A 56,891-nucleotide genomic window follows, 5' to 3' on the forward strand; every position below is an offset into this window, starting at 1 on the left:
AATTTAATAAAACGTACAATTTCTGGAATAAAAGTCATCCGCTGCGTAAGCATTCGACTTTTTTGCAATTTTGAATGAAACATAGTTTTCAGATTTTTCTGAAATTATTTGTGCAACACTAGTGATATACAATATAATGTTTTTAAAGTATAACAAACTTGCTTAAAAATAAAAAGGGAATTTTCATAAAAAACTTTCACGCTCTTTTAGTTTGAACCTTCGTCTGCGTTACTCGATTCGGCACTTTTTATTTTGAAAGCAACGTGAATAAACACATAGACAGCTACTTTTAACAAGTTCGAGCACAGCTAAAAAAACTAATTATTTGCATAAAAAACAGCACTATGATAAGAACAAACTAACGAAAAATTAATGACAAAGGAGTCTTTCCATGAAGCCCATTATCGGCATCGCCGCAAATCAACATTATATGAATAATGCAGAATTTTTTGACCAGCCTTTCACCTATACGCCACAAGGTTTTATCGCCGGTATCCAACAAGCAGGTGGGCTCGCTATGCTTTTACCCATCGCACCGATCGAGACTGCAGCGCAATACATCAGTCAGATCGACAAATTAGTCTTAGCAGGTGGCCAAGACATCAGCCCGTGTCTGTATGATGAAGAGCCTCACCCTAAACTTGGACCGACAAGTATCGAACGCGATCTGTTTGAAGCTGCCTTACTTAAAGAAGCCCTCAAACAAAACAAACCGATCTTAACTGTTTGTCGCGGCACACAGCTCTTAAATGTTACTCTCGGTGGTAACTTGTACCAAGATTTATCGCTTTACCCCGACTGGCGCGTCAAACATGACATGTTCCCGACTCCGCCAGCTTTTGGTCTCCATAGTATCAGCTTAGAAGCTACTTCGACACTAGCCAAAATTTTTGGTACGAAGACCCAAGTCAACTCTTTCCATCATCAAGCGATCAAAAAACTAGCACCGGAGCTAACACCAGTTGCTTGGTCTACGGATGCGATCATCGAAGCTGTAGAAAATAAAGCGAAACGCATCCTTGGTGTGCAGTGGCATCCTGAGCTGACCCATCAAACAGATCAAAAAGAGCAAGTTCTCTTTGATTATTTTGTCCAAAAACTATAACAAACTACAAACAGGGAGTGGAACGTCTTTGCGTTCCACTCCCTGTTTTCGTCTACTCGACTGATAAATTGTTTTTAAAAATCAAAATGATCAGGATCAGCGCCAAGGCGTTCATCGATATTCAAGCTATCGATCTGTTTCATTTCTTCTGCCGTCAATTCAAAGTCAAACACATCAAAATTCTCTTTGATCCGTTCTTCATGGACCGATTTTGGAATCACGATGATATCACTTTGCAAATGCCAACGAATGATGACTTGAGCCGCTGATTTTTGATATTTTTTCCCGATAGCTACCAGCGTCTCATTTTTTAAGATCGTACCTTGTCCTAATGGCGACCACGCTTCGACTGCGATCCCTTCACTAGCTAAATAGTTTCGCAATGGCTCTTGCGTCAGTGTGGGATGCAACTCGATCTGATCCACCATTGGTTTGACTTTAGCGGTTTGCATCAATTCTTCCAAATGATGTTGATGGAAATTCGACACACCGATTGCTTTAGCTCGACCGCTAGCATAAATTTCTTCCATCGCTTTCCAAGAGTCCGCAAATTTTCCTTCTACCGGCCAGTGGATCAAATACAGATCGACGTAATCCAACCCGAGCCGTTTCAAGCTAGCGTCAAATGCTTGGTGTGTCGATTCATATCCTTGATCACTGTTCCAAAGTTTAGTCGTCACAAATAAATCTTCCCGTGCTAAGCCAGCTTGCCGAATCCCTTCACCGACTCCTGTTTCATTTTTATAGATCGCTGCTGTATCGATCAAACGATAACCCGTTGCTAAAGCCCAGCGAACAGAATCAGTCGCTGCCTGATCTTCTACTCGCCAAACACCTAGACCTAAACGGGGCATCTCAATTCCATTCGCCAATTTCTTTGTCTTTTCCATCATCCAAAGACCTCCTCTTTTTCTTTCATTGTGGCGGTCTTTAAATTTTTGGTCAACTATTTTGTTTGTTCATTTCTTAAAATCGCGATCGATTGCTTCAACGCACTAAACAGACCGCCTTCGCTATAGACTAGGACATTCGATTTGTAAAGTTGCGCTGAAAACAGCGTCAGTAGCGCAGTGAAGACGATCAAGATCAATAGCGACAGGACCGCGCTGCCTGTCGTAGTGGTATTGCTAGCTAAACGCAGCGGCATACTGTAAGACGATAGAAACGGCAAGTAAGACGTGACTTTGATGATGACATTTGTCGGATCAGCTGCACCTAAGATCAAGCCCAACATATAGCCGATCATTGAAAGATAGGTCACCGGCTGGATCGCTTTAGCTGTATCTTCAGGCTTATTGACCAGCGAGCCGCATAATGCCGACAACACCGCATACAAAAAGATCCCGATCAACATGAACGCGACGATGATCACGACATTTGCGCCTAAAAGATGTTTGATTGAAACACTGCTCAAAAAGTTTTTGACCAGCGGATTATCTTTGAATTGCTGATAGCCGATGACGATCGCCACGCTGTAGATCAATAGCTGCGTCAGTGCCACTAACAAAACACCCGTCAACTTACCGTAATAATGAGTCTTGGCTTTCATGCTCGACAATAAAACTTCCATGATCCGCGTGCCTTTTTCAGAAGCGATCTCTTGGGCAATGATGGTGGAATACGTCATGATAAATAAAAACATGATGATCGTCGTCAAAAAGCTCAAGCCCAGTTGAACATTGCTGTCTCCATCATCAGTTTCCATTTTACCGGCTTCAAATTTGACCTTCGCACTATCAAATTTTGCTGGCTCCATCACCGCTTGTGCATCTTTAGTTGAAAGTTGCAACGCTTGCGCTCGCAGATTCATTTGGAGATTCGTCAAGATTTGCTGTAAAGCCGTTTCGGTTTTGGTCCCGAGGTTTGAAGTGCTGTACAATTTGCCGTAAACATTTTTTTGGCCCACTTCTAATTTTAAATAGGCATCTAGTTTTTCAGCTTCCAGTTGCTGTTGGGCACTTTTTTGACTCTTCATGACTTTGAAATGATAATCTTTGCCTTTGCCCTGCGCTAATTGTTGACTGACTTGCGGTTCGTTGGAGACGATCCCGATCTTGTTGATCTCATTCATCTCCCCAAAAAAATGTTGGGATAAATAAAAGATTCCCATTACAAAAAAGGGCGCTAAGATCATGATTAAAAACGCAGTGGATTTAACATTTTTTTTGTAGACATCTTTGACGATGATCGCAAATTTACTCATGCGTCGCACCTGCTTTCAAACGGAAAATTTCTTCTAACGTTGGCGGCTGCTGATTGAACATCGGAATGTAGCCGTCTTTGGTTGCCAAATCAAAAATCACTTTACCTGCCATCGGATCGTTCAAAGTCAGATCAAAGCTTTCATCTTCTTGGGCTTTGATTTGTTTGATGCCATGGATCTCAGCTAACTGGGCTTGGGTCAAATGCGAAGCTAAATATAATTTCGTTTTGCCAAATGATTCTCTGATCTCGCGAACCTTGCCATTTAAGACCGTCTCACCATTGCGCAACATGATCAAATGATCACAGATCTTTTCGACATTGTCCATGTTATGACTAGAAAAAATCACACACGAGCCTTGTTGTTTCAATTCCAGAATCCCATTTTTCAATAGTTCCGCATTGACTGGGTCCAAACCACTAAACGGTTCATCTAAAATCACCAATTTCGGTTCATGGATCAACGTCGCGATCAACTGGACTTTTTGCTGATTGCCTTTTGACAATGATTTCACTTTATCAGTTTTCTTCCCTTTGACTTGGAATTTTTCCATCCATACATCGATTTTTGGTTCGATTTCTTGTTTCGTTTTTCCGCGCAAAGAAGCAAAAAACAAAAGTTGCTCTTCAATCGAAATTTTCGGATATAAGCCACGCTCTTCAGGCAAATAGCCGATCAAATCATAGTCTTTTTCTCCTAGCGGCCGTCCATTCCACAACACCCGCCCTGTATCAGCGGTCAAAAAATCTAAGATCAAGCGAAAGGTCGTCGTCTTTCCCGCACCATTTTGTCCGATCAGCCCTAAGATCTGACCATCTTCAATCGTAAAGGATAGCTCTGACAACGCTTGGTAATCTCCAAATGTTTTGCTCAAACGCTCCACTTGTAACATCTTTTCCACTCCTCCAATCAAAAATCCATCACTGCTTTAAAGCTGCTGATGATCTGCTAGTCCTTGTAACTGCTAGCACGTTCTACCCTTCAGCGATTTTATTTTTCATCTGCTAGAAAAGTATAGCATGCTAGACTTGCAGGATAAAGCTCACCAGTTGTTTTCTACCAAAGAAAAGCTAAGCGAACTCGTTTTATTCTCAAAAAACAAGGCGCTTTTTTTGCTACTAGCCTAACAAAAAAACTAGCCGCTCCGTCAAACATTAGCGACTAGTTCAAGTTTATTTTTTTGGATGTAAGTGCGTGTAGACCGCAGCTGCGACTTGTTGGGGCAAGCCAGCTTGTTGTAATTCAGCTACGGAAGCTGCTTCGATTTTTTTCAACGACTTAAAGGCCTTCAATAGATTTTGTTTCCGCTTAGGACCTAGACCTGCGATGCCATCTAGTTTCGAAGCAAAACTATTTTTGCTGCGTAACTGACGGTGAAAGGTGATGGCAAAACGATGGACCTCATCTTGCAAGCGTTGTAACAAGAAAAATTCGGCTGAATTACGCGCTAACGGCACTACAGATAATGGATCACCAAACAATAACTCACTTGTTTTATGGTGCTCATCTTTTGCCAGCCCCGCGATCGGGATGTCTAAGCCTAATTGATTGTCTAATACATCTTTAGCGGCTGCGACTTGACCTTTGCCGCCATCGATCACGATCAGATCCGGCAAGGGAAGATTTTCTTTTAATACCCGGGCATAGCGCCGATAGATCACTTCTTTCATTGAAGCATAATCATCTGGGCCCACCACTGTTTTGATTTTAAATTTACGATACTCTTTTTTAGCTGGCTTGCCATCAACAAAGACGACTAGTGCAGAAACGGGTGAGGTCCCCATGAGATTCGAATTATCAAATGCTTCGATCCGAATCGGGGCCGGAATGTTCAGCGCCTCGCCTAGACGTTTTACCGCACCGATCGTCCGCTCTTGTTTTTGTTGGATCAAATCAAATTTTTCGTGGAGGGCGACCGTCGCGTTTTTACTAGCTAATTGGACTAATTCTTTTTTCTTACCGCGCCTTGGCTGCAATACTTTTGTTTTAAGCAGCGCTTCCACACTCGGCTGATCGATTTCATCGGGCACCAAGATCTCTTTTGGAATGAAATGTTCATTTTCTTGATAAAACTGACCAAGATACGTCAAAAAATCTTCTTCTGCCTCGCCGTAAAAAGGAAACAGCGAGACCGCGCGTTCGATCATTTTTCCTTGGCGGACAAAAAAGACTTGCACGCACATCCACCCTTTATCCGTCGCGTAACCAAACACATCGCGATCCACTAGATCCGTGTCCGTCATTTTTTGTTTAGTCATCACGGTTTCAATCGCTCGGATCTGATCCCGATACTCTGCGGCTTGTTCAAATTCTAATTTCTCAGCTGCGGCGTACATCTTCGTCGTCAATGTTTTTTCAATCTCGTGATGGCCGCCATTTAAAAAGCGTTTGATCTCTAAAACTAATTCCTTATAACGAGTCGGCTCAATCGAAAAAATACACGGAGCTAAACACTGCCCCAAATGATAATACAAGCAAGCCTTTTTAGGGAGAACTTTACATTTGCGCAGCGGGAACAACCGATCCAATAAACGTTTCGTCTCGTTGGCAGCTCGCACATCCGGATAAGGCCCGAAATACAGTGCTTTGTCTTTCAGAACTTTTCGGGTGATGAGTAAGCGGGGATAAGTTTCATTCGTGATCTTGATGAAAGGATAAGACGTATCATCTTTCAACATGATATTGTACTTAGGATCGTTTTTTTGGATCAAATTGATCTCTAAGACCAGCGCTTCAATATTTGATTCGGTGACGATATATTCAAAATCCGCGATCTCACTAACTAAGCGTTCCGTTTTGGCATCATGGCTGCCAGTAAAATACGAGCGCACTCGATTTTTTAAAATTTTCGCTTTTCCCACATAAATGATGGTCCCCGTTTGATCTTTCATCAAATAGCAACCAGGCAGATCTGGCAGCAGTGCCAACTTTTGTTTGATCCGTTCGTTCATGCAGTCACTTCCTTTAAAAAAAGTTGCTAAACAAAAAGTCGGACTAAAAAGCCCGACTAGTTTGATTGGAAAAAGAATCATTCGTTTCGCTTATAAATGTGCCCCGATCACTTCTTGTAATTGATCTTTTGAATGCACACCGACCAATTTATCGACGACTTGTCCGTCTTTTTTCAAAATCAACGTTGGAATGCTCATGATCCCAAATGAAGCTGGTGTCTCAGGATTTTCATCGACATCCATCTTCACGACTTTAAATTCTGATTCGTCGTATTCATTTTCTAATTGGTCGAGAATCGGTGCTTGCATCCGACAAGGACCACACCAAGTTGCCCAAAAATCGATCAAAACTAATCCTTGATCTGTTTCTTCATTAAATGTTTTATCTGTAATTGCTTCCGCCATCTGATTGACCCCCTATTTTTTATCTGAGAGTATTATAGCATCCCACTTCACTGCTGGCTATTGTTCTGCTTACACTTGTAAACTTTATTTAAAATGCACGACCGTCGCACCATTCCCGCCTTGATTTGCCGGTGCAAATTCAAAACTTTTGACACTGCGATGATTCTTCAAATATTCCGTGATCCCTTTTCGCAAAGCGCCAGTTCCTTTTCCGTGAATGATCGTGACTTGTGGGTAACCAGCAAGTAACGCCGCATCGATATAATGATCGACTTCCGCTAAAGCTTCTTCGTAACGTTTCCCGCGCAAATCTAATTCGGTTTTGACTTGAGTATTTCCACCACGGCGAACGCCGGTGATCACCGTCCGTTTTGGTTCTTCGATCGGTTGAGCAAATTTCAATTCATCTTCTGAAACGGTCATCTTCAAGATTCCCAGTTGCACTTGCCAATCATGATTGCCGACTTTTTCGATCAACGTCCCGCGTTGCCCATATGTTTCCACCATGACTTCATCGCCCGGTTTAAATTGTTTTTTCGCTTTGGCTTTTTGTAAGACTTTATTTTTTTTCAAATGTTCCGGCTGTTTCAAACTCGACAACTGGGTTTTGGCATTGATCAATTGATGTTCTTTGACTGAGCCTTGTCCCGCTAATTGCATTTGCCGAATGTCTTTGATGATCTTATCCGCTTGTTCTTCGACGTCATTCACCAACTGATTAGCTTTTTTACGAGCTTTGTCCATCTCAACTTCTCGTTCATCAAAAAACAAGCTATACGCATTTTTTAGATCGCGGTATAAACTTTCCGCTTCATCCACGTAATGCCGAACTTCCAAATATTCGGTTTCCGTCATTTTCCGTTGGTTTTCCAAATCTGAGATCATCTCATTTAGATCTTGGCTCTCGCCATCAATGATTTGCTTAGCACTGTCGATGATTTGCGGATCAAGTCCTAACCGTTTGGAAATTTTAAACGCATTACTGCGCCCTGGCACCCCGATCAATAAGCGATACGTCGGACTCAATGTATCCACATCAAATTCCATACTGGCATTGATCGTATTCGGACGATTGTAACCATAGATTTTCAATTCAGGATAATGGGTCGTCGCCATCACATAAGCTGATTTTGCTCCCACCGCATCTAAAATCGCAATGGCCAGTGCCGCACCTTCTTGGGGGTCAGTCCCTGCACCTAGCTCATCAAACAACACTAAACTTTTTGCATCGATCTTATCTAAGATCGACACGATATTCGTCATGTGTGAAGAAAAAGTCGACAAGCTTTGTTCGATGGATTGTTCATCCCCGATATCAGCAAACACCTCATCAAAAATCCCCATCTGGCTTTCTTCTTCAACCGGCAATGGCAACCCACTTTGCCCCATCAGCTGCAAAAGTCCTAACGTTTTTAAGGTGATGGTCTTTCCACCTGTATTGGGACCAGTGATGACGATTGCTTGAAAATCTTTTCCGATCATAATGTCATTGGCTACCGCTTGTTCAGGATCCAATAATGGATGCCGAGCTTGTTTTAAATAGACGTGGTTTTCAGAACTGATTTTAGGTACGACAGCTTTGATCGCTTTCGCAAACCGAGCTTTGGCATTCATCAGATCGAAACGTCCTAGCACATAGGCATTGTGAATGATGGCATGTCGTTCGGGAACGAGTTCCGCTGAAAGTTCCGCCAAGATCCGTTCGATCTCTGTTCGTTCAGCGATCTGTTGCGAGCGTAGACGATTGTTTAGATCTACCACTTGTTTTGGTTCAACAAAGAGTGTTTGACCAGAAGCACTTTGATCATGCACGACACCGCCAAAAATTCCCCGGTACTCTTGTTTGACGGGAATGACATAGCGATCATTTCGCAACGTGATGATGGCGTCACTTAAATATTTTGCATTTTTTCCGCGGACTAATCCATCCAACTGCTCGCGAATATTTTGTTCACTGCGGCGGATCTGACTCCGGATCGTTCGCAATTCTGGTGAGGCTTCATCTTTGATCGAGCCGTCTTCTTCCACTGAACGGCGTAACTTGCCACTTAACTCTGGTAAGGTGACCAGTTGCTCTGCCCAATAGTATAAGCGTAAAAATTCTAATTCACTATCTTGCAAATCAGCAATGAAACGGGCCAGCTCACTTGTCGTGGACAAGACACGTGACACTTCAGCTAACTCTAAGCCATTCAAATTCGCCCCGATCTCGATGCGTTTCATATGCGGTGCGATATTATTCAATTTAGGGACCGGCAAGCCACCGCGTAATCGTTGCACATGCAAGCCATCTTCAGTTTCTGCTAGCCACGCTTCGATTGTCTCCGCATCTTGTGCCGGCATTAATTTAGTTAATTCTTGCTTTCCTTGATCAGTCGCCAAATATTGCGCAACTTGTTGTTTGACTTTATCAAATCCTAAAGTCGTTAGGATGCGTTCATTCATGTTTTCACCTTCTAATTCTTAATAAAGAAACCGAAACCTGTAAAGAAGGTCTCGGTTACCCAATGATTCGTGTGACCCACAGATGGTCGAAACGCTGACTTAAAAACAGCGAATGTTCGATGATCAGCCGCGATAAGCCACTTGCGCGTAAACTGTCTTGCAGACTTTGCATCGGAACAAAACTGATTAATTTCAATAGTAGAAAAATCACGATGTAGCAGACGATCAATGATTGAACACCGCCCACGATCCCGTCAAATCCTTTTAAAGCTACCACATACAACAACTCGCGGACAAACAACGCTAAAAAATGCGTCAAGACCCAGCCAGCTACTAAGATCATCATAAACGCAACCCCGGCGTAAAATGCTTCATCTAAGTCAAATGACTTCGGGATCTGATAATAGACCATCTTCGAATCACTCGTCACCGATGGATAAGGGACAAATAACTGCAACTTCTCCCCCAAGTTTTTGTAAAAAGCTAATGCTGCGACAAATGACAACGCATAGCCCGCCGTAAAAAATAGCTGATACACGGTCCCACGCCGATAGCCCACATAAAAAGCTAGCACCAACGCGAGCACAATCAACACACTCAATAACATAAAATTCCTCGCTTATCTCTTCTTTTTGATTTCCTTTTTGTGCGCTTCATTGACGATCTGTTGCGCGGTCACATGATTATCTAGTTCAACATCTGTTTGGCCTTGCTTACGCAAAATTTCTTTTGCTTCAGCTTCGACGGCTTCGATTTTTTTGACGCGATTTTCTAATTCTGGCAGATGTTCCACTTGCTTTTCTAATTCGGTGATCTTCTTTTGCAACGTGATGATCTCCGCTTGTTTTTTGACTTGATCAGAGATTGCATTGATCGCAAGTAAGATCGCTGCTTGTTCTTGATCGATATCTTGTGACAGTTGATGGATCTCCGCTAATTGTTCATTTACGACTTTAATGACCAGATCCATATGCTGTTTCGTTTCTTTTCCGATGATCGTGTACGTTTGATCGCCGACTTTTGCTTTATATCTAGTTTGAACCACGGGTCTACCCCTCTCGTTATTGTTAAAAAACACTAGTCCATTATATGCCAAAAAGTAGTTGCTTTACAACTTGCCATAAGAAAAATAAAGAAAAGAGTAAAATTTGCCCACAAAATCCTCAAAATGAAAAGCTCGAACTAAAAATGGTGCTTAAATTTTTATTCCGACTAAGTAAACTAGTACCAATTCTAACAAAATAAAAAAACTAATCCCAATTGTAGCAGGGATTAGCTTCTATCTTTAAGTGATTATTCTTCTTCAGTCATAAACGTATTGAAGACTTCTTCGATCATATCCCACTCTTCATCCGTTTCGATCTGTTGCAATTCACCTTCGCTGCCGTCTGCATTTTCAACGTAAGCATAAGCTTGTAATTCAACATCTTCATCTTCTGGTACACCAGCTGGATAAAGTAAGACATAATTCCGATTGAATTCTTCTTGTCCATCGATCGTCAATAAGATCTCATAAAGTGTTTCGTTACCATCATCGTCCACTAACGTGATGACTTCGTGTTCATGATCGTGATCATGGTCATGTGTATGATTGTGTTCATCTGCCATTTGCTGTTCCTCTTTTCTTAAAATTTATTGCTGGTCCGATCCAAATAATTTTGTAAGATCATGACAGCAGCTAATTTGTCGATAACTTTTTTACGTTTTGAACGGGAAGTGTCTGCTTGTTCCACTAACATCCGTTCCGCTTGCACGGTCGTCAAACGCTCATCTTGATAGTCCACCGGCAGCTCAAACAACGCTTTGATTTTTTCGCCATATGCCATTGAAGCTTCTGCACGAGGACCGATCGTGTTGTTCATGTTTTTCGGCAAACCGACAACAAAACGGCTGACTTGATATTCTTTGACTAACTCTGCTAAACGATCAAAGCCAAAATTTTCTTTTGTCTCATCAATGCGGATGATCTCTACGCCTTGTGCGGTCCAACCGAATGGATCACTCACTGCGATCCCCACGGTTTTCGAACCGACATCTAATCCCATCACTCGCTTCATTTGACGTTGATTCCGTGATCTTTTAAGTAACTCTTGACTAAGACTTCCATCACTTCATCTCGCTCATGACGACGGATCAGATTCCGAGCGTCTTGATAACGAGGAATATAGGCAGGATCGCCAGAAAGTAAGTAACCTACGATCTGGTTGATTGGATTATATCCCTTTTCAGCAAGTGCGTTGTAAACGATTGCTAACGTCTCGCTGATTTCTTTTTTTCGATTGTCATCAAAATCAAAGCGAACCGTTTCATCTGTGTAACCCATAGACTCACACCTCTTCCTCTCATTATTCAAACTCTATTCTACTAAAAGAAACGGCAACTTACAAACATTGAAGCCGCATTTTAGCATTTGTTCACCAAATTGTAAAATAATATTTCTTAGAAAACGGTCAAAAAACGATTTTGCCAAATCATTCGATAAAAAGCATTCAATTGCGGCGCCGTTAAAAATTGATCATCATAGGTAGAATAGCCATCCGCTTTGATAAACCCTTGGTAATCTAAGCCATGAGCAAATTTGATCGTCGCATCTAAACAAAATTCTGTTTGCGCACCACAAAATTCAATCGACTGGACGTGTAGTTGGTCCAATTTTTTTTGTAAACTCGTGTGGTAAAAACTATTGGGATGATTTTTTTCTATGACTTGATCGTGCTTAGTGATCGCAAGTGCCGGATCAAACTGCCACGGGTCACTTGCGCGCAGCAAACCCGAATCGTGATGCTGAATAAAAATGATCGGCAAATTTGCCTCGTGATATTTTTTGATTCGTTCGTTGACAGTTTCAAGCAATTGTTCTTTGTGGTAAATTTTTTGGCCATCGTTTTCCAACACACCTCGTTGCATGTCGATCACCAGTAAAATATCTTGAACCATTTTTTCACCTTCTGTTTGATTATAACAAAAAAGCGGCAGACTCGGTGTCTGTCGCTCAATTTATTTCCTAAGCTTAATATAATTCGAGGTATTGTTCACGTTCCCAATCAGAAACAGTTTGTCGGAAAGCAGCCCATTCTAATTTTTTCGCTTCCACAAAGTTGTTAAAGATGTGCGTGCCTAATGCTTCGATCATGACATCATCTTCTCGTAAAACTTTGATCGCGTTGTGGATCGTAGAAGGTAAGTCATGGATCTCCGCTTTTTTGCGTTCTTCTTCGCTCATCACATAGATGTTGCGATCTACTGCAGCTGGTGGCGTCAATTTATTTTCGATCCCATTCAAGCCGGCAGCTAATAAGACTGACATCACTAAGTAAGGATTAGCCGCTGGATCGACTGAACGTAATTCCAAACGAGTCGATAAGCCACGTGATTCGGGTACGCGGATCAATGGTGAACGGTTATGACCAGACCAAGCCACATAAACCGGTGCTTCAAAACCAGGTACTAAACGTTTGTAAGAGTTGACGATCGGATTACAAACAGCCGTGTATGCCCGCGCATGTTTGATCAAACCAGCTAAGAAGTGGTAAGCAGTGTCACTTAATTTCATTTCGCCATCTTCATCGTAAAAGACATTGCCTTCATCATTAAACAATGACATGTTGCAGTGCATTCCAGAACCATTGATCCCATATAATGGTTTTGGCATAAAGGTCGCATGCAAGCCATGTTTACGAGCAATCGTTTTAACGACTAATTTGAACGTTTGGATATTGTCACAAGCATCGATTGCATCAGCATATTTAAAATCGATCTCATGTTGGCCAGGTGCCACTTCATGGTGAGAAGCTTCTACTTCAAAGCCTAAACTTTCTAATTCCAATACGATATCGCGACGGCAATTTTCACCTAAGTCAGTAGGCGCAAAATCAAAGTAGCCACCTTTATCATTTAAGTCCAAGGTCGGGTCACCATTTTCGTCCATTTTAAATAGGAAGAATTCTGGTTCAGGTCCTAAGTTGAAGGAAGTAAAGCCATGTTCTTTCATCTTCGCTAAATTACGTTTTAAGTTCCCTCGTGGATCTCCTGCAAATGGCGTCCCATCCGGATTGTAAATATCGCAGATCAAGCGCCCAACTTTCCCGTGATCACTTTCCCAAGGGAAGATCATCCAAGTCGACACATCTGGATACAAATACATATCACTTTCTTCGATCCGAACGAACCCTTCAATGGACGATCCGTCAAACATCATTTTATTGCTCAACACTTTATCGATTTGGCTAACTGGAACTTCTACATTTTTGATGGTTCCCATGATATCTGTGAACATCAAACGTAAAAAGCGGACATTTTCTTCCTCAACGATTCGTTTAATATCTTCACCAGTTAAATCTCTTCTAGGCATAGTATCCCTTCCTCACACTTCATTTTTTTATATTCCACAATCTTAAAGCTTGGGGCCTTGCGATTGATATGGATTTGGCTGTGTTTGGTTCAACCCGCTTTGGGTCAGCATCTCATCATAGAAAATTCGGCGGACATCTTCATCGGTCAGTGGCAGTTTTTCCTTTGCGGCTTTTTCTTCAGCTTTACGCATCTCATACACTCGCTTGATCCCCGCCATATTCAACCCATCGGACAAATAATCTTTGATCTCTAACAAGACATCGATATCATTTAGAGAATACATTCTACGGTTGCCTTCGCTGCGCTCGGGATGGATCAATTCTTGTTCTTCATAATACCGGATCTGCCGGGCTGTCAGGTCAGTCAGCTTCATCACTGTACCGATTGGAAAAACGGCAAGCGAACGTCGTAATTCTTTTTCCCGCATCTCATATCCTCCTCATTTCTAAGATGTGAATAGAATACCAAGACATAGACCACTTGTCAATCCTAAATGTAAGATTTTATCACATGAGAAATAAATTTTTTCTAACATCATGAGAAAGTCAGTGCTGCCAACAAAAAAAACGCCCTAACTAGGACGTTTTACGCATGATAAACATCATTGACAGCATTGCAGACGGCGATCTTAACATGTTCAAAGGTTAGACCACCTTGTAAATATAATGAGTATGGTTCTCGCAGCGGACCATCTGCGCTCAGCTCGATACTAGCGCCTTGCACAAAAGTTCCCGCCGCCATGATGATCTCGTCTTCATAACCGGCCATTTCAGAAGGCACAGGAGCCACGAAGGCATCGATCGGCGAATACTTTTGGATCGACTGACAAAACTTGATCATGGCACTTCGATCTTTAAAATCAATCAGTTGGATCAAATCAGTTCGTGGTTCATCCCACTTCGGTGTAGAAGGTAAATCATATTCCGCCAGTAACGCCGAAGAAAAGACTGCTCCAGAGATTGCTTGACTCACAACATGAGGAGCTAAGAAGAAACCTTGCAACATATCATAAACCGTCCCCAACATCGCGCCACCTTCAGCACCCACGCCCGGTGTCGTCAAACGATACGCACAACGTTCGATCAAATCTGCGCGGCCAACGAGATAGCCGCCAGTTTTAGCGATCCCGCCGCCTGGATTTTTGATCAATGAGCCTGCCATCAGATCCGCTCCGACTTGGGTAGGCTCTAATAGTTCTGCAAACTCGCCATAGCAATTATCTACAAAGATGGTCACATTTGGTGCAATGGACTTAACGAAATCACACATTTCTTTGATCTGCTCGATCGTAAACGAAGGACGCGCTGCATACCCTCGCGAACGTTGGATCGCAACGACTTTAGTTTTGGTCGTTAGTTTAGCCTTTAGTCCTTCAAAGTCTACTTGACCATCAGCTTTTAAATCAACTTTGTCATACCCGATATTATATTCTTTGAATGATCCGATCCCATTGCCAGCCACTCCGATCACTTCAAGCAACGTATCGTACGGTGTGCCGGTAATATAAAGCAGATCATCCCCGGGGCGCAACACCCCAAAAAGTGCTGTGGCGATCGCATGCGTCCCAGAAGTGATCTGAGGTCTGACTAATGCTTGTTGCGCACCAAAGACTTGCGCGTACACAGCTTCTAACACATCACGACCTAAATCATCATTGCCATATCCAGTCGACGGTAAAAAATGGGTCTCTGAGACTTGATTGTCACGAAAAGCCGCCAAAACTTTTGCTTGATTAGATAAAGCGACTTCGCGAATTTCCTTTAACCGCGCTTCGATTTTTTGATCGACCCGATCGATTTTTTCTACTAATTCCGGTGCAAAATTATTTGTCCAACTCATCATTCATTCTCCTTAACCAGCTGGAACCTTTTTTGGCAAAGCCACGGATCACATAATTATTTTGCGCTTCATCAAAGTCTTGGCTCAGCACAAGTGTCTCGCGTTTGATGGCACTGAGAGCTTGACCTTCATCACTTTTTAAATGCACTAAGTAAGGTTCCAGCAATTCCATGATTTCTTTTTTGATGGCTTCAGCCAACACTTCTTTTCCCTGACTTGATTTAGCTGAGATCAACGTACTGGGAAAAAGGGTCGGCGTGAAGTGATTCGGATTGATCCGATCAGCTTTGTTATAAATCGTCAAGATCGGGATATCTTCCATCTTTAATTCTTTCAACAAATCGAGCACCGTTTGTTCTTGCAACTGCCGATCTTCAGCTGAAGCATCTACTACATGCAATAATAGATCCATCCCTTGACTCTCTTCTAACGTTGAATGGAAAGCATCGATCAATTGTGTCGGTAAATCTTGAATAAACCCAACTGTATCGGTGATCGTCGTTTCCATTCCTTGTGGCAAGCGCCAACGTTTCGTCAATGGATCAAGCGTTGCAAATAATTGATCTTCTGAATAAGTCTCAGCATTAGTCAATAAATTTAAGATCGTCGACTTGCCTGCATTGGTGTACCCGATCAGTCCCATTTGAAAAATCGCTGAGTCTTGTCGTTTTTGCCGACTTCTTTGGCGATGGGCTTCCACTGATTTTAATTCTTTTTTGATCGCTGAGATGCGGCGACGGATATGACGGCGATCCGTTTCTAATTTTGTTTCCCCGGGTCCCCGCGTACCGATCCCCCCGCCTAAGCGTGACAAGCTTTGGCCTTGCCCCATCAAACGTGGCATCAAATAACTCAGCTGGGCTAACTCAACTTGCAATTTTCCTTCTTTTGAACGAGCACGCGAAGCAAAGATATCCAAGATCAATTGGATCCGATCGATCACTTTTACAGCCAGTACTTCTTCTAGTGTCTGACTTTGCCGCGGTGTCAATTCATGATTGAAGATGACTAGATCCGCTTCGTGAGCGACTACTAATTCGGCGAGATCTTGTACTTTACCTTTTCCGATAATGGTTTGCCGATCGATCTTAGGCCGGTGTTGAGTGAGTGAAAAGACAATCTCACCGTGAGCCGTCTTCGTCAGTCCCGCCAACTCGTGCATCGATTCCAAATAATTTTTCTTATTGTCTTCTGTTTCTACTCCAACTAAAATCACTTTTTCTGACAAAACTATCCCTCCTGTAACCACGTGGCGATTGTCGTTTCGATTGTTGTTAATTCGGTTGGCTGCAATACTAGATCATACCAATGAACGGGCATCCGGTTACGAAACCAAGTCAATTGACGTTTCGCATAGCGGCGAGATTGTTGTTTGACTTGTTCCACCGCTGCAGTTAACGAAAGTTCTCCTTTGAAATACGGAAAAAATTCCTTGTAGCCGATGCCTTGTGCCGCTTGCACAGTTGGTGTCGCCGCCAATTTTTCAGCTTCGATCAACAAGCCTTGTTCTACCATCAGATCGACCCGCTGATTGATTCGGTCATACAAAACTTTACGGTCAGTATCTAGTCCGATCAAATAAAAATCATACAACGGTTTAGGCGTTTCTTTTGGTTCTGCGATGGAATGTCCCGTCAACTCAAACACTTCTAATGCCCGCACCACTTTTTTTTGATTATTGAAATGAATCTTAGCAGCCGCTAACGAATCTTTTTTCGCAAGCAACTGCCATAAAGCTTCATTGCCGTTTTTTTGCGCGTACTGGGTATACTGTTCCCGCAACGCTTGGGCTTTTAATTCTTCTCGACTGCCCAACTGATAATCCCACAATAACGATTGGATATAAAGTCCAGTCCCGCCCACTACGATCGGCAATTTACCGCGAGCCGTGATATCTGCAATCGCCAGCCGACCCATCTGTTGAAAATCGGCAGCTGAATAATTTTCAGTGAGGGTTCGAACATCGAGCAAGTGATGCGGGACCCCTTGCATCTCATGTGGTGTCACTTTAGCCGTTCCAATGTCTAATCCTTGATAAACTTGCATCGAGTCACCGCTGATGATCTCACCGTTGAACTTTTTCGCTAATTCGATACTCAAACTAGTTTTTCCAACCGCAGTCGGTCCGACGATCGCAATCACTTTTTTCATCGCCGCACCATATTCTTTACCCGACCCGCTTTTTCAGGAAAGTCAGTGATCACACTGGCTACGCCCCAATCAAAACAGTTCAACAGCGTTTGGTACAAATTGATTGTCCACGGCCGAATCGCTTTTGGATAGTCTTCAACTTGCGCACGATTATTCTTTACCCACTCATAACTAGGATGAATGCCTTCGATGTAATCCAGATCGCGAGCGGCGGCGATTTTTTTAGCCGAGTCTTTCAAGATCAGATCCAATTGCACCTCAGGCTCCAATTGGTGCATGATCGTGAGCGAGGCTAAATTAAAACTTGAATACCAATGAGTGAACGGCCAGCTGCGTTGCGCTAATAACGCCGACGTTTTAGCTTCGATCTCAGGGTAATGAAATTTATCCGTCTTCAACTCAATATTTAAAAAACCGCGAAATTGCATCTGTAACAACAAGTTCAACACCTCTTGCAAAGTCGCGATCTTCGTAGCGCGATATTTTTTAGCAAACCAACTGCCAGCATCTAATTCTTTTAATTCTGCTAACGTCAGCTCACGTATCAAGCCTTTACCGTTAGTGGTCCGATCAACACTTTCATCGTGGATCACGACGAGTTCTTGATCTTTAGTCAAATGAACATCCAACTCGATCCCGTCAGCACCTGCTCGAACAGCTTCCGCAAAAGCTGGCAATGTATTTTCTGGCCGATTTCCGCTACTGCCGCGGTGAGCCATTATCAAAGTCACGATTTTTTCCTCCCATCTCACTGAACATCAAAATGTCGCAGCGGTTCTTTCGTTAATTTTTCTAGTTGCGCGCGTCGTTCATCTGCTAATTCGATCAAACGATCAGAAAAAGATTCCATGATGATTCGGCCACCTTTATAAGTGTAGCCACCCATCCGTGCCGTTTCGTCTGGTGGTAACACGACTTTGTGATGCGAGATATTTTTGAAAAATTCCTCTACTAAGTAACTAGGTAAATAAAAATTATTTTGCGCGGTAAAAGACTGCAAATAAATATAATCGTCAATCGTGATGTAACAATCGTCAAACGCGTCAAAGCTGACATACTCACTGCGATACAAATTACGCTTGCTCAAGATCTCGTTGATTTTTTGATTGAGCAGTTGCAACGTGGTGATTTCTTTGACTTTATGTGCTATTTCATTTTCCCGGGCTTTTTGGCGCTCCAAATATTTAAATAAAATAAGTAATGCGACTAAGACGATCAACGCACCGATGACCACGCCCAATAAGCCGACCCACAACATAAAGATCCCCCCAATTTTCTGCGGTGAAAAAATTTTTTCACGCGTCAAGTCCGCCGCTGAAAATTTCAAGTTCGACTGAAGATCAAACGACTCTGCTTGCCTATCCATAGTACCATATTTTTTTAACAGACGGATAGCAACGGACCGGGAAATCGGTCGAATCATTTCATTTGACCTTCGTTGACCATTGCGCTATACTTCTTTTTAGGATTTAGCTATACTTTGTGCTAAACTACTATTAAATGAACAACTTTTAAGGAGGACTTTCCTATGAATTTAGTTCCTACAGTCATTGAACAATCATCTCGCGGTGAACGCGCCTACGACATTTATTCTCGTCTATTGAAAGACCGCATCATCATGTTGAGCGGCGAAGTGAACGACGATATGGCCAACTCTATCATCGCGCAATTACTTTTCTTAGATGCACAAGATTCTGAAAAAGATATTTACTTGTACATCAACTCTCCTGGTGGGAGCGTATCAGCTGGTCTTGCGATCTATGATACGATGAATTTCGTCAAAGCTGACGTCCAAACAATCGTTTTAGGCCTAGCAGCTTCAATGGGTAGCTTCTTATTAACTGCCGGAACAAAAGGCAAACGTTTCGCATTACCAAATGCTGAAATCTTGATCCACCAACCACTTGGCGGTGCACAAGGTCAAGCAACTGAAATTGAGATCGCAGCTAAACATATCTTGAAGACCCGTGATCGTTTGAACAACATCTTAGCCGAAAGAACAGGTCAACCTTTAGATGTGATCGTCAAAGATACCGATCGTGATAACTACATGACCGCTCAAGAAGCAAAAGAATATGGTTTGATTGATGAAGTGATGGAAAACAGCAGCTCATTGAACTAAGAGCCACAATTAATTTGAAATTATAAATAGCCGCGCTGATCTTTTGGATCAGCGCGGCTATTTGCTTTAGCGAGCTTATTTTTGCTGGCTGGTTTTATCCCACAATTCTTTGACGATCGGGACATTGCCTACTTCGGTTAAATTGCTCGGCATGATCACAGTGTTCGCATTATTTTCCACCACGTGTTTGAATGCCTCGATGCCTAGATAAGCAATCATTTCATCTGTGAGATTACTTTCAGCGATCACTTGATTGACAGCTTTGATGCGCGCTGTTTCAGCTTCGGTGATTTTAGCGATGCGCGCAGCTTCGGCATCAGCGTCGATCTTCGTCCGCTCAGCACGAGCCTCTGCATCGATTTTCGTTTGTTTTGCTCGCGCCTCTGCATCAATTTGCATCTCAGAGGCTTTGGCTTCTGACTCTAAAATGACTGATTGTTTTTTCCCCTCTGAGATCGTGATCAACGACTCTTTATCACGACTGGCGGTGATCAATTTGTTCATGGAGTTGACGATCTCATCTGAAACGGAAATCTCCCCGATATTGATTCGATCGATGGAAAGTCCGTAACCGGCTGTGATATCTTTGACGCTCTCATACAAACTCAAATTGATCTCTTCAGTACCATTCAAAACTTCATTTAATTCCATCTTCCCGATGATCCCGCGCAAGTTTGACTGACAATCTTGGATCATGGAAGTCACCGAATCTTCATTGTCATAGACAAACGCTCGCGCATCCGTCACATGGTATTTGATTGCTTCATCGATCTCGACGATCACATTGTCTCGCGTGATAACACTTTGCGGCGGGATCTGGATCGGTGTTTGCTTCAAGGACACTTTGCGGCGAACATTGTATAAGATGGGGATTAAAAAATGTAGACCCGGATCGATCGTGCGCACATATTTCCCAAAACTTTCCACGACTTTGACTTCTCCTTGCCGCACAATCACTACCATCCGCGTAATGACAAACAGGATCACCACTAGTACGAGGATAAATAAAATAATATTAAATACTACCAACATAATTCACATCACTTTCGTCTTTTTCATACGTCACAACCACTAACAACTCACGGCTCGTAAAATCGACCACTTCCAGCAACACGCCGACTTCTGGCATGCCGGAAACGACTTTGTAATCATACCAACTGCCCAATATTCGAACTAAACCTGTCTGAGCACTCGTCTGACTACGGAAAATTTTCCCCACCGCTTTTTTCATTTGATAATCTGCCAACTATTCATCCCCTTCAACTAATGTTTGTTGCATTACCAAAGCTTGCTTCATACCAAAAACTTCATGGACCCGCACGATCTCAACACCTTTTTCTAGCGCGAACAAAGAAGCTTGAACGGAAGCGTAATCACGTTTTTCCGCCACGGTTTCTCCGGTCACCGCTCCGATCGTCCGCTTCCGAGAGATCCCAAATAAAAGCGGCAGATCCCGGTAGCGAAATCCGGCCGGCTCTTTTAAGATCGCTAAATTTTCAGCCGGCGTTTTATGAAAACCTAAGCCCGGATCAAAACAAAGCCGTGCTTGGTCGATGCCAAAGGTTTGACACTGTTGGATCTTTTCATCATAAAATCGTTGGATATCTTCGATCAACGAGCGCTCTGTTCGTTTACGTGAATGCATGAGTACGATCCCAACTGTCGGATGAGCTGCTAAAACTTCCGCCATCCCCGGAAAATCTAATCCTTTGATGTCATTAATGATGTCCGCCCCAGCCGCTATCACTGCTTCAGCTACTTCTGGATAAAATGTATCCACTGAGATGGGAACCGTAACTGCCTTTTTTAATTCTTCAATGACCGGCAAAATCCGTTCCAATTCAGCTTGCGGTGAGATCGCTTCATACCCTGGCCGTGTCGATTGTCCGCCAATGTCTAAAATATCGGCACCTTGCGCTACTAATTCTTTGCCGCGAGCAACTGCTTGACTCACTTCGGCATACCGACCGCCATCTGAAAATGAATCGGGCGTCACATTCAAAATTCCCATGATCTGATTTTTTTTCGTGAAATCAACCATCATCTTCCTCCTTGATCAACTGCCGTTTTTTTAATTGCTGACTCAACTCTCGAAACGCTTGGACCCGCGGACTATATTTTGCCCGTTGTGTTGCTGTCAATTGTGCAAGCGTTCGTTGTTCATTTGGTACATACAAGATCGGATCAAAACCAAATCCTTGCGTGCCTCGCGCATCCGTCACAAGTCCCGTCAATTGCGCGTGACTAGTCAAAAGCGCTTGACCATCAAAATAAACTAATGTTGCCTGCAACGTAAACGCGCGGGAGGCTTCCGGCTGAGCTGCAAGCAGTGCGAGCAGCTGAGCGTTTTGCTGTTTGGGATCTGAACTGGTAAAAAAACGCTGCGTCTTCAACCCTAAAATGTCAGGAAAAGCAGCCAGCTCCAACCCGCCATCATCGGCTAGCACGGGTCGTTGTAATTTTTGATAATAAAATCGGGCTTTTAACATTGCATTAGCTAAATACGTTGTGCCACTTTCATTTGGCGCAGAAAGCTCTTTTGGTAACGGAATAAGTTTGATCTCTGGTGGGGCAGCTTGTTGCAATTCTTGCAACTTCCCATGATTTTTAGTCGCTGCAATCAGTTTAAGCATGATTGATCGCCGCTAAAAAATCTTGTTTCCATTCTCGCTGCTGGAATGCTCCAAGATAATGAAACGTTTTAGTTTTACTGTCGGGCGAGCGTACGCCGCGCATCTCCATACACATGTGTTTCGCTTCCACCGCAACAGCCACACCTTCCACCGGAACATGTTCAGCTAATAACTCTGCGATCATGACGGTCAAATTTTCTTGGACGTTGGGACGTTTCGCACAATACTCAACGAGCCGCGGTAATTTGCTCAAGCCGATCACTTTGTTTTCTTTCGGAATATACGCGATATGGACTTTGCCGAAAAACGGTAGCAAGTGATGCTCACACATGGAATAAAAATGGATATCTTTGACAACTACCATCTCACCTTGATTATTGGCCTCAAATAATTTATAGTCGGTAAATTCTTCCGTCAAGCCGCTAAAAATTTCTTGATACATCCGCGCGACCCGTTGCGGCGTTTCTTGCAGACCTGGTCGGGTTGGATCTTCTCCCACCGCGCTTAAAATTTGACTGACTGCTTGTTCGATCTGCTGCCTTTTTTCGATCTCCATCTTACCACTCCTCTTTTGCTAACCGGACATCTACTTGGTTGCCCGTTTCGGTGATCCATTTAGTCACCGTTTGTTCAAACAATTTTTCTGGGTGCACATCTTTTAATGGAACTAAAACAAAAGAACGTTTCAAAAGTTCAGGATGCGGAATCACAAGATCTGGTTCGTTCACTTTGAGCTCATCCATTAGCAAAATATCTAAATCAATCGTTCGCGGGCCCCAATGAATCTCCCGCACCCGATCTAAGTCTTGTTCGATTTGTTGTAACTGTTCCAACAATTCATGCGGTGAATAGGTGGTCGTTACTTTGATGACAGCATTTAAAAAATCTGCTTGCTGTGTATAGCCATAAGGCGCTGTCTCATATAATTTTGATGAGGCTCGCAACGTGACCTCAGAAAGTTGTGCGATTTTTTCGCGTGCGGCCTTTAACCAAGCTAAGCGATTACCCATGTTACTGCCTAAAGCGATGTACGCGATCATTGGTCAAACCTTCTTTGCATCTCGACTTCGATATTATCAAATAGTCCTGGCATCGGCACACTGTACTTTCGAACGCGCAATGTCGCTGCGTGTAATTGGGTACTATATTGTTTTGCTAAGTCATCAAAAATCGCTGCTAACAACCCTTCCATCAAATTGAAACTTGAAGTTGCAACCCGCTGTGCGATCAAATCATTGACGGCAGCATAATTGATCGTATCGTTCACGTCATCGCTTTTGCCAGCTGCGGCTAGTGACAGTTCAAGTTCTACATCGAGTTCTAACTGCTGGCCTAAGACACGTTCTTCTTTTAACACACCATTTTTAGTATAAAATTTGAGATTGTTGATTCGGATTTTGTCCACTATGAATTGTCTCCTTTGAAAAAGGTTACCTCTAATATAGCTTGCCGTGATCTAAAAGTCATCTTAAATGTCACATTTTTTCGTCAGACTTCTAACTTTACTTTTTCAAGGTCTTTCTCTAGGATGAGAGGTGAAAGTCTTAGCCCGTTGACTTTTTTATCGCGGCCAATCAGTTGCCCTTATTTTTTATTTTACTTGCACACTGAGCAAAACGCGGTGACTTTGATTTTCAATTAACCCGATCTTTTCTGATCGTAATTAAGGAGGCACTTATGGAAAATTCAAAAAAACAATGGTTGGGATTATTGGTCATCCCGCTAGAAATGATCATCGGCAACCTCGTCGTCCCGCTTTTTCCCATCAAAGAACATCCGCTTTTAGGCGTTTACTTAACGACTGGCGTATTCGTAATCGGTTTTTTGACAATGATTTTATTGTTCAAAAGTTTTTTAGCCCAACAGTGGCGAAACTACCGGCAACATCTAGTTCGCAATCTTTTGATCAGTTTAGTCTTAGTGGTGGGAGCCGTCTTATTATTACAATTTTCGCGTAAACTCATCCCGGCTGACTTACTCGTTCAACGCGCGACGCAAAACCCCACCAGTGCTTTAAAAGCAACGGCGTGGATAGGCTTCATCGGAGCGATCCCACCTTTTATCGCGCCTTTTGCCGAAGAGCTGACGTTTCGGTATTTGCTCTTAGGAAAAATCCCCGGCAAGTTGTTAAAGGTCGTGATGCTCTTTGTCCAAGGAATTTTGTTTGGTTTGATTCACATCAATAACTTTAACGGCAATGTTTTTGCTACGATTCCTTACATGGTGATTGGCATTTATTTCGGCCTCATCTACTTAGCTTTTAAAAATATTTGGGGTTCCTTGATGGTCCACTGGATCTTCAACTCCATCAACTCGATGCTGCCTGCCTTGCTTTTATTGATTTTAAGTCTTTTTGGTATTCATACGAGCTAACTAAAAAAGTTTGACCGCGTAATTGGGTCAAACTTTTTTTAACGGAAGAAAGCTAAAACAAATAATAGCCCGATCATCATCAAATATATCGCTAACCCGATCGGCTGATAAGGATTTAACCTCCAACCATACTCAATCGTACGTGGTAAAAAAATTCTTTTTTGCGAGCGTGATCCCCTGAATAAACTTCCAATCAAATCAATCAGGATGACGCCACCACCACACAGTGAAATAAAACCAACTGTACTCGTTTGTCAAAGCGTCTGACGCCCTAACAGCAAAAGCAAAACAAAAACGAGCATCATAACAACTGACCAAGGCATCTTTTTCATTCTAATCAGCTCCTTGTGTGCTCATTGTACAAAGAAAAAGCCAGCCTGCCTAGTTCCCCACTGAACTTATTTTTTAATTTGAAAAAAGATTGAGCACTACAAAAAAACCAGCCCGCATTCAGCTGACTGGTCGCATTTTTTAATTAAGCGGGTGACGAGAATCGAACTCGCGACGGAAGCTTGGGAAGCTTCTGTTTTACCACTAAACTACACCCGCAAATCTCAACAAAAAGTATTATACCTCTCTTCTAGTCGCGACACAAGTAGTTTATAAACAAAAATTTTGACTTTCGACCAGTCGCCGACTACATTTAAGAAAAGAGGTGACGCTATGACTTTAAACAAAGTGCAAACAGCTATTACAAATCAGCCAACAGTCGTCGTTTTTATTTCTAGCCGCACTTGCAGCATCTGTCACGCAGATGAGCCACGCGTACGGGCGTTAGCACAACAGTCCCACTTACCTTATTACCAATTAGACATCATGGACGAGCCCGCCTTAGCCAGTATCTTTGAAGTGCTGACGGTTCCGGCCGTTTTGATTTTCCATCAAGGCAAAGAATGGTCACGCCAAGCTCGCTTCATCGAATTTAACCAATTAACCGCTGACTTTGACGCGTTGGTAACAATAAGTGCACCTGTAAATTATGAAGACTTGTTCAAAAAAAACTAGCAGCTTGCAAGCTGCTAGTTTTTGTTTCATTATTTGACTTCTTTATGCAAAGTAACTTTACGTTCGCGTGGGCAGTATTTTTTCTTTTCCAAGCGATCAGGGTTGTTACGTTTGTTTTTGCTGGTCAAGTAGTTGCGTTCTTTACAAGAAGTACATTCTAAAGTGATGTTTACGCGCATGATTTTCCCTCCCCTGCTTTAAAATGCTAAGATAATTCTCAGACTAAGTTATCATACCATGTTTGTTTTCATTTGACTAGTCTTTTTGCGAAATTCGTTAAGTAGTTCTACTTGACGTTACGCTAAAATAGTTTTGATATCTGCCGCAATCTCTTCCGGCTTCGTTTTTGATGCGTAGCGTTTTACCACGTTTCCCTTTCGATCAACCAAAAACTTTGTGAAATTCCATTTGATCGCATTGTTAAGTAAACCACCTTGCGCAGTTTTTAAAAAATGATACAGTGGTGCTTCATTTTCACCGTTGACTTCGATCTTAGCAAACGTCTCAAATGTCGTGTGATATGTCAACTGACAAAACTCCGCGACTTCTTCATTTGATCCAGGTGCTTGGTGACCAAATTGATTACACGGAAAATCTAAAATCTCAAAGCCAGCTGGTTGAAATTCATCATAGAGTTTTTGTAAACCTTCATATTGTGGCGTAAAACCACAACCGGTCGCGGTGTTAACGATCAGTAAGACTTTACCTGCGTAGTCATTTAAATCCTTCAAGCTGCCATCGGTTTGTTTCACGTTGAAATCATAGATCGTATTCATCTTATCCGCTCCTTATTTTGGGTCTGCCTCATTTTATCGTGCGTATTAAAAACGTGCGAATCATCTGCTTCAAACTAAAAAAATTGCGGACAAGAGTCAGGTAAACTCAGGTCCGCAATTTTTTATTTACCATATGTTTGAGCAAAAGCGTTGATCACATCTTTGGCGATCGCTTTGTTCGTGTCATCGTGATCAACGGAAAGATTTGGCAGCATCACACTGATAGCTACTCGTGGTTTATCATAAGGCGCATAAGTTACGAGATTACTATTGATCGTATTGACGACTTGACCATCGATTGGGACTGATGTTTCGGCTGTCCCGGTCTTAGCAGCAGGATTGAGTTCCGCATCTTGCAGATCTGTCGCTGTTGTATACGCGTCATGACCGTGAACTGCTTGATAGAATCCTTCTTTGATGATCCCCATCTGTTCAGCAGAGATCTTGACTTGACCGAGCTTGTCGCCGCTCATTGTTTTGATCACTTTATTTTTATCAAGATTTCCATTGGCATCATTGCCATAGACTCCCTTAACTACATGAGGCGCGATTCGAGTTCCACCATTTGCTACCGTTGACGCGTACTGAGCTAATTGCATCGGTGTATACGTATCATACTGTCCAAAAGATAAATCGAGCAAATTACCGCCGCCAGGAGCGTATTTGTCATCACCAAAATCTTTGTTGATGTAACCAGCAAATTCATTTGGTAGATCAATCCCTGTCTTCACACCCATCCCATATTCAGCAAACGCATTTCGTAATTTGTCATACATTTCTTTTGAGCTTGCACTAGTTGGCAAACTCATCTCCGGCACGTATTGAACACCTAACATCCGCAAAACGATCTGCATCATGTAAGAGTTCGATGACCACTCTAATGCTTTAACCGTATTCATCGGGATCGTCGAATTGCGGTTGAAGATGGAACTTTTCACCGCTGTTCCTGCTAGCTTGATTGGCTGATCGATCATCGTATCATTCCCACTGATCACACCTTGTTCGTAACCCGCCGTGATCGTACCCGCTTTGACGACTGAGCCCGGTTCAAACGCACTACTGATCGTTCCTAATGTATTTTCTTGGATCTCGCGACTTCCCGGTTGGTGTGAATAGCCAGCCATCGCTAAGACTTGTCCGTTATTAGGGTCCATCGCCACGACGTAAGCTCCCGGTGAATAGATCGCTTGACCATTGTTGACGAGATTTTGATAGTGGTTGCGCAAAATATCGCCGACTTGTTTTTGAAAATCACTGTTGATAGTCAACACGAGATTATCGCCTTTTGATCCTTTTTTGATTTCTTTTTGGCCGGTGATATTCCCTTGCTGATTCAACGAGACTTGATACTCTGTTTTTTTACCTTGCAAGACACTTTCGTATTCTTTTTCTAAATAGCTGATGCCGACGCGATCATTTCGTTGGTACCCTTTTTTCAAATACTTAGCCGCATCTTCAGCAGGCAAGCCTTGCTTTTCAGTCGAAACGGTTCCTAAAATACTTTTCAATGAGCTGTCAGCTGAATCATTGTAAGAACGTTGCCAGTCTGTTCCAGTAGAAACCCCAGGCAATTCAGCCGAACGTTCTGCAATCGTTGCTAACTCTTCATTAGTGACGCCTTTACTTTTAATGTAGACCGTATTCAATGTCGCCGCTGAATTCATTTTTTTGAAGATCGTCGCTGCTTTCATTTCTGTTTCATTGAACTGGATCTCATCTTTTGTCACGTGATGGACTAGCGCTGCATATTGCTCAGCTGACTCTAATCCTTTTTCTTTAAAGCTCAAACGTTTTTGGGCTTCTTCCAGTTGTTTTGGATCAGCTAACCAATAATCTTTTTTATCACGCGTCGTGAGATCTTCTGCCGGCACATCGATCAATTGATTCAATTGATTCGCTAACTTGTAAAGATCTTTGCCTTCCATATTGTTGCCACGGGTAAATGTGATAGCAGGATTTGCTTCATTACTGACTAACGCCGTCCCATTAGCGTCATAAATCACACCTCGTGGAGTTGAACCGGTGACTTTAATCGTAGTCGATGATTTTAGTTCTTTTCGCATCGCATCTCCATTGACCACTTGTAAATAACCAAGCCGTCCGATCAAAACCACGAATAGTCCCAATACGATATAAAAAAGGATCGTTAAACGAAATGGAAGATGACTTTTACTTTGCTGATTTGCCGCATCCGCCTTTTTTAATTTATTCAGCCAGTTTCCAAAATTATGTTTTTTTCTCATTGAATTTGTTTTCCTTCCATGCATGCAATTGTCCTTTTTCTATTGTAGCGGAAAAACGGTGATTAAAAAAGTCCTAGTCAAAAACTTCGTAACCAGTTAAAAAGATTTTAACGTTTTCTGTTTCACGCCCACGATAAAAAAATTTTTCGTATTGATAAAAATACGCAATTCAACGAGATTATAATTCAACTTGCGTGTGAAACATTTTTTTCTGACCAATTTTGTGGATAACTCGACGTAAATCTTCGCATTCAAGAAGCCTCATGTTTTTGTTTTAAGTCGCTTTAAAAATGACCATAAAAAAACCAGCGATCAATTAAGATCGCCGGTCAGTTAAACTATTAGTCGCGGTTACGACTCATATTTTCGATATCGTCTTTGATCGCATCCACAAAAATATTCAATTCTTGGGCTTCTTGTTCTTCACTACCGTAACGGCGAACGTTGACGCTAGCATTTTCGACTTCTTTATCCCCGACAACTAACATGTACGGAATTTTTTGCGTTTGGGCTTGGCGCATCTTGTAGCCGACTTTTTCATTGCGATCGTCTACTTCAACTCGTACACCTTCACGCATTAAACGGTCTTTGACTTCATACGCGTAGTCACCGTGATGTTCCGGTGAAACCGGGATGATCATCACTTGTTCAGGAGCTAACCAAGTTGGGAATGCGCCTTTGTATTGTTCGATCAAATAAGCGGTGAATCGTTCCATCGTTGACACGACACTGCGGTGAACGACAACTGGGCGATGTTCTTTTCCATCTTCGCCGATGTAAGCTAATTCAAAACGCTCTGGTAATAAGAAATCAAATTGGATCGTTGAAAGTGTTTCTTCAGTCCCCAGTGCTGTTTGAACTTGCACATCAAGTTTTGGACCGTAAAATGCGGCTTCACCATCAGCTTCAAAATAATCAAAGCCAGATTCATCCATAACTTCTTTTAATAGTCGTTGTGAGTTTTCCCACATCTCGTCATCATCAAAATATTTTTCTGTGTTTTCTGGATCACGATAACTCAAACGGAAACGATAATCTTCAAAACCAAAGTCTTTGTACACTTCTAAGATCAAGTCGAGTGTCCGACGGAATTCTTCTTTGATTTGATCCGGACGAACGAAGATATGGGCATCGTTCATCGTCATTTCCCGTACTCGTTGTAAGCCAGATAACGCACCCGATTTTTCGTAGCGGTGATCCATCCCAAGTTCTGCGATTCGAATTGGGAGTTCGCGATAAGAATGGATATGATTTTTATAGATCATCATGTGGTGTGGGCAATTCATCGGACGTAAGACTAATGATTCTTCACCTTCACCCATATCCATCGTTGGGAACATATCGTCTTTATAATGATCCCAGTGACCAGAAGTTTTATATAAACCAGTATCAGCTAAGACTGGTGTGTACACATGCTCATAGCCCATTGAGATTTCTTTGTCGACGATGTAACGTTCAATCACGCGACGAATCGTAGCGCCTTTTGGTAACCAGAATGGTAAACCAGAGCCAACTTCTGGTGAGATCATAAAGAGATCAAGTTCTTTACCCAATTTACGATGATCCCGTTCTTTCGCTTCTTCTTTCATTTTTAAGAAGTGCTCAAGGTCGGCTTTTTTGAAAAAGGCTGTCCCATAGACCCGCTGCATCATCTTATTATCTGAATTTCCGCGCCAGTACGCACCGGCAACTGATAATAATTTGAACTCTTTGATCCGACCAGTTGAAGGCACGTGTGGTCCCCGGCAAAGGTCAGTGAACTCGCCTTGCGTGTAAGCGGTGATGACTTCATCTTCTGGCAGATCAGAAATCAATTCGACTTTATAAGGATCATAGCTGAAGAAATCGAGTGCTTCTTTGCGGCTCATGACTTTGCGTTCGATCGGTAAGTTTTCTTTGACGATCTCTTTCATTTTTTGTTCGATCTTTGGTAGATCTTCTTCTGAGATCGGATGTTCCCCATTATCAGTATCATAATAAAAACCATCGTCAATTGCTGGACCGACCCCAAAGTGGATATTAGGATACAGGCGACGCATCGCTTGGGCCATCAAATGCGCAGTTGAGTGACGCATCAAGTGAAGTGCTTCAGGATCATCTGGTGTCACCAAACGTACTTCGGCATCTTCTGTGATCGGCCGATTCAAATCTTCTAACGTACCATTGACGACGATCGCCAGAGCTTTTTTAGCTAATGATTTTGAAATGCCTTCAGCGATTTCTAAACCAGTCACACCATCGTGCAGTTCATCTACTGAACCGTCAGGAAATGAAATTTTTACTGTCATGAATTGATCCTCCTAAAATTTTATCAATCGATTGAAGTAAGCCTGCCTGAACTCAAAGCTAAGAGACACCGCGCCAATAAAAAAAGTCCTAGTACCGCTATGGTACTAGGACGAATAAACGTGGTTCCACCTAATCTTCGAGCTTTCGCTCCTTTAGCGGCAAGTAACGTAGCCGAGACGCTTTCGGTTTGGCCAAAAGTTTGAAAAAGTGGTCATCCCTTACGCCACGCTGGAAAAGTTTCAGCCAAGCTTTTCCTCTCTAACAAACGGGCTGTGAAGTTCAGGTGTCTTTTTCTTCAATCAATTATTGTGTTCATTATAAACGGGGAGCTTCCTAAAAAGCAAGTATAAAAATCGTTTTTTTAAACCCACTTTTTACCGGCTGCATATTCTTGCTCGCCTTTTTTCAATTCTTTGACGAACACATGCACGTGTTCAGCTGGTGCCCCAGTATTTTTAGTGACTGCATCGGTGATGTCTTCCATCATTTGATTGATTTGTTCTTTCGAGCGTCCTTCGATCAATTCAACATGTACAAATGGCATTTGCTCTTCCTCCTTAAGTTTTTTCAATTATTCGGCTTCATTATACGCTAAATGAAGTCACTCGTCCAAAGGGAACGGTTTCACTTCTTTAGCTTTTTTGTCAAGCGATTAAGAAAAGATTACACTCAGGCCAAGTAGATGTATTCCTTTTACTTTACCGCCCTTTTCATGCTATAATATTTAGCCGTTAGCGTTAGGAGGATGCCTGATGAATGCCAGAGAAAAAGAACAAGTACATGTCACCGAAACGGTCGCGTTGATCGATCGTGAAGCGACTTTTTTAAAACAGCAAAAGCAAAAAAATCAAGCCCAGTTTGAAGAAAATTTACTCGAGACGACAAATCAAGAGATTCGGACAGGTTCCAATGAAGCGATGTTTGAATCAGCTGCGGACTATCGCCAGCACGAACAAGAATTGATGATCCGTTATCAAACATTAGCTTCTCAAGAAAAGCGCCAAAAAGTCTTACGTTTGATGAAAGATAATCCTTACTTTGCTCGGATCGATTTCAAAGAAGAAAATGAAACCGAAACGTTATATCTAGGGATCGCTTCACTGCGTGACAAAGACGAAGAAACGATCGTCATCGACTGGCGCGCACCAATCGCTAATTTATATTATGAAGGCGAACTCGGTCCGACCCACTATGAATCTCAAGGTGAGGAATTGCCTGTCGAACTTTTATTAAAACGCCAATTCAAGATCCGTGATGGCAAAATTTTATCGATGGTAGATACTTCAGAAGCCATTAATGATGATTTTTTATTAGAGATCTTAGACGAATCCTCTTCGAATCACATGAAAAATATCGTCTCAACGATCCAAAAAGCCCAAAACGAGATTATCCGCGATACCCACTCAAAAGTGCTCGTTGTAGAAGGCATCGCTGGAAGCGGAAAAACATCTGCGTTGTTGCAACGAGTCGCATTTTTACTTTACCGCAATCGTAAATGGCTGGACAATGAGCAAGTCCTTTTGTTTTCGCCAAACCATATTTTTTCTGATTATATCTCAACGGTTTTACCTTCATTAGGTGAAAGTGGAATCCCTACTGAGACCTTCAAAAGTTTCTTGAACCAGCTGTTGCCTCATTATCAGATCCATACCGAAGCCGGTCACGAAGAAGTGTTCTTATCCGGTCAAGATGATCGTGTCTTGCGCTTAAAAAGCAGTTTGGCATTAGTGGATCACTTGACACACTACACGCGTTCCATCACTGAATTTGGACCGCTGTTTCGGGATTTGAAATTAGGCGAGCAAGCGATTCTTACAAAAGAACAGATTCGCGCTTATTACCATCAAATGAATCCAGAACTTCCGATGTACCAACGCATTCGACTGTTACAAACAAAGCTGTTGAAAAAATTAGGCGGTATCCAAAAAGATGAGATGAAAAAACAATGGGCCAAAGACGCCGCGGAAGAATTATTGCAAGCAACTTACGTGGACAACCCCAATCTGGATGACACAGAAAAAGGCGAACGAAAATTACGCCGGCAGTTGACTGAAAAAGTCGTCCGCCAAAAATTACGGCCGATCAAACGTCGGATCATGCGTTTTAATTTTATCAATTACGCTAAACAGTACGTGCACTTTTTACAAAATATCCCAGCTGCTATTTTAGCCGCCTATCAATTAAGTCCCACTGACTGGCAGCAAGCGATCACACAAGTCAAACATGATCTCAAAAAACGTGATCTCAGTTTAGAAGATGCCACACTACTATTTCTCTTGATGAAGGCGATCTATCCACTGGATGTCAAACAAAAAGCGCGGTTCATCTTTATTGATGAGATGCAAGACTTTGCTCCTGCGCAAGTCGCACTCTTAAAAAAATTATACCCGAAAGCGACTTACACCTTCTGTGGCGATCTTAATCAAAAAGTTTTCGGCAATGAAAGTATGGAAACAGCTTTTGATGCGATCTTTGCCGAACAAGAGATCCGACACTTTGAGCTGACCACTAGCTACCGTTCCACTGAAGAGATCACTAACTTTGCCAATCAATTTTTGACGCAAGAAGAACGCGTGAAATTGACTGCTCGCAAGGGAGATGTCCCCACGATTTATTATGCTGCGGAAAGTTCAAAAATGATCGAAGGCATTGAAAAAGTTTTACAGCAAAGTGCGGAAGTTGCGAAATATTGGCGCACTGCGATCATTTGTAAAACAGTGGACGAAGCACAAAACTTGTATGATGCCTTAGCAACACAGCAACAAAAACACGTCCAATTGCTCGTCAATGAAGAAGATTTCATGAAAAAAAATCTGATCATCATCCCCGCCTTTTTAGCCAAAGGATTAGAATTTGATCGAGTCTTCGCTTGGAATGTCTCACCACAAAACTATCACACCGAACAAGACAAACTGATCTTGTACACGGTCTGCACACGGGCGATGCACGAATTAAATCTTTTAACGATCGAACAACAAAGCCCACTCTTAGAAACGATCCCTGAAGATGAGTATCAACGGGAAAATTTTTAATCTGTTAAATCTCAGCTGCTTAAATTATGACAGCTGAGGTTTTTTGCTGTACAAAAAAAGCCGTCACAAGGACAGCTTTATTCTTCAACGTTATGGAACACTTGTTGCACATCTTCTAAGTCTTCCAGTACATCGATCATTTTTTCAAATTTTTCTAAATCATCACCGGTCAATGTCACTTCATTTTGGGGGATCATTTGCATTTCAGCCATCGTAAACTCTGTGATGCCTTTTGCTTTTAACGCATCTTGAAGTGCATTAAAGTCACTCGGTTCGCCGTAAACGACAACTTGTCCATCTTCTTCTACAACGTCACGAACATCAAGGTCTTGCTCCATCAAATATTCTAAAATATCATCGGCATCTTCCCCCGCAAAACTAAAGAGCGCCGTGTTATCGAACATATAGGCTACCGCACCAGAGACCCCCATGTTCCCGCCATTTTTTCCAAAAGCAGCTCGAACGTCAGAAGCCGTCCGATTGACATTGTTGGTCAACGCGTCCACGATCACCATGGAACCGTTTGGACCAAAGCCTTCATAACGTAATTCTTGGTACTGTTCATCGCCAGCTCCTTTGGCTTTATCAATGGCGCGATCGATGATGTGTTTGGGAACGTTATACGTCTTCGCTCGTTCGATCACGAAGCGTAATTTTTGATTCGCATGCGGATCAGGTTCACCTGATTTCGCAGCAGCATAGATTTCAATACCGAACTTCGCATAGATCCGACTGTTTGCTCCGTCTTTTGCAGTTTTCTTTGCTACGATATTAGCCCATTTACGGCCCATAGTCTCACTTCACTTTCTAAAATTAATCCTTTTTCATTATACCTACCGGGTCGGTCTTTGCCTAGCTTTTTTTAAAATCGTAAAGGTGTCCGACCAAAGTTTTGCTCAACGCCAGTCACTAGCTGATAAACTTGATCGGCGCGAGTCGTCAAAAAGTGTTGCTGACTTTCTGCTTGTCCCATTTTAGCCGCTAGCGGTAGCGTAAAATTTTTGCGTTCTTGTTTCAAAAATCGCTGTCCCGCTTTGGTAAAACCTAACACATGTAACAGCGTCTGTTCTTGCTCGCGTTTGATCTCGTCTGCTGAAATTTGCAGCAACGTATAAAGTGCTAAGCGTTGCAATCGCGGCTTAGTGTAACGCTTTGTTTTGACTTGTTGAAGCCAAGCCGAAAAAGTTTCAGCACTCGTCGCTTGTTTGAGTCGATGTTCAATGCCTTCTTTCATTTGGTAGAGCTGGGGCAATCGTGCTAGGGAATCGACTGTCAATTGATATTGGAGATACGGCCAAAAATCCGTCCAGTCGATTCCGTGCTGTAATAATTCAACAGTTTGCTGTGGTACAAAGGTCTGCCAAGTTTCGCCAGCAAAAAAAGCTGTTCTGATCCCCGTAGCACTAGCAAACTTTTGGGGTTGGAGCAGCGTCTCATGGTACCCGCTATCTTTTCGTTTCACGGGGAAAAGTTCCATTGGTCGCAGATAGTCGGCATTTTCTTTAGCATAGCTCAAGCCTAAAATATGATTCGGGGGAAATTGCTCACTTTGCGGATACAATTCACGGATCACCGCCGCCATTTTTTCTGGGTAACTGAGTCCAGTTGGCAACATCTGAAACTTTTGATCGATCAATGCTTGATTCGTTTTAAAAAAATTACCGTAGTCTTGATAATCAAATGTTGTCTCATCATCCGTTCCAAAACACAAAGCATCACACTGCAAAGCTTGCAGCAGTCTGACTCCACCTTTTGCAAAATAATCGGCTGATTGGACTGCCCAAGCAAATGGCAACTCTACCACTAGATCGACACCATTTTGCAACGCGACTTCTGCACGCTGCCATTTGTCCATGATCGCCGGCTCGCCTCGCTGTAAAAAGTTACCACTCATCACGGCGATCACTACCTCAGCGCCACTTACTTTGCGCGCTTTTTGTGCATGATAGGCATGACCATTATGAAACGGATTATACTCAACGATGATTCCACAACTGCGCATCGTATTTCCTCCTGACCTTTAACGTTCTTCGAAAAAAACAGAGACCTACCTTTTGGCAAGTCCCCGCTGTTCGTTTATTTTTCACAGACAAAAAACCAACGTCGACTATCCGCTTGCGGTGCATCATCCGTAAAATCTGCTGCAACTTCAATCGTTTTAAAACCTGCTTGTTTCAACAATTGCTGATAAGTCGCCAGTGGATACGTTCGTTCATGGTGCAACTCATCAAAACGTTCAAAACGTTCATCTGACTGTTTGACAAAAAACGTCAAAAAATGCTCGATGCTGTGGGCGGCAGTTCCTGCATAACTATCCCACAAAAAAGCAAAGTCATCCGTTTGGTCGTGAAAACTATAATCTGGGAAAATAGTATCGATCTGATAAGTCGAATGCACATCAAAGATAAAACGTCCACCGGTTTCAAGCAAGTCATAAACACCTTGAAAAACTTTTGCAACGGCTTCTTCATCCGGCATGTAACACAACGAATCAGAAAAACAAGTCACCGCATCATAATGGCCGATGTCAGTCAAATCTAACATGTCTCCTGCGATCCAATTGATGGCAACATCGGCTGCAAAAGCCCGATCACTTGCTAAGGTCAGCATCTCTTCTGACAAATCCAGACCGGTCACTTCAAAACCGGCTTTCGCAAATTCCACCGCCAAAGCGCCCGTACCACACGCTAATTCTAAAACTTTTTTCGTTTGCGGCAGATGACGCAATGAAAAAGCCAACCACTTTTGATATAAAGTAGCATCCATCACCGCATCATAGACAAACGCAAATGTTTCATAAGCCATTAGTCTAACCAAGCCTCAATGTCAACGAGTGGTGCATCTGACCACAATTTTTCTAAATTATAAAATTCACGTTCGGAGTGGCTGAAGACATGCACGATCACATCACCGAGATCGATCAAGACCCATTTGCCGCCATCTTTTCCTTCGATCCGTTTGATAACCACTTGTTCTTTTTCTTCTTCTTCTACGATCGCATCCACGATCGCATTGATTTGGCGATCCGAGTTAGCTGAGCAGATCATAAAATAATCCGCTAACAGTGAGACCTTTGAGACATCTAGTGCGACGATATCCATGGCTCGTTTGGAATCTGCGGCCTTTACGGCGATTTCTAACATCTGTTTACTTTCAATACTAACTATGATAAATTCCTCCTTATTTTAAACCGGCTACCCACCGGTTGTAAGTTTCAATGGTTTTCGGGTAGATAGCTTTTTCTTGTTCGAGTAAAAACTGTAACGTATGTTTCGTTTCATAAGCCACTGCCTCGTTGAGATCGACTAACGCTAACTCACGCGCTTCAGTGACTCCAGGAAAGTCACGACCAGGTTCGATAAAATCAGCGACATAAATGATCTTATCAAGTGTCGTCATCTCAGCGGCACCGGTCGTATGTAAACGAATGGCATTCAAGATCTCTTCATCGGTGATTTTTAGTTCTCGTTTAACAAAGTCCGCGCCTACCACACCATGCCAGATCGCGTTACCAAATTTTAGCAGCTCCGCTTTATTTTCATACGTTCCTTCGGTGATCATCGTTGTGAATTCATCATCCGACCGTTCTTTGGCATAGTCATGGGTCAACGCAGCGATGCTGGCTTTAGCGTAAGGGACCTTAAATTTTTCTGCCAAGGCGATCGCCGTTTCTTCCACTCCTAAGACATGTTTAAAGCGGCGTTCGCTCATTTGCATCTGAACTTTTTGCATCAATATTTCTCGTTGTTGCGGTGTATACGGATCAAATTTCACGATAAAGCCCCTTTTCGTAAATGTATTCCCGAACTTTTTCCGGTACGAGATAGCGGATGGAACCACCAGCGGCAACTTGCTGGCGAATGTAACTAGACGACAATTGGATCTGAGGCACATCCACCCAAATGATCGGATAAGGACTTTCCAAGCCATAACCTGGTCGCTTCACGCCAACGAAATTCACTAGCTTGACCAGTTCATCGATCTTGTACCATTTAGGTAAATACGCGACTTCATCGCCACCAATAATAAAATAATATTCCGTGTCAGGGTTTTTAGCCGTCAATTCTTTCATCGTATCAAAGGTATAACTTTTCCCTTGCCGCGTCAATTCACGCGTATCGATTGCTAGATGCGGATTGTCTTCCGTGGCTAGCTCTAACATCTCTAGTCGCATTTGACTGTCGATCGTTTTTTTCTCGTCTACGTGCGGCGGTAAAAAAGAAGGGAGCAAGTGGACCCGCTCAAAGCCTAGCTTTTGTCCAACTTGTTCGGCGATCATCAAATGCGCTTGATGGACTGGATTGAAATTACCACCTAACAGCCCCACTTGCTTTTTTTTTCGTTTTAACTCGGTCATCGCGATCACTTTAGGAATCGTCAATACACTTTGATACACCGGAGCTCCCCCTCATTTTACAATTTCAAAGACTAGGTTTCCAAAAAATCGTGGCCCTTAGATCCCAGCGACTTCTTTTGAAAGTTTTTGATACTTTTCTTTGGTAGATGGTTTGTATAAAACTAATACGCGGCCGATGATCTGCACGATCGTACAATCGATCTTATTTTCTAAAACGTGCGCGACTTCTTCGGCGATCTCATCTGTATTTTGCAATAAATTTACTTTGATCAGCTCGCGTTTTTCCAACGCTTCGTTGATCTGAGCGACCATCGCATCCCCTATTCCATTTTTACCAATTTGGAAAATAGGTTGCAAGTGATGCGCCTTACTTCTTAAAAATCTTTTTTGTTTTCCTCGTAATTCCATCAAATTCTCCTTTGAATGCGATTTTAAACCAATGCTTTGCGCGTCAAGACGTCGACACCTTTAGGGGCCCAGCCAGCAATGACTGCCGGTCCTGGAACCATCACCCAGCCGAGTCCAGCAAAGACGATATCCGTTTTTTCTTTGAGCGAAAACTCAAAGCGGACCAGTTCAGGGAAATCCTCGACTTCTTCTGGTCGCGGCGGTTGCAATAGGCCACCAACATGTTTTTCGTAAAAGGCGTCGGCTTTAGCTAATTTTGTTCGATGGATCATGATCTCATTTGCGACATACGCGATAAACGAACTGCGCTCGCCTTGGATAAAATCAAAACGTGCTAACCCACCTAAAAATAAAGTCTGCTCGGCATTTAGCTGGTAGACTTTCGGTTTGATCTCTTTGTGAGGCGCAATGATCTTCAAATCATTTTTACCCAAGTAATGAGCCATTTGATGGCGGTGAATGATCCCCGGCGTATCAAATAAAAAGCTACCATCATCTAATGGGATTTCGATTTTATCTAACGTCGTGCCAGGAAAACGCGAAGTCGTAATCAAATCTTTAATTCCTTCTGTTTGTTTGATGATCTGATTGATCAAAGTCGATTTGCCGACATTGGTCACACCGACTACATACACATCGCGGCCTTCACGATATTTTTCAATCGCCGCTAATAGCTCGTCCATTTGATGCGGCTTACGCGCACTCGTCAAAAGCACTTCTTCAGGACGCAAGCCTTCTTCATACGCGCGCTCTTTCATCCATTGGATCAAGCGACCTTTTTTCAATGACTTCGGTAAAATATCGACTTTATTTCCGACAAGTAAAACAGGATTGTCTCCGATAAAACGATGCAGTCCTGGGATCAGTGAACCATTGAAATCAAAAATATCCACCACATTGACGATCAAGGCATCTTTACGTCCTAATTCATTTAGCAATCGTAAAAAATCATCATCCGTCAGTTGAACATCTTGGATCTCATTATAATGCCGCAGCCGAAAACACCGTTGGCAATACAACTCACCGCTTTCCAACCCTTTTTCTAAAGCCGACTGTGGTGTATAACCTAATTCATCAGGTTGTGTCGTTTGGATCTTCGCCCCACACCCGATACAAAATAATTCTTCTTCCATTCCTTAAATTCCCCGTTTCCAATCCATCTCAGGATTTTTCTTCAACAGTTGGGACATGACTTTCTTTTCAAAAAAACGATTGATCTTAGTATTCCATGCGTCACTGGGTACGATCGGTTTGACTAAAATGCTACGAACACCCGCGGCATTTGCTCCTTTGATATCCGTCATCAATTGATCCCCCACCATCACGATCTGATCGTTAGGTAAATTTAATTTTTCTTGAGCTAATCGGATGCCAAGTGAAAAAGGTTTCATCGCCCGCGCGACATAATCCAATTCAAATTTTTCCAATGCTCGGGCGACCCGACTAGCTTTATTATTAGAAACGACGACGACTGGGATCTTCGCTTGATCCATTACCCGCAGCCAATCAAATAATTCACCCGTACCATTGGGATTATCCCAAGCAATCAACGTATTGTCTAAATCCGTCAGAATCGCTTTGATTCCATGACTTTCTAATTGTTCTGGGGTGATCTGGTAGATCGCGTCTACCATCCAAGTTGGTTTATAACTTTTAAACATACGAACTCCTAGCTTTTTTTCTACACTCTCAAATGAAGATTATAACGCAATTAACCTAAAAACACCATAAGGGAAGTGGCACTGCCTGCAGACAAGCTAAAAATTATCGTGACTCGTAAACGGTTGAACAACTAGGCCGCACGCTTTAAAAATTTTTTTCGCCTGCTTGGCTTAAACAACAAAAAAGATCAGGCACACTACCTGATCTAAACTACTTATAATACTTTTGATAAGAAGTCGACTGTCCGTGGATTTTTCGTGTGATCGAAAACTTCTTCGGGAGTCCCTTCTTCGACGATCACGCCGCCATCCATGAAAATGATCCGATCGCCGACTTCTTTGGCAAACCCCATCTCATGCGTGACGATCATCATCGTCATCCCTTCTTTAGCTAATTGCTGCATAACCGCTAGCACATCGCCGACCATCTCAGGGTCAAGGGCAGAAGTTGGTTCATCAAAGAGCATGACATCTGGTTGCATCGCTAAAGCTCGCGCAATGGCGATCCGTTGTTGTTGACCACCTGATAGTGATTGCGGATAAGCCGAAGCTTTATCAGACAAGCCGACTTTTTCTAGCAACTCTTGTGCGATCTTTTCGGCTTCCGCTTTTGATAACCCTTTGACTTTGATCGGTGACAACGTGATATTATCTAAGACGGTCATGTTAGGAAATAAATTGAACTGTTGAAACACCATTCCCATCTTCTCACGTGTCTTGAAAATATCATTTTTCTTAGCCGTGATATCTTTGCCTTCAAACGAAATCGTTCCTGAAGTTGGCAGTTCTAATAAATTGATACAGCGCAAGAACGTACTTTTCCCAGAACCAGACGGCCCGATGATCACGACAACTTCACCAGCTGTGATCTCAGCAGAAATATCTTTTAAAACTTCATTATCACCGAATTTTTTATTTAAATGTTCAACCTGAACTAATGCTTCACTCATAAAAAAGTCCTCCTAGCGTTGATAGCCTTTCCCTAATTTTTTCTCCCATAGATTCAACAAACGCGAGGTCACAAAAGTCATGACAAAATAAATCGCGGCTGCTACAAAATAAGGTTCTAATGGAATATACGAATTAGAGATGACGATTTGAGCCGAGCCCATCAGTTCATTGATCCCGATTGCAGTCAGTAAAGAAGAATCTTTGATCAAGGTGATGAATTCATTCCCTAATGGCGGCAAAATATTCCGTAAGGCTTGTGGTAAGATGACATACCGCATCGTTTGGCCTGGTCGTAAACCAAGTGAAAAGGCGGCTTCACTTTGACCATAGTTCACAGCGGTGATCCCACCACGGATGATTTCTGCGACATACGCCCCTGAGTTTAGTGACAACACGATCATTCCGGGAATCAAACGACCAAGGTCAACCGTCAACACGCCGAAGTTCATGTCTTTTGAAGAAAACAATCCTTGCAACAGCAAAAAACCAATCATGATTTGAAGCAACATCGGTGTGCCCCGCAATACTTCGATATAAATATTTGCTAACCAATGCAATGGTTTATTTTTTGATAATTTGAGTAGTGCCATCAATAAACCGATCAAGGTACCGAGCACGACCGTCACTAAAGAAATGACGACCGTTACCCCGGTACCAGAGACAAAGTACGATAGGTATTTACCTAAAAATGAAAAATCCAAACTATCTGACCTCTATTCTTTCGCTGATTTCTCAGCTAATTGATTGTTTTCTTTGACGAACTGTTCGATTTTACCATCATCGTTCAATTTTTTGATGATTTTGTTCATTTCACCTTGTAACTTAGTTTGTCCTTTTGGTAAAGCGATGGCAAAAGCTTCATCAGACGATGGTTTCAATGCGATATCAGATGCGATCATCAAATCAGGATTTTGTTCCACGTAAGATTCCGCAATCGTTTTCTCAACGACTAACGCATCTAATGAGCCTTGATTGACCTCAACGACCATGTTCGGTACTTTTTCGATGGAAACAAGTTTAGCACCTTTTAATTGATTCTTCACGACGTCTTCTTGGATCGAACCTTTTTGCGCGCCGACTTGTTTGCCACTTAAAGCCGCTACGTCTTTGAATTTATCTTTATTTTTTTTATTGATCACAACGACCTGAGGCGGATTGTAGTAATTATCGGTAAAGTCGAATTGTTTTTTCCGTTCATTAGTCGCAGAAACACCAGAGATCGCGATATCTGCTTTGCCTTCTTTGACCGAAGCTAATACCGTATTAAAACTCATATCACTGACTTTGACTTTCACGCCAAGTTCTTTTCCGATTTCATTCGCCAAATCAATATCGGCACCAACGATCTTATCTTTTCCATCAACCATTGTATGGAACTCAAATGGTGCGAAATCAGCAGATGTTGCAACTTTTAAAACTCCCGCTTTTTTGATTGCTGCCAGCTGGTCGCCTTGTTGTTCTGTTTTTGCACTACTAGAAGAGTTGCTTGCTTTGTCACTACTTCCGCCGCCACATGCAGCTAGAGAAACCAGTGCGGCTAAAGCAACGATTGCGCCGGTAATTTTTTTCATCATTGTTTCCTCCCACATAAATATACATATTTTTTTCTTTGAATGGCTTCATTATAGCATGAAATTTTCAAAAAGCTAGTCATAAGATGTATATTTATTAATTAATGTTAAAATTGTTTAAATATAATGTATAAACGCGAGCTATATCCATGAATATTGAATAAATATCGCTATTTAGTTTCTGAATGTTGCGCGATTTTATTATTCTTAGCGACCATTTGTTCAACTTCACCTTGAGCTTTCAATTCTTTGATGTGTTGATTCAACTCTTTAACTAACTTTGGATTTCCTTTTGGTACCGCGATCGAAAAGGCATCTTCTTTTGAACTTTTCAACGGAATTTTTGAGATCGCAAGTTCTGGATTTTGCGCGACATAAGACTCTGCGATCGTTTTTTCTACGACCAGTCCATCCAATGACCCATCTTTTACTTCTAAGACGATGTTCGGTAATTTTTCGATGGAGACGAGCTTAGCATTTTTCAATTGTTCTTTAACCACATTTTCTTGGATCGTACCTTTTTGTGCACCGACTTGTTTATCTGCCAGTGAATCAACTGTCGTAAAATTATTTTCGTTTTTCTTATTGATTAAGACGACTTGCGGCGAAACGTAATACTCATCGGTGAAATCAAAACTTTTTTTTCGCTCTGGCGTGACCGAGATTGCGGAGACAGCGATATCAGCTTTGCCTTCTTTAGCCGCAGCCAGCACTGAATTGAAACTCATATCCAGCCACTTCACTTTCACACCCATCTTTTTAGCGATTGAATTAACTAGATCGATATCAGCACCAACGATCTCATCTTTTCCTTTGATATCAGTATGAAAGCCAAATGGTGCATAATCTGGTGACGTGGCAACTTTGATTACTTTTTCCTTTTTGATCGTTGTTAATTTGTCCTGTGAACTTTCCGCTTTGCCACATGCCCCCAAGCCTAGTAATGTAACACCTGCTAGTAAAATCAATAAACTTTTCTTCATACAAATGCCTCCTAATTAGATTCAACCTTCAAATTGTTGAATTTAGTATAGCATATTCTTGCACAAAGTCTAGTTATTTTTGTATATTTATTTAAATAAACCGCATCAGTGTGAATATTAAAACAAAAAAACAGCAGATCACTCTGCTGTTAAAACTTGCGGAAACGAGCATAACGCTGTTCCAATAGTTCTTCAATTGATAGCTTACTCAAACGATTCAATGTTTCAATCAATGACTTTTGCATCATTCGAATGATTTTTTCTTTTTCTAGTGCTTGACCTTTTAACGTTTCGGGAATGACTTTATCGATCACAGCTAGTTCATGTAATTCTGGTGCGGTAATTTTCATCAACTCGGCAGCTTCGTCGGCCCGCTTACCGTCTTTCCACAAGATCGACGCAAAGCCTTCTGGTGATAAGATCGCATAGATGCTGTGTTCCATCATCCAGACTTCATCTCCCAGTGCTAGAGCCAGAGCACCGCCACTTCCGCCTTCGCCCGTGATGATGGCAATGATCGGGACTTTGAGATCTGACATCTCTAATAAGTTGCGGGCGATCGCTTCACCTTCACCCCGTTCTTCGGCTTCAACTCCACAGTAAGCTCCCGCTGTGTTGATCAATGTAATGACTGGCCGCTGAAATTTCTCAGCTTGCTTCATCAAACGCAACGCTTTACGATAGCCTTCAGGATTAGGTTGTCCAAAGTTACGGTCCATATTCTCTTTTAAGGTCGCGCCTTTTTGAATGCCGATCACTGTTACAGGCTTATCCGCCAATAAAGCGATCCCGCCGACGATCGCTGGGTCATCTCCAAATAAACGGTCACCATGAAATTCTTCAAAGCCTTCAAACAATTGTGCAAAAAATTCTAAACTGGTCATGCGATCTTGCTGGCGAGCTATTTTTACGATTTCTCCTGCTGAAAGTGTCATCTTATCCCCAACCTTTCTGTTGATGAAGTGCCAGCAAATGCTCAAGTTTTGCTCGCAACTCTAGCCGTGGGACGATTTGATCGACAAATCCATGTGCCAATAAAAATTCAGCTTTTTGAAAATCAGCGGGTAATTTTTGGCGGATTGTCTGCTCGATAACTCGTCGACCAGCAAACCCAACTAGACTCTGTGGTTCCGCTAAAATAATATCGCCTTCCATCGCAAAACTCGCTGTGACACCGCCGGTAGTTGGATCAGTCAAAACAGTGAGGTAAAGCAGTCCAGCGTTGCTATGACGCTTCACCGCAGCCGAGATTTTAGCCATTTGCATCAGTGAAAAAATACCTTCTTGCATCCGGGCTCCACCAGAAGCCGTAAATAAGATGACCGGCAATTTTTTGGTCGTTGCTTTTTCAAACAAACGCGTGATCTTTTCACCAACGACCGTTCCCATACTGCCCATAATGAAGTTTGCATCCATCACGCCAATCGCGACTTCTCGTCCGCAGATCAACGCTTGACCTGTTAACACTGCTTCATCTAATCCAGTCGCAGCTTTAACTCGTTCCAATTTTTCAGGATAGCCTGGAAAGTCGATCGGGTTTTTTTCAGGTAAACCTGCGTCCCATTCGATAAAACTTTTTTCATCGATCGTGATCGCGATTCGCTCCCACGCACTGATCCGAAAGGCATAGCCGCAATGAGGACAAACTTTAGCGATCCCCATCTCTTTTTTATACAGCGTTCGTTTGCAGTTAGGGCATTTCGCCCACATATTATCTGGTACACTTGGTTTTTTAGTTGGTGCGGCATCGCGGTTAGGATTGATCCGAATATAATTTTTCTTCTTATTGAATAGACCCATTCATCTGCCTCCTATTCGCTTTTTTGCCACTCAGGTAAAAAGGTTTCTTGTAAAAAGCTCGTATCATAATCGCCCGTTAATACATTTGCATGAGAGATCAGATCCATTTGGAAATCAACATTCGTGATGACGCCTTCTGAGACAAATTCGCCTAATGCGCGTTGCATTTTCAATAAAGCATCAAAGCGATTTTCCCCATGCACGATGACTTTTGCGATCATAGAATCATAATACGGTGGGATCGTCACACCGCTATACATCGCACTGTCCACTCGCAAACCTAAGCCGCCACTTGGTAAAAGTAGCGTGTTGATCTTACCGGGAGAAGGCGCAAAATTAAAGGCTGGGTTTTCGGCATTGATACGGCATTCGATCGCATGACCCCGAAAAGTCACGTCTCGTTGCTCTAAGCCCAGTGCTTCTCCGGCTGCGATTTTGATTTGTTTTTTGACGATATCGATCCCTGTGATCATCTCAGTGATTGGGTGTTCAACTTGGATTCGAGTATTCATTTCCATAAAATAAAAATGACCATCTTCACCACGTAAAAATTCGATCGTTCCCGCACCTTCGTAGTTGACGGCTTGGCCAGCTTTGACGGCGATCGCACCTAATTCTGCTCGACTTTTAGCTGAAATAATGACCGAGGGCGCTTCTTCCAATACTTTTTGATTATTCCGTTGCAATGAACAATCACGTTCACCTAAATGGATCACATTCCCAAACTGATCGCCTAAAATTTGAACTTCAATGTGGCGCGCAGGATAAATGATTTTTTCTAAATACATCGCGTCATCGCCAAAAGCTGCTTTAGCCTCTGATTTAGCGGCTAAGAAATTTTTTTCTAGTTCAGCTTTCGTTTTGACTTTTCGAATGCCTTTGCCACCACCACCAGCGGCTGCTTTTAACATGACCGGATAGCCCACAGCATCGGCGATTTTTTCAGCTGCTTCTAACGTCGTGATCGCCCCGTCACTGCCGGGAATCACTGGCACACCAGCTTGTTGCATCAATTGACGGGCATGGATCTTATTCCCCATCTCATCAATTGTTTTTTCGCTCGGTCCGATAAACTTGATATTGCATTCCGCACACATCGAAGCGAACAAACTATTTTCTGACAGAAAGCCAAAGCCGGGATGGATCGCTTCAGCATCCGTCACGATCGCCGCACTCAAAATCGCTTGCATATTCAAATAAGAATCCGTTGAGCGAGCAGGGCCGATACAAATCGCTTCATCTGCCATCTCTGTATGCAGTGCTTCTTTATCGGCTGTAGAATAAACAGCGACTGTTTGGATTCCCAGTTCGCGACAAGCACGAATGATTCGAACGGCGATCTCGCCACGGTTAGCGATCAAAATTTTTGAAAACATAGACATCTATCCAATCATAAAGGTCAGTTCAGCTTCAGCGACTTTTTTGCCATCGACATATGCGATGCCTTTGCCTACTCCAGCTGCTGACCGGACTTTGGTCAATTCAATTTCTAAGATCAAGGTATCACCAGGAACGACTTTTTTCCGAAATTTAGCTTTGTCGATCCCACCAAAATAAGCGGTCTTACCTTTAAAATCTTCTAAGCTAAGTAACGCGACCGCCCCAGCTTGTGCCATTGCTTCGACGATCAATACGCCAGGCATAACAGGTTCATGAGGAAAATGACCTTGAAAAAAAGGTTCATTAACCGAAACATTTTTCTTCGCTTTCACACGTTTACCAGGTTCTAATTCTTCCACTCGATCGATCAATAAAAACGGATACCGATGCGGGATGATTTCTTTGATTTGTTCGATTGTTAACATCTTTTTTACTCCTCACTAATGCGAAATAGCGGCTGACCATATTCAACCACGTCTTCATTTTCAACTAAAATCTCTGTGATTACACCGTCATAATCGCTAACGATCTCATTTAATAATTTCATCGCTTCGATGATACAAACCGTTTCACCTTTTTTAACTGAGTCTCCGATCTGTTTATATTCTGGCTGATCCGGTGACGGCTGCAAATACACGACACCGACGATCGGTGATGTAATCACTTGGCCAACTGACTCGACAGTTGCCGCAGCTGGCTCGCTTTTGGTTGCTGAAACAGCTTGATTGCTCGACTCAATTTTGACAGACGTCGATGCAGGCGATTCAGTCGTTGTTTCAACTGGCGAAACAGGAGCTTGATTAGTCTGCCGGCTCATTTCATTTTTATTCATGTAAAGCTCAAAGCTGCCTTCGCGCAAATCAAATTCAGTCAGTGTTGACCCGTCGAATTGGCTCAGCAAGTCTTTGATTTCATTGATGTCCATGCTAATCCTCCCAACGTTTCAAACAGATCACCGCATTGTGTCCGCCAAAACCTAAAGAATTGCTGACTGCATAATTCACTTCAGTTTCTTTAGCTTCATTGATCACGATGTTCGCTTTAATCTCAGGATCAACTTCTTTCACATTGATCGTTGGCGGGATGAATTGGTTTTGGAGTGCTAACAAGCTAGCAACAGCTTCCACTCCGCCGGCTCCGCCTAATAAATGCCCCGTTAATGATTTAGTCGAGCTGACATACGCCTTTTCCGTCAATGCACTTAAAATCGCTTGGCTTTCAGCTTTATCATTTGCTTGTGTGCTTGTTCCGTGTGCATTCACATAGTCGACATCTGCTGGGGTGATCCCCGCTTCGTTGATTGCTTCTTTGATCGCGCGACTAGCACCTTCCCCTTTTGGATCTGGAGCAGTCATATGGTAAGCATCACATGTCGCACCATAGCCTACGACCTCACCTAAAATTTTCGCACCGCGTTTTTGTGCGTGTTCAAGTGATTCCAACACTAAAATTCCCGCACCTTCGCCCATCACAAAGCCATTGCGCTCCGTATCAAATGGGATGGAAGCCCGATCAGGATCTGTTGCATCGCTCAATGCAGTTAATGAAGCAAAACCTGCAATCCCGATTTTGTTGATACAAGATTCTGCACCACCGGCTAAAATGACATCCGAATAGCCATGCTTAATATTCCGGAAAGCTTCACCAATGGAATGCGTTCCGCTAGCACAAGCTGTCACGGTACTGGTACAAATTCCTTTCGCGCCGATCCGCAAAGCCACATTTCCTGCAGCCATGTTGACGATCGCCATAGGTACAAACATCGGTGAGACACGTTTTGGCCCTTTATCGTTCATCTTCAAAACTTGATCTTGGATCGTGCCTAATCCGCCGACACCAGAACCGATCATCACGCCTAAACGCTCACGATCGATTGCGTCAAGTTCCAAACCACTCATTTCAATGGCTTCTAATGCTGAGTAAATCGCGTACAAGGAATAAGTTTCCATGCGCTTCGTATCTTTTTTCTTGAAATATTTTTCTAGTGGAAAATCTTTGACTTCAGCAGCTAACGTGATACCGGTTTCCGAGGCATCAAATTGTTTGATTTCACCGATGCCATGACTTCCATTTTTCAAACTGGCTAAAAAAGTTTCCGGATCGTTTCCGATCGGTGAGGTCACTCCATAACCTGTGATTACGACTCGATTCATTTTGTCTGTCCTTTCTTTACATGACCATGCCGCCATCAACTTTTAACACTTGTCCTGTGATGTAAGGATTCTGTGCTAAAAAGACGACTGCTTGGGCAACATCTTCTGTTTGACCAAATCGTTTCAATGGGATTTGGTTTTCCATTTGTTCTTTCACTTTTTCATTTAATTCAGCAGTCATATCTGTTTTGATAAAACCTGGGGCAACCGCGTTACACGTGATCCCTCGAGGCGCAACTTCACGCGCTACTGATTTAGTAAACCCGATCACGCCAGCTTTACTAGCTGCATAGTTCGTCTGACCGACATTGCCGATCAATCCGACGACACTCGTCAAATTAATGATCGCACCACTGCGCTGTTTCATCATCTGCTTCAAGACTTTTTGGGTCATATTGAACGTCCCTTTTAAATTGATATCGATCACCGCATCGAATTCTTCCGGGGTCATCCGCAACAATAATTTATCGTTGGTGATCCCAGCATTATTGATCAAAATATCGACCGAACCTAATTGCTCTTGTGCTTGCTTGATCATCTCGCCCGCAGCTGTAAAATCACTGATATCACCACAAACACTGATGCAGTTGACACCGTGTGCTTTGATCTCAGCGATTTTTTCCTCAGAGATCATTTTGCGACCATTCAATACGATATTCGCACCGGCTTTAGCAAATGCCTGCGCAATGCCCCAACCGATCCCACGACTACTGCCGGTAATAAATACATTTTTATTGGTTAATTCCATTTAAGCCTCCAGTAATTTTTGTAACGTCCCACTGTCTTCTACCCGCTGTAGCGCTAGCGTCTTATCGATTTTTTTCACAAAGCCAGACAATATTTTACCTGGACCGATTTCTACTAGCTCCGTCACGCCTAAACTTTTCAGCGTCTCGATACTGTCGCTGAAACGAACAGGTGACATGACTTGTTTTTCTAACAACGATCGGATGTCTGATTGTGGCATCACTTGAGCCGTCGTATTCGAAATAACTGGGATGTTCATTTCGTGAAAATCGATCGTTTGTAAAACTTCAGCTAACTTTTCACTAGCCGGTTGTAAAAGTGCAGTATGAAATGGTCCGCTAACGTTTAGTGGGATCATGCGCTTTACACCTTGTGCTTTTAATAACTCTTCTGCTTGCTCGACTGCTTTGACCTCGCCGCCGATCACGATTTGTTGAGGCGTATTATAATTGGCTGGTGAGACGATCCCGACTTGACTCGCTTCTTTACAAGCTGCTTCGATCACTTCAGCCGGCGTATTCATCACCGCCACCATTTTACCGCTACCACTTGGAGCTGCGGCACTCATTAATCGCCCGCGAGTTTGAACAAGTGTCACTGCGTCAGAAAAAGCTAACGCACCACTTGCCACTAATGCTGTATATTCACCAAGACTCAAACCAGCGACTGCATCTGCTGTTATCCCTCGATCGTTTACAACCCGTAAAAAGGACGTACTGACTGTCAGGATCGCCGGTTGAGTGAACTCTGTTTCATTTAAATTTTGATTTTCTGTAAAACATAGATCGGCCATTGAATAGCCTAGTAACTCACTGGCTTCTTCAAATGTTTCGCGTACGATTTTTTCTTGCTTGTACAATTCTTTTCCCATGCCGATATATTGGGCGCCTTGCCCGCTAAATAAGAATGCTCTCATGACAATCTCCTAATAAGAAAGGCCAGGCTCACGCCTAACCTTTCCATTTTTTATGCATTTTGTTGTTTTTCAACGTAGTCAACTAAATCTTTGACGGTTGTGATGCCTTCTTCTGTTTCGATTTTCACATCAAATTCGTCTTCGATCTCATTGATGATTTGGAATAAATCTAAGCTATCTGCTTCTAAATCTTCTTGGATGTTTGTATCTAATTTTACTTCATCTTTTTCTACGCCTAATTCTTCAACGATAATGTCTTGGATTTTTTCGAATGTCATAATAAATTCCTCCGCTAACTTTCAGTTTTAATTATTTTGTATACAGGAGCTTACAGTTCTAACAAAAGGTTTCCCCATGTCAATCCGCCGCCATAACCTGTGAATACCACTTTTTGGGTGCCATCTAATCGAATCGTTTCGGCTTCTACTAGTTCATCCAATAAAATCGGAATACTAGCAGCCGATGTATTGCCATAATTGGCAAGGTTCATCGGAAATTTTTCGATCGGCTCTTTTAATTTACGCGCCATTTTTTGAATGATCCGCTCGTTGGCTTGATGAAACAAATAATAATCGATCGTTTCTTCACCGACGAAGGTCTTCAAACATTTCGTAACGTCGTTCAAAGCAAAATCATAGATCGCTCGGCCATTCATCGCCAATTTATTTTTTTCATTGGCTTCTTGATAAAAGGCTGTCTTTGTGACGCGATACCCTGCGGTCAATGAATCACCACGCGTTCCATCAGCTTTTAACACTTGCTTTATAATAGAAGGTTTCGCCGCAGCTTCCAATAAGACTCCCGCAGCTCCGTCGCCGAATAAAACGGCTGTCGTGCGATCTTGCCAGTCGATCAGCTTCGAAATTTTTTCGCCGCCAATCACGAGCCCGCGCGTTAAACCTGAACGAATGAAATTTTCCGCAGTCGCTAACGCGTAGACAAATCCTGAACAAGCAGCCGTCACATCAAAAGCCAGTGCATTCACAGCTCCCAAAGCGCCTTGGACTTGGCAAGCAACCGAAGGCGATGTGTAATCCGCCGACATCGTCGCGACGATCACAAAGTCTAATGTTTCTGGAGCGATCGTTTGTTTTTCGATTAATTGTTGCGCAACTTTCAAACACAGATCCGAAGTGTTTTCAGCTTCTGCGATTCGCCGTTCTTTGATACCAGTTCGTGATTGGATCCAGTCATCAGAAGTATCCATCAACTGTGCTAATGCATCGTTGGTCACGACTTTAGTTGGCAAGTAACGAGCCGTTGCTGTAATTTTTCCATATCGCATGGGACTATTTGATCTCCTCTAAATACTCATATAGATTTTTGAGTGCTCGTAAAAAGACTTCTTGTTCATCGGGATTCAAATCTTGAATGGCTCGTTTGACCATCTCCCGGTGAAAGTGCTGATGGATTCGATAAACCAAACGACCTTTTTTTGTCAAAGCAAGTTTTACGACTCGGCGATCATCTTCACTACGAATCCGTTCCGCGTAGCCTTTTTTAACTAAACGATTGATCGACGTCGTCAGTGTGCCGACGGTGACGAGCAACTCTCGGGCGACTTCTGTCGTAGTCTTTTTTTTGTACATCCCAATCGCGTCGATGGTATGCATCTCAGTCATAGTTAAATCATTGAACTGTGATTTTTTCAATTGTTTTTCTTCGATCCATAACACGTCGTTAAAGATCGAAACTAAGTAATCATTGGTTTCTTCCCAATTGTGTTCCATCTCTTCACCCAATTAGTTTGACTTTCAAATCATTTGATGTTCAAACTATATCTTATTTTTTTTTTGAATGCAACCACTTTTTTAGGCTTTAAATAAAATTAAGAGTTAAAACAACGATTTGTTTTTTTTACTCAACTTCAAAATAGTTTGATTTACAAAGTAATTGTTTCCTCCTTTAAGCTGACCAGCTAAAAAATAGCGCAAAAAAATAAACGAAACTGATCGGCTTCGTTTACTTTAAGGTCTAGCGGAAATTTTGATTCAGTTTTGCTAAGATCTGAGCCAGTTGTGTTTTTTCCGTTTCGTTTAGGACTGAAAAAATCTCTTCGCCATACTCTAAGCGAACTTGTTCAAAATTTGCGACTAACGCACGGCCGCTATCAGTCAAAAAAAAGTTAGTGACTCGCCGATCGGTTTCATTTTGTTGTCGGCGCACGTAACCTTTTTTTTCTAGCTTCGTCAACAACTCACTAACTGATGCAGGCCGGATCTTCAATTGAGTGACTAACTCTTTTTGTGAGCAGCCATCGTGTTTTAGTAACATCCGCAAGACTCGATTTTGGCCATGGGAAAATTCTTGGCCTTCGACTTGTTCTCGCGCTTGGAATAATTCACGGCGGATCAAGCGGTTCGTTCGTTGGAATTCATCAAATAAATCTGTCGCAGTCACCATACCCGTCCCTCCTCAAAGAAAAAACTTTTACCTGCTCTTATTAGTGTACCGAAAAAAATTTTACTCGTCAATTAGTTAGGTACCTGAATAATTGACAAATTCATTCGCTTTTCGTATAATGTTTAGGTACCTAAATATCTTTCTACTCGATTAACTAAACCATTCAACTAAAGGAGTGTTGTTATGCCTCGAATGCATTTTAGTAAACCACAAGACTTACCGAAACTCTCCTGGAAATTTGTCTCACGCATCTTACACTTTTTTGAACACTACAAACTGCAACTAGCCGGGATCATCTTATTGACATTTGGTATCTCACTGTTAGGGTTGGTTCCCCCTTTATTATTGCAAAAAATCGTCGACCAAGCGTTACCGCACAAAAATTTGCAGCTGTTGTTTTGGCTCGTCGGTTTTTCCATCACCGCAACGATCGGATTGAACTTGTTGCAAGTCGCGCAAGGTTATCTCAGCACTTGGGTAGCCAAAAAAATCACTTACAATATCAAAAATCAACTTTATGCTAACTTAAGTCACCAAGCACAAAGTTTTTTTACGACTGTTAAAGAAGGCGAGATCATCACGCGGCTGACTAGCGATGTCGATGGGATCCAACAAATTTTCCAAACGACTGTCGTCAATGCCTTGACCAGTGTTTTTATTTTAGCGACATCACTAATAGCTTTGATCCATTTGAATCCATGGCTAGCACTAGTTAGCATGTTGACGTTACCATTATTTATTTTACCGACTCGAAAAGTTGGGCAAGTTCGCTGGCAATTGACTGCGAAAAGTCAAAAAAAATTGAGCCAATTAAACCAACACGTTCAAGAAACATTGAACACTAGCGGCAGCACCTTGATGAAATTGTTTACCAACGAACCACAAGCGTTGCGTGAATTTAAAACCATCAACCAAGCTGTCACTGCTCTACAACTAAAAGAATCATTAGCCGGCCGCTGGTTTCGCATGACACTAGCTGTCTTCACCACGATCGGTCCGATGTTAGTTTACTTAGCAGGTGGTTACTTACTCATCCAAGGCCAGATCAGTCTTGGGGGAATCATCACGTTTGCCAGTTTATTGACTCGGATGTACAATCCGGTGATCCAACTGTCTAACATCCAAGTCGATTTTATGAGCTCGTTTGCATTATTTGATCGGATCTTCGCTTATTTGGATCAAACTTCTCCGATCAAAGAAACAACGGAACCACAAACGCTTTCGACTGAAGATTTTCAATTGGAATTTCAAGATGTCAGCTTCCGCTATCAAAATGAATGGGCGTTGCAACATATCCAGCTCACTGTCAAACCGGGGCAAACATTAGCTTTAGTCGGACCATCGGGTGCTGGAAAATCAACCTTGACTAATTTGATCCCGCGACTGTATGATCCCACGCAAGGCCAAATTTTGTTAGCTGGTCAAAAACTCACAGCTTACGCGCTGGCTGATTTACGTCAACAGATCGGCGTCGTCACTCAAGAAGCGTATTTATTCAATACGACGATCCGTGAAAATTTATTATACGCTAAACCAGAAGCAACGGAAGAAGAATTGATCGCTGCTACAAAAGCTGCGTATATCTATGATTTTATCACCCAACTGCCAGCTGGTTTTGAAACAAAAGTCGGAAATCGCGGCGTTCGCTTATCCGGTGGCGAAAAACAACGACTAGCGATTGCTCGCGTGATCTTAAAAGATCCAAAACTTTTGATTTTAGATGAAGCAACGTCGGCTTTAGATGCGCTTTCTGAACGCTATGTTCAAAAAGCGATGGATAAATTATTAGAAAATCGGACTAGTATCGTGATCGCACATCGGCTGTCAACGATTCGAGATGCCGACCAGATCGCAGTCTTAGAAAAAGGCCGCTTAGTAGAACAAGGGGATCATCAAACACTCTTACAACAAAATGGTCTGTACGCTAAATTGCATGCCACACAATTTAATCTAGCAAAATCTGCCTAATAAAAAAGCCAGGCTGACTCAGGATCATTTGATCTTGACTCAGTCTGGCTTTTGACTAACACGCTTTAACTGGCTATCACTTTTTTAATTGCGATGCATCGGGATCGTGTTATTATTCGGATGCACTAAGAGGTACTGGATCACATCGATATTACTAGCTTGGAAAGATGCCGCACAAGCTTGTAAATAAAGATCCCACATCCGATAAAAATCTTCTTGTTTATCAGCAATGACTTGATCTTTGACCGCGTGGAAATTTTTCGTCCAATGTTCCAGTGTCAATTGATAATCACGCCGCAAACTTTCTAGATCAATCACTTGCAGATTCGTTTTTGTAATGTGGTCGACTAATTCAGTCACCCCAGGAATATAGCCACCGGGGAAAATATATTTATTGATCCAACCATTTTTCGCACCGCCTTGTTGTCGACTGATGCCATGGATCAAAGCCGTTCCCGTCTTCGCTAGATTTTTTTCCACCACGTCAAAGTATTCTTGTAGATTTTCAGGCCCGACATGTTCAAACATTCCGACACTGGTGATGTGATCAAATTGATAATCTTTCAAATCACGGTAATCCATCAACAGTACGGTCACTTGATCTTCCAAGTGTTCTTGCTGAATGATCGTTTGAATATGCTGGTATTGCTCTTCACTCAAGGTAATCCCAGTCGCTTTGACTTGGTATTCTTTTGCTGCCGTTAAGATCAATGTGCCCCACCCACAACCGATATCCAACAAAGTCTCACCGGGTTTGATAAATAATTTATCTAAAATATGGTGCACTTTATTGATCTGGGCTTGCTCTAATGTATCTTGCGGCGTTTTAAAATACGCACACGAATACGTCAATGTGTTGTCTAACCACAGCTCATAAAAATCATTTCCTAAATCATAATGACTATGGATATCGGCAGCTGATTGTTTTTTCGTGTGTTTTTCTTTCGGCATGAATTTTTTGAACTTATTGTTGTGTAAAAAACCTTCCGCCTGATTGTAGACATCGTAGATCAGCTCTTGTAAGCTTCCGACGATCTCAATCTTTTTTTCCATGTAAGCTTCCCCAAGTGCGATCGAAGCATTGTTCAATAACTCTTTGACTGGAATCTTTTCATGAAAAATAATTTTGAAGACCGGTTCGCCTTCCCCTTCACCATATTCTTTGACTGAGCCATCCCAATACGTGACCTCCGTCTTTTTAGAAAAAGATGGTTTGAATAGTTGATTGTAAACTTCTTTGTCTAACATAATTTCCCCCCGCAAATTTTGGTTACTCCTTATCATCCGCCAAAATCGTCAGAAGTTCAAATGATATGATCAGTTTTTGGAATAGAAGTCGCTAGTTTGAAGTAATAAAAAAAACGGGTCTCCCCGTTTATTGAATCAAATCATAAATTTCCATTGCGACAATATCGATATTGTCGAACTGATAAGATTGCTTACTGTCACTTTCAGTCAATTCAAAAGTCTCAGTTGAACTGTCATAGGTCACGGTACATTTCTCAACGCCTTCTTTTTCAAAACGGCGAACTTGTATTTCGTTGTCGGTCGATTCCGTCATCGCTTCTAAGCGTCTAATGATGGCAACTAACTGTGAGTGTTGCATCTAGATGCCTCCCTTCCAATAATTCTGTTTTATTGTATCAAATCGGTCGCGATCTTGCATTC

General features: G+C 42.4%; 64 protein-coding genes and 1 tRNA gene. 6 read left to right on the forward strand and 59 right to left on the reverse strand.

The window, feature by feature from the left end:
- The first annotated feature begins 391 nt into the window (after positions 1-391).
- Positions 392-1,105, forward strand: coding sequence for a gamma-glutamyl-gamma-aminobutyrate hydrolase family protein (locus tag GVJ38_RS08095; protein ID WP_159722651.1), 714 nt, complete (start codon positions 392-394; stop codon positions 1,103-1,105).
- Between the two features lie 74 nt (positions 1,106-1,179).
- On the opposite strand, the gene GVJ38_RS08100 is transcribed toward GVJ38_RS08095, so the two are convergent.
- The 19 genes from GVJ38_RS08100 to GVJ38_RS08190 form a co-directional block, all read right to left on the reverse strand.
- Positions 1,180-1,995, reverse strand: coding sequence for an aldo/keto reductase (locus tag GVJ38_RS08100; RefSeq protein ID WP_159722715.1), 816 nt, complete (start codon positions 1,993-1,995; stop codon positions 1,180-1,182).
- 56 nt (positions 1,996-2,051) lie between these two features.
- Positions 2,052-3,308 carry an ABC transporter permease gene (locus tag GVJ38_RS08105; RefSeq protein WP_159722652.1) on the reverse strand — a complete coding sequence of 419 codons (1,257 nt, stop codon included), beginning with the start codon at positions 3,306-3,308 and terminating at the stop codon, positions 2,052-2,054.
- Positions 3,301-4,200 carry an ABC transporter ATP-binding protein gene (locus GVJ38_RS08110; protein ID WP_159722653.1) on the reverse strand — a complete coding sequence of 300 codons (900 nt, stop codon included), beginning with the start codon at positions 4,198-4,200 and terminating at the stop codon, positions 3,301-3,303. Before GVJ38_RS08110 ends, GVJ38_RS08105 begins: the two co-directional genes overlap by 8 nt.
- A gap of 280 nt (positions 4,201-4,480) precedes the next feature.
- Positions 4,481-6,259, reverse strand: a complete 1,779-nt coding sequence (gene uvrC, locus GVJ38_RS08115; protein ID WP_159722654.1) for an excinuclease ABC subunit UvrC — start codon at positions 6,257-6,259, stop codon at positions 4,481-4,483.
- 90 nt (positions 6,260-6,349) lie between these two features.
- Positions 6,350-6,664 carry a thioredoxin gene (trxA, locus tag GVJ38_RS08120; RefSeq protein WP_159722655.1) on the reverse strand — a complete coding sequence of 105 codons (315 nt, stop codon included), beginning with the start codon at positions 6,662-6,664 and terminating at the stop codon, positions 6,350-6,352.
- A gap of 84 nt (positions 6,665-6,748) precedes the next feature.
- Entirely contained in the window at positions 6,749-9,109 is a 2,361-nt protein-coding gene (locus tag GVJ38_RS08125) for an endonuclease MutS2 (RefSeq protein WP_159722656.1), read from the reverse strand.
- Between the two features lie 55 nt (positions 9,110-9,164).
- Complete coding sequence (locus GVJ38_RS08130) at positions 9,165-9,716, reverse strand: CvpA family protein (RefSeq protein ID WP_159722657.1); 552 nt, start codon at positions 9,714-9,716, stop codon at positions 9,165-9,167.
- Positions 9,717-9,728: 12 nt separating this feature from the next.
- Positions 9,729-10,154 carry a cell division protein ZapA gene (zapA, locus tag GVJ38_RS08135; protein WP_159722658.1) on the reverse strand — a complete coding sequence of 142 codons (426 nt, stop codon included), beginning with the start codon at positions 10,152-10,154 and terminating at the stop codon, positions 9,729-9,731.
- Positions 10,155-10,402: 248 nt separating this feature from the next.
- Entirely contained in the window at positions 10,403-10,717 is a 315-nt protein-coding gene (locus tag GVJ38_RS08140) for a DUF1292 domain-containing protein (RefSeq protein ID WP_159722659.1), read from the reverse strand.
- 17 nt (positions 10,718-10,734) lie between these two features.
- Complete coding sequence (gene ruvX / locus GVJ38_RS08145) at positions 10,735-11,166, reverse strand: Holliday junction resolvase RuvX (protein ID WP_159722660.1); 432 nt, start codon at positions 11,164-11,166, stop codon at positions 10,735-10,737.
- Positions 11,163-11,432, reverse strand: a complete 270-nt coding sequence (locus GVJ38_RS08150; RefSeq protein WP_159722661.1) for an IreB family regulatory phosphoprotein — start codon at positions 11,430-11,432, stop codon at positions 11,163-11,165. The genes ruvX and GVJ38_RS08150 overlap by 4 nt, the downstream gene beginning before the upstream one ends.
- 116 nt (positions 11,433-11,548) lie before the next feature.
- Positions 11,549-12,046 carry a cysteine hydrolase family protein gene (locus GVJ38_RS08155; protein WP_159722662.1) on the reverse strand — a complete coding sequence of 166 codons (498 nt, stop codon included), beginning with the start codon at positions 12,044-12,046 and terminating at the stop codon, positions 11,549-11,551.
- Between the two features lie 73 nt (positions 12,047-12,119).
- On the reverse strand, positions 12,120-13,460 hold the full coding sequence (glnA, locus tag GVJ38_RS08160) for a type I glutamate--ammonia ligase (protein WP_159722663.1): 1,341 nt from the start codon (positions 13,458-13,460) through the stop codon (positions 12,120-12,122).
- Between the two features lie 42 nt (positions 13,461-13,502).
- Positions 13,503-13,889 carry a MerR family transcriptional regulator gene (locus tag GVJ38_RS08165; RefSeq protein WP_159722664.1) on the reverse strand — a complete coding sequence of 129 codons (387 nt, stop codon included), beginning with the start codon at positions 13,887-13,889 and terminating at the stop codon, positions 13,503-13,505.
- Positions 13,890-14,047: 158 nt separating this feature from the next.
- Positions 14,048-15,301, reverse strand: coding sequence for a methionine gamma-lyase family protein (locus tag GVJ38_RS08170; protein ID WP_159722665.1), 1,254 nt, complete (start codon positions 15,299-15,301; stop codon positions 14,048-14,050).
- Positions 15,285-16,529 (reverse strand): GTPase HflX, encoded by a 1,245-nt coding sequence (hflX, locus tag GVJ38_RS08175; RefSeq protein ID WP_159722666.1) that lies wholly within the window; start codon positions 16,527-16,529, stop codon positions 15,285-15,287. Before hflX ends, GVJ38_RS08170 begins: the two co-directional genes overlap by 17 nt.
- Positions 16,530-16,531: 2 nt before the next feature.
- Positions 16,532-17,452: a tRNA (adenosine(37)-N6)-dimethylallyltransferase MiaA gene (gene miaA / locus GVJ38_RS08180; RefSeq protein ID WP_159722667.1), complete on the reverse strand. Its 921-nt coding sequence runs from the start codon at positions 17,450-17,452 to the stop codon at positions 16,532-16,534.
- Positions 17,449-18,183: a glycerophosphodiester phosphodiesterase gene (locus GVJ38_RS08185; RefSeq protein ID WP_159722668.1), complete on the reverse strand. Its 735-nt coding sequence runs from the start codon at positions 18,181-18,183 to the stop codon at positions 17,449-17,451. Before GVJ38_RS08185 ends, miaA begins: the two co-directional genes overlap by 4 nt.
- Before the next feature lie 17 nt (positions 18,184-18,200).
- Complete coding sequence (locus tag GVJ38_RS08190) at positions 18,201-18,710, reverse strand: hypothetical protein (RefSeq protein ID WP_159722716.1); 510 nt, start codon at positions 18,708-18,710, stop codon at positions 18,201-18,203.
- A gap of 270 nt (positions 18,711-18,980) precedes the next feature.
- Here GVJ38_RS08190 and clpP point away from each other — a divergent pair, with 270 nt between their 5' ends.
- Positions 18,981-19,574, forward strand: a complete 594-nt coding sequence (clpP, locus tag GVJ38_RS08195; RefSeq protein WP_159722669.1) for an ATP-dependent Clp endopeptidase proteolytic subunit ClpP — start codon at positions 18,981-18,983, stop codon at positions 19,572-19,574.
- 75 nt (positions 19,575-19,649) lie between these two features.
- Here clpP and GVJ38_RS08200 read toward each other — a convergent pair whose 3' ends face one another.
- The 7 genes from GVJ38_RS08200 to folB are packed head-to-tail and all read right to left on the reverse strand — an operon-like array spanning position 19,650 to position 23,612.
- A complete protein-coding gene (locus tag GVJ38_RS08200) occupies positions 19,650-20,603 on the reverse strand; it encodes an SPFH domain-containing protein (protein WP_159722717.1) in 954 nt (317 codons plus the stop codon).
- The gene (locus tag GVJ38_RS08205) at positions 20,590-20,820 is read right to left on the reverse strand and encodes a hypothetical protein (protein WP_235032851.1); all 231 of its coding nucleotides are present in this window, start codon (positions 20,818-20,820) and stop codon (positions 20,590-20,592) included. The genes GVJ38_RS08200 and GVJ38_RS08205 overlap by 14 nt, the downstream gene beginning before the upstream one ends.
- Positions 20,821-21,615: a dihydropteroate synthase gene (folP, locus tag GVJ38_RS08210; RefSeq protein WP_159722670.1), complete on the reverse strand. Its 795-nt coding sequence runs from the start codon at positions 21,613-21,615 to the stop codon at positions 20,821-20,823.
- Complete coding sequence (locus GVJ38_RS08215) at positions 21,608-22,207, reverse strand: non-canonical purine NTP pyrophosphatase (protein ID WP_159722671.1); 600 nt, start codon at positions 22,205-22,207, stop codon at positions 21,608-21,610. The genes folP and GVJ38_RS08215 overlap by 8 nt, the downstream gene beginning before the upstream one ends.
- The gene (folE, locus tag GVJ38_RS08220; protein WP_159722672.1) at positions 22,200-22,763 is read right to left on the reverse strand and encodes a GTP cyclohydrolase I FolE; all 564 of its coding nucleotides are present in this window, start codon (positions 22,761-22,763) and stop codon (positions 22,200-22,202) included. Before folE ends, GVJ38_RS08215 begins: the two co-directional genes overlap by 8 nt.
- A 1-nt stretch (position 22,764) precedes the next feature.
- On the reverse strand, positions 22,765-23,247 hold the full coding sequence (gene folK / locus GVJ38_RS08225) for a 2-amino-4-hydroxy-6-hydroxymethyldihydropteridine diphosphokinase (protein WP_159722673.1): 483 nt from the start codon (positions 23,245-23,247) through the stop codon (positions 22,765-22,767).
- Positions 23,244-23,612 (reverse strand): dihydroneopterin aldolase, encoded by a 369-nt coding sequence (folB, locus tag GVJ38_RS08230; protein ID WP_159722674.1) that lies wholly within the window; start codon positions 23,610-23,612, stop codon positions 23,244-23,246. Before folB ends, folK begins: the two co-directional genes overlap by 4 nt.
- Before the next feature lie 272 nt (positions 23,613-23,884).
- On the opposite strand from folB, the gene GVJ38_RS08235 reads away from it, so the two are divergent.
- Positions 23,885-24,580 (forward strand): CPBP family intramembrane glutamic endopeptidase, encoded by a 696-nt coding sequence (locus GVJ38_RS08235; protein WP_159722675.1) that lies wholly within the window; start codon positions 23,885-23,887, stop codon positions 24,578-24,580.
- Between the two features lie 478 nt (positions 24,581-25,058).
- On the opposite strand, the gene GVJ38_RS08240 is transcribed toward GVJ38_RS08235, so the two are convergent.
- Positions 25,059-25,129 (reverse strand) — tRNA-Gly (locus GVJ38_RS08240).
- 114 nt (positions 25,130-25,243) lie between these two features.
- On the opposite strand from GVJ38_RS08240, the gene GVJ38_RS08245 reads away from it, so the two are divergent.
- On the forward strand, positions 25,244-25,585 hold the full coding sequence (locus GVJ38_RS08245; RefSeq protein ID WP_159722676.1) for a thioredoxin family protein: 342 nt from the start codon (positions 25,244-25,246) through the stop codon (positions 25,583-25,585).
- A gap of 29 nt (positions 25,586-25,614) precedes the next feature.
- Here the strand turns inward: GVJ38_RS08245 and rpmG are convergent, their stop codons facing one another.
- From rpmG to GVJ38_RS08270, 5 genes are all read right to left on the reverse strand, one after another.
- Positions 25,615-25,764 (reverse strand): 50S ribosomal protein L33, encoded by a 150-nt coding sequence (gene rpmG, locus GVJ38_RS08250; RefSeq protein ID WP_159722677.1) that lies wholly within the window; start codon positions 25,762-25,764, stop codon positions 25,615-25,617.
- A 117-nt stretch (positions 25,765-25,881) separates the two neighbouring features.
- On the reverse strand, positions 25,882-26,361 hold the full coding sequence (locus GVJ38_RS08255; RefSeq protein ID WP_159722678.1) for a glutathione peroxidase: 480 nt from the start codon (positions 26,359-26,361) through the stop codon (positions 25,882-25,884).
- Between the two features lie 122 nt (positions 26,362-26,483).
- Entirely contained in the window at positions 26,484-28,604 is a 2,121-nt protein-coding gene (locus GVJ38_RS08260; RefSeq protein ID WP_159722679.1) for a penicillin-binding transpeptidase domain-containing protein, read from the reverse strand.
- A gap of 341 nt (positions 28,605-28,945) precedes the next feature.
- Positions 28,946-30,892 (reverse strand): threonine--tRNA ligase, encoded by a 1,947-nt coding sequence (thrS, locus tag GVJ38_RS08265; RefSeq protein WP_159722680.1) that lies wholly within the window; start codon positions 30,890-30,892, stop codon positions 28,946-28,948.
- 362 nt (positions 30,893-31,254) lie between these two features.
- Positions 31,255-31,437 carry a 2-hydroxymuconate tautomerase gene (locus GVJ38_RS08270; protein WP_159722681.1) on the reverse strand — a complete coding sequence of 61 codons (183 nt, stop codon included), beginning with the start codon at positions 31,435-31,437 and terminating at the stop codon, positions 31,255-31,257.
- 208 nt (positions 31,438-31,645) lie between these two features.
- Here GVJ38_RS08270 and helD point away from each other — a divergent pair, with 208 nt between their 5' ends.
- Positions 31,646-33,925, forward strand: a complete 2,280-nt coding sequence (gene helD / locus GVJ38_RS08275) for an RNA polymerase recycling motor HelD (RefSeq protein WP_159722682.1) — start codon at positions 31,646-31,648, stop codon at positions 33,923-33,925.
- Between the two features lie 77 nt (positions 33,926-34,002).
- Here the strand turns inward: helD and GVJ38_RS08280 are convergent, their stop codons facing one another.
- The 25 genes from GVJ38_RS08280 to GVJ38_RS08400 all read right to left on the reverse strand — a co-directional run bounded on the left by GVJ38_RS08280 (position 34,003) and on the right by GVJ38_RS08400 (position 53,255).
- Positions 34,003-34,716 carry a YebC/PmpR family DNA-binding transcriptional regulator gene (locus tag GVJ38_RS08280; RefSeq protein WP_159722683.1) on the reverse strand — a complete coding sequence of 238 codons (714 nt, stop codon included), beginning with the start codon at positions 34,714-34,716 and terminating at the stop codon, positions 34,003-34,005.
- A 71-nt stretch (positions 34,717-34,787) separates the two neighbouring features.
- Positions 34,788-35,927, reverse strand: a complete 1,140-nt coding sequence (locus tag GVJ38_RS08285) for a nucleotidyltransferase (RefSeq protein WP_159722684.1) — start codon at positions 35,925-35,927, stop codon at positions 34,788-34,790.
- Between the two features lie 74 nt (positions 35,928-36,001).
- Entirely contained in the window at positions 36,002-36,730 is a 729-nt protein-coding gene (locus GVJ38_RS08290) for a class I SAM-dependent methyltransferase (RefSeq protein ID WP_159722685.1), read from the reverse strand.
- The gene (gene rsfS / locus GVJ38_RS08295; RefSeq protein ID WP_159722686.1) at positions 36,730-37,068 is read right to left on the reverse strand and encodes a ribosome silencing factor; all 339 of its coding nucleotides are present in this window, start codon (positions 37,066-37,068) and stop codon (positions 36,730-36,732) included. The genes GVJ38_RS08290 and rsfS overlap by 1 nt, the downstream gene beginning before the upstream one ends.
- Positions 37,069-37,105: 37 nt before the next feature.
- Positions 37,106-37,699, reverse strand: a complete 594-nt coding sequence (yqeK, locus tag GVJ38_RS08300) for a bis(5'-nucleosyl)-tetraphosphatase (symmetrical) YqeK (protein WP_159722687.1) — start codon at positions 37,697-37,699, stop codon at positions 37,106-37,108.
- On the reverse strand, positions 37,689-38,282 hold the full coding sequence (locus GVJ38_RS08305) for a nicotinate-nucleotide adenylyltransferase (RefSeq protein WP_200849477.1): 594 nt from the start codon (positions 38,280-38,282) through the stop codon (positions 37,689-37,691). The genes yqeK and GVJ38_RS08305 overlap by 11 nt, the downstream gene beginning before the upstream one ends.
- Before the next feature lie 96 nt (positions 38,283-38,378).
- Complete coding sequence (yhbY, locus tag GVJ38_RS08310; RefSeq protein WP_159722689.1) at positions 38,379-38,690, reverse strand: ribosome assembly RNA-binding protein YhbY; 312 nt, start codon at positions 38,688-38,690, stop codon at positions 38,379-38,381.
- A gap of 23 nt (positions 38,691-38,713) precedes the next feature.
- On the reverse strand, positions 38,714-39,823 hold the full coding sequence (gene yqeH, locus GVJ38_RS08315) for a ribosome biogenesis GTPase YqeH (RefSeq protein WP_159722690.1): 1,110 nt from the start codon (positions 39,821-39,823) through the stop codon (positions 38,714-38,716).
- 3 nt (positions 39,824-39,826) lie between these two features.
- Positions 39,827-40,351 carry a YqeG family HAD IIIA-type phosphatase gene (locus tag GVJ38_RS08320; protein ID WP_159722691.1) on the reverse strand — a complete coding sequence of 175 codons (525 nt, stop codon included), beginning with the start codon at positions 40,349-40,351 and terminating at the stop codon, positions 39,827-39,829.
- Between the two features lie 215 nt (positions 40,352-40,566).
- The gene (locus tag GVJ38_RS08325; RefSeq protein ID WP_159722692.1) at positions 40,567-41,301 is read right to left on the reverse strand and encodes an amino acid ABC transporter ATP-binding protein; all 735 of its coding nucleotides are present in this window, start codon (positions 41,299-41,301) and stop codon (positions 40,567-40,569) included.
- Between the two features lie 12 nt (positions 41,302-41,313).
- Positions 41,314-42,003, reverse strand: coding sequence for an amino acid ABC transporter permease (locus GVJ38_RS08330; RefSeq protein ID WP_159722693.1), 690 nt, complete (start codon positions 42,001-42,003; stop codon positions 41,314-41,316).
- A gap of 12 nt (positions 42,004-42,015) precedes the next feature.
- Positions 42,016-42,873, reverse strand: a complete 858-nt coding sequence (locus tag GVJ38_RS08335; RefSeq protein ID WP_159722694.1) for a transporter substrate-binding domain-containing protein — start codon at positions 42,871-42,873, stop codon at positions 42,016-42,018.
- A 170-nt stretch (positions 42,874-43,043) separates the two neighbouring features.
- Complete coding sequence (locus tag GVJ38_RS08340) at positions 43,044-43,856, reverse strand: transporter substrate-binding domain-containing protein (protein ID WP_159722695.1); 813 nt, start codon at positions 43,854-43,856, stop codon at positions 43,044-43,046.
- A 149-nt stretch (positions 43,857-44,005) separates the two neighbouring features.
- The gene (locus GVJ38_RS08345; protein WP_159722696.1) at positions 44,006-44,791 is read right to left on the reverse strand and encodes an acetyl-CoA carboxylase carboxyl transferase subunit alpha; all 786 of its coding nucleotides are present in this window, start codon (positions 44,789-44,791) and stop codon (positions 44,006-44,008) included.
- Position 44,792: 1 nt separating this feature from the next.
- Positions 44,793-45,656 (reverse strand): acetyl-CoA carboxylase, carboxyltransferase subunit beta, encoded by an 864-nt coding sequence (gene accD, locus GVJ38_RS08350; protein ID WP_159722697.1) that lies wholly within the window; start codon positions 45,654-45,656, stop codon positions 44,793-44,795.
- 11 nt (positions 45,657-45,667) lie between these two features.
- Positions 45,668-47,032 (reverse strand): acetyl-CoA carboxylase biotin carboxylase subunit, encoded by a 1,365-nt coding sequence (locus tag GVJ38_RS08355; protein ID WP_159722698.1) that lies wholly within the window; start codon positions 47,030-47,032, stop codon positions 45,668-45,670.
- A 6-nt stretch (positions 47,033-47,038) separates the two neighbouring features.
- A complete protein-coding gene (gene fabZ, locus GVJ38_RS08360) occupies positions 47,039-47,461 on the reverse strand; it encodes a 3-hydroxyacyl-ACP dehydratase FabZ (RefSeq protein ID WP_159722699.1) in 423 nt (140 codons plus the stop codon).
- A 5-nt stretch (positions 47,462-47,466) separates the two neighbouring features.
- Positions 47,467-47,961, reverse strand: a complete 495-nt coding sequence (accB, locus tag GVJ38_RS08365; protein ID WP_159722700.1) for an acetyl-CoA carboxylase biotin carboxyl carrier protein — start codon at positions 47,959-47,961, stop codon at positions 47,467-47,469.
- 1 nt (position 47,962) lies between these two features.
- Positions 47,963-49,189 (reverse strand): beta-ketoacyl-ACP synthase II, encoded by a 1,227-nt coding sequence (fabF, locus tag GVJ38_RS08370; RefSeq protein WP_159722701.1) that lies wholly within the window; start codon positions 49,187-49,189, stop codon positions 47,963-47,965.
- 16 nt (positions 49,190-49,205) lie between these two features.
- Positions 49,206-49,937: a 3-oxoacyl-[acyl-carrier-protein] reductase gene (fabG, locus tag GVJ38_RS08375; RefSeq protein ID WP_159722702.1), complete on the reverse strand. Its 732-nt coding sequence runs from the start codon at positions 49,935-49,937 to the stop codon at positions 49,206-49,208.
- Positions 49,938-50,852, reverse strand: a complete 915-nt coding sequence (gene fabD, locus GVJ38_RS08380; RefSeq protein WP_159722703.1) for an ACP S-malonyltransferase — start codon at positions 50,850-50,852, stop codon at positions 49,938-49,940. It lies immediately after the preceding gene.
- A gap of 50 nt (positions 50,853-50,902) precedes the next feature.
- Positions 50,903-51,130 (reverse strand): acyl carrier protein, encoded by a 228-nt coding sequence (locus GVJ38_RS08385; protein WP_159722704.1) that lies wholly within the window; start codon positions 51,128-51,130, stop codon positions 50,903-50,905.
- A 50-nt stretch (positions 51,131-51,180) separates the two neighbouring features.
- Positions 51,181-52,137, reverse strand: a complete 957-nt coding sequence (locus GVJ38_RS08390; RefSeq protein WP_159722705.1) for a beta-ketoacyl-ACP synthase III — start codon at positions 52,135-52,137, stop codon at positions 51,181-51,183.
- 4 nt (positions 52,138-52,141) lie between these two features.
- On the reverse strand, positions 52,142-52,582 hold the full coding sequence (gene fabT, locus GVJ38_RS08395; protein WP_159722706.1) for a fatty acid biosynthesis transcriptional regulator FabT: 441 nt from the start codon (positions 52,580-52,582) through the stop codon (positions 52,142-52,144).
- 244 nt (positions 52,583-52,826) lie between these two features.
- Entirely contained in the window at positions 52,827-53,255 is a 429-nt protein-coding gene (locus GVJ38_RS08400; RefSeq protein WP_159722707.1) for a MarR family winged helix-turn-helix transcriptional regulator, read from the reverse strand.
- Positions 53,256-53,438: 183 nt separating this feature from the next.
- On the opposite strand from GVJ38_RS08400, the gene GVJ38_RS08405 reads away from it, so the two are divergent.
- On the forward strand, positions 53,439-55,223 hold the full coding sequence (locus GVJ38_RS08405; protein WP_159722708.1) for an ABC transporter ATP-binding protein: 1,785 nt from the start codon (positions 53,439-53,441) through the stop codon (positions 55,221-55,223).
- Between the two features lie 84 nt (positions 55,224-55,307).
- Here GVJ38_RS08405 and GVJ38_RS08410 read toward each other — a convergent pair whose 3' ends face one another.
- Positions 55,308-56,471: an SAM-dependent methyltransferase gene (locus tag GVJ38_RS08410; protein WP_159722709.1), complete on the reverse strand. Its 1,164-nt coding sequence runs from the start codon at positions 56,469-56,471 to the stop codon at positions 55,308-55,310.
- A gap of 127 nt (positions 56,472-56,598) precedes the next feature.
- Positions 56,599-56,829, reverse strand: a complete 231-nt coding sequence (locus GVJ38_RS08415; RefSeq protein WP_159722710.1) for a YkuJ family protein — start codon at positions 56,827-56,829, stop codon at positions 56,599-56,601.
- Positions 56,830-56,891: the final 62 nt, after the last annotated feature.

It is taken from the genome of Enterococcus sp. CSURQ0835 (genome assembly GCF_902706605.1).
Lineage (GTDB): Bacteria > Bacillota > Bacilli > Lactobacillales > Enterococcaceae > Enterococcus_A.

Bases quoted from the DNA above. Each gene is read 5' to 3' on its own strand.
- GVJ38_RS08340 (WP_159722695.1), bottom strand. From the start codon at position 43,856: ATGAAGAAAAGTTTATTGATTTTACTAGCAGGTGTTACATTACTAGGC.
- GVJ38_RS08280 (WP_159722683.1), bottom strand. From the start codon at position 34,716: ATGGGCCGTAAATGGGCTAATATCGTAGCAAAGAAAACTGCAAAAGAC.
- GVJ38_RS08335 (WP_159722694.1), bottom strand. From the start codon at position 42,873: ATGAAAAAAATTACCGGCGCAATCGTTGCTTTAGCCGCACTGGTTTCT.
- fabG (WP_159722702.1), bottom strand. From the start codon at position 49,937: ATGGAATTAACCAATAAAAATGTATTTATTACCGGCAGTAGTCGTGGG.
- GVJ38_RS08170 (WP_159722665.1), bottom strand. From the start codon at position 15,301: ATGAGTTGGACAAATAATTTTGCACCGGAATTAGTAGAAAAAATCGAT.
- GVJ38_RS08355 (WP_159722698.1), bottom strand. From the start codon at position 47,032: ATGTTTTCAAAAATTTTGATCGCTAACCGTGGCGAGATCGCCGTTCGA.
- GVJ38_RS08325 (WP_159722692.1), bottom strand. From the start codon at position 41,301: ATGAGTGAAGCATTAGTTCAGGTTGAACATTTAAATAAAAAATTCGGT.
- GVJ38_RS08140 (WP_159722659.1), bottom strand. From the start codon at position 10,717: ATGGCAGATGAACACAATCATACACATGACCATGATCACGATCATGAA.
- GVJ38_RS08405 (WP_159722708.1), top strand. From the start codon at position 53,439: ATGCCTCGAATGCATTTTAGTAAACCACAAGACTTACCGAAACTCTCC.
- GVJ38_RS08255 (WP_159722678.1), bottom strand. From the start codon at position 26,361: ATGAATACGATCTATGATTTCAACGTGAAACAAACCGATGGCAGCTTG.
- GVJ38_RS08235 (WP_159722675.1), top strand. From the start codon at position 23,885: ATGGAAAATTCAAAAAAACAATGGTTGGGATTATTGGTCATCCCGCTA.
- uvrC (WP_159722654.1), bottom strand. From the start codon at position 6,259: ATGAACGAACGGATCAAACAAAAGTTGGCACTGCTGCCAGATCTGCCT.
- GVJ38_RS08390 (WP_159722705.1), bottom strand. From the start codon at position 52,137: ATGCGATATGGAAAAATTACAGCAACGGCTCGTTACTTGCCAACTAAA.
- folK (WP_159722673.1), bottom strand. From the start codon at position 23,247: ATGATCGCGTACATCGCTTTAGGCAGTAACATGGGTAATCGCTTAGCT.
- GVJ38_RS08415 (WP_159722710.1), bottom strand. From the start codon at position 56,829: ATGCAACACTCACAGTTAGTTGCCATCATTAGACGCTTAGAAGCGATG.
- thrS (WP_159722680.1), bottom strand. From the start codon at position 30,892: ATGACAGTAAAAATTTCATTTCCTGACGGTTCAGTAGATGAACTGCAC.
- fabT (WP_159722706.1), bottom strand. From the start codon at position 52,582: ATGGAACACAATTGGGAAGAAACCAATGATTACTTAGTTTCGATCTTT.
- clpP (WP_159722669.1), top strand. From the start codon at position 18,981: ATGAATTTAGTTCCTACAGTCATTGAACAATCATCTCGCGGTGAACGC.
- yqeH (WP_159722690.1), bottom strand. From the start codon at position 39,823: ATGGAAGAAGAATTATTTTGTATCGGGTGTGGGGCGAAGATCCAAACG.
- GVJ38_RS08190 (WP_159722716.1), bottom strand. From the start codon at position 18,710: ATGTTGTGGGTCGGCTTATTGGGCGTGGTCATCGGTGCGTTGATCGTC.
- fabD (WP_159722703.1), bottom strand. From the start codon at position 50,852: ATGAGAGCATTCTTATTTAGCGGGCAAGGCGCCCAATATATCGGCATG.
- rpmG (WP_159722677.1), bottom strand. From the start codon at position 25,764: ATGCGCGTAAACATCACTTTAGAATGTACTTCTTGTAAAGAACGCAAC.
- GVJ38_RS08155 (WP_159722662.1), bottom strand. From the start codon at position 12,046: ATGGTTCAAGATATTTTACTGGTGATCGACATGCAACGAGGTGTGTTG.
- folP (WP_159722670.1), bottom strand. From the start codon at position 21,615: ATGGTTGATTTCACGAAAAAAAATCAGATCATGGGAATTTTGAATGTG.
- GVJ38_RS08290 (WP_159722685.1), bottom strand. From the start codon at position 36,730: ATGGCTTATGAAACATTTGCGTTTGTCTATGATGCGGTGATGGATGCT.
- GVJ38_RS08320 (WP_159722691.1), bottom strand. From the start codon at position 40,351: ATGTTTAAAAGTTATAAACCAACTTGGATGGTAGACGCGATCTACCAG.
- GVJ38_RS08110 (WP_159722653.1), bottom strand. From the start codon at position 4,200: ATGTTACAAGTGGAGCGTTTGAGCAAAACATTTGGAGATTACCAAGCG.
- yhbY (WP_159722689.1), bottom strand. From the start codon at position 38,690: ATGGAATTACGAGGAAAACAAAAAAGATTTTTAAGAAGTAAGGCGCAT.
- GVJ38_RS08245 (WP_159722676.1), top strand. From the start codon at position 25,244: ATGACTTTAAACAAAGTGCAAACAGCTATTACAAATCAGCCAACAGTC.
- GVJ38_RS08270 (WP_159722681.1), bottom strand. From the start codon at position 31,437: ATGCCATTTGTACATGTTGAATTGATCGAAGGACGCTCGAAAGAACAA.
- GVJ38_RS08410 (WP_159722709.1), bottom strand. From the start codon at position 56,471: ATGTTAGACAAAGAAGTTTACAATCAACTATTCAAACCATCTTTTTCT.
- GVJ38_RS08165 (WP_159722664.1), bottom strand. From the start codon at position 13,889: ATGCGGGAAAAAGAATTACGACGTTCGCTTGCCGTTTTTCCAATCGGT.
- rsfS (WP_159722686.1), bottom strand. From the start codon at position 37,068: ATGTTAGAAATCGCCGTAAAGGCCGCAGATTCCAAACGAGCCATGGAT.
- helD (WP_159722682.1), top strand. From the start codon at position 31,646: ATGAATGCCAGAGAAAAAGAACAAGTACATGTCACCGAAACGGTCGCG.
- glnA (WP_159722663.1), bottom strand. From the start codon at position 13,460: ATGCCTAGAAGAGATTTAACTGGTGAAGATATTAAACGAATCGTTGAG.
- fabZ (WP_159722699.1), bottom strand. From the start codon at position 47,461: ATGTTAACAATCGAACAAATCAAAGAAATCATCCCGCATCGGTATCCG.
- GVJ38_RS08260 (WP_159722679.1), bottom strand. From the start codon at position 28,604: ATGAGAAAAAAACATAATTTTGGAAACTGGCTGAATAAATTAAAAAAG.
- miaA (WP_159722667.1), bottom strand. From the start codon at position 17,452: ATGAAAAAAGTGATTGCGATCGTCGGACCGACTGCGGTTGGAAAAACT.
- GVJ38_RS08400 (WP_159722707.1), bottom strand. From the start codon at position 53,255: ATGGTGACTGCGACAGATTTATTTGATGAATTCCAACGAACGAACCGC.
- accB (WP_159722700.1), bottom strand. From the start codon at position 47,961: ATGGACATCAATGAAATCAAAGACTTGCTGAGCCAATTCGACGGGTCA.
- GVJ38_RS08105 (WP_159722652.1), bottom strand. From the start codon at position 3,308: ATGAGTAAATTTGCGATCATCGTCAAAGATGTCTACAAAAAAAATGTT.
- ruvX (WP_159722660.1), bottom strand. From the start codon at position 11,166: ATGAAGCGAGTGATGGGATTAGATGTCGGTTCGAAAACCGTGGGGATC.
- fabF (WP_159722701.1), bottom strand. From the start codon at position 49,189: ATGAATCGAGTCGTAATCACAGGTTATGGAGTGACCTCACCGATCGGA.
- GVJ38_RS08215 (WP_159722671.1), bottom strand. From the start codon at position 22,207: ATGCTTAAACTGATTGCAGCGACTAAAAATCATGGGAAGTTGCAAGAA.
- GVJ38_RS08130 (WP_159722657.1), bottom strand. From the start codon at position 9,716: ATGTTATTGAGTGTGTTGATTGTGCTCGCGTTGGTGCTAGCTTTTTAT.
- accD (WP_159722697.1), bottom strand. From the start codon at position 45,656: ATGGGTCTATTCAATAAGAAGAAAAATTATATTCGGATCAATCCTAAC.
- GVJ38_RS08095 (WP_159722651.1), top strand. From the start codon at position 392: ATGAAGCCCATTATCGGCATCGCCGCAAATCAACATTATATGAATAAT.
- folE (WP_159722672.1), bottom strand. From the start codon at position 22,763: ATGGAGATCGAAAAAAGGCAGCAGATCGAACAAGCAGTCAGTCAAATT.
- GVJ38_RS08305 (WP_200849477.1), bottom strand. From the start codon at position 38,282: ATGACCGAGTTAAAACGAAAAAAAAAGCAAGTGGGGCTGTTAGGTGGT.
- GVJ38_RS08385 (WP_159722704.1), bottom strand. From the start codon at position 51,130: ATGACATTCGAAAAAATCCAAGACATTATCGTTGAAGAATTAGGCGTA.
- GVJ38_RS08100 (WP_159722715.1), bottom strand. From the start codon at position 1,995: ATGGAAAAGACAAAGAAATTGGCGAATGGAATTGAGATGCCCCGTTTA.
- trxA (WP_159722655.1), bottom strand. From the start codon at position 6,664: ATGGCGGAAGCAATTACAGATAAAACATTTAATGAAGAAACAGATCAA.
- GVJ38_RS08345 (WP_159722696.1), bottom strand. From the start codon at position 44,791: ATGACACTTTCAGCAGGAGAAATCGTAAAAATAGCTCGCCAGCAAGAT.
- GVJ38_RS08125 (WP_159722656.1), bottom strand. From the start codon at position 9,109: ATGAATGAACGCATCCTAACGACTTTAGGATTTGATAAAGTCAAACAA.
- GVJ38_RS08285 (WP_159722684.1), bottom strand. From the start codon at position 35,927: ATGCGCAGTTGTGGAATCATCGTTGAGTATAATCCGTTTCATAATGGT.
- GVJ38_RS08150 (WP_159722661.1), bottom strand. From the start codon at position 11,432: ATGGGTTACACAGATGAAACGGTTCGCTTTGATTTTGATGACAATCGA.